The organism is Pseudomonas sp. TSRC2-2 (assembly GCF_049897785.1).
Classification (GTDB): Bacteria; Pseudomonadota; Gammaproteobacteria; order Pseudomonadales; family Pseudomonadaceae; genus Aquipseudomonas.
On the sequence record NZ_JAFCWZ010000016.1, the window covers coordinates 1 to 49,677 of the forward strand.

75 protein-coding genes (1 of these 75 only partly in view) are annotated in these 49,677 nt (G+C 58.1%); 23 read left to right on the top strand and 52 right to left on the bottom strand.

All coding sequences use genetic code 11. The features are described from left to right. The 8 genes from ACP7D9_RS27165 to ACP7D9_RS27200 all read right to left on the bottom strand — a co-directional run. Window positions 1-935 (bottom strand): hypothetical protein (locus ACP7D9_RS27165; protein WP_426160136.1); only part of this gene is annotated, 935 nt, incomplete at its 3' end. A gap of 21 nt (window positions 936-956) precedes the next feature. Beyond that, complete coding sequence (locus tag ACP7D9_RS27170; RefSeq protein ID WP_426160137.1) at window positions 957-1,637, bottom strand: hypothetical protein; 681 nt, start codon at window positions 1,635-1,637, stop codon at window positions 957-959. After that, window positions 1,637-1,948, bottom strand: a complete 312-nt coding sequence (locus ACP7D9_RS27175) for a hypothetical protein (protein WP_426160219.1) — start codon at window positions 1,946-1,948, stop codon at window positions 1,637-1,639. Before ACP7D9_RS27175 ends, ACP7D9_RS27170 begins: the two co-directional genes overlap by 1 nt. An 8-nt stretch (window positions 1,949-1,956) precedes the next feature. Beyond that, the gene (locus ACP7D9_RS27180; RefSeq protein WP_426160138.1) at window positions 1,957-5,523 is read right to left on the bottom strand and encodes a host specificity protein J; all 3,567 of its coding nucleotides are present in this window, start codon (window positions 5,521-5,523) and stop codon (window positions 1,957-1,959) included. A 59-nt stretch (window positions 5,524-5,582) separates the two neighbouring features. Next, window positions 5,583-5,786 carry a hypothetical protein gene (locus ACP7D9_RS27185; RefSeq protein ID WP_426160139.1) on the bottom strand — a complete coding sequence of 68 codons (204 nt, stop codon included), beginning with the start codon at window positions 5,784-5,786 and terminating at the stop codon, window positions 5,583-5,585. Between the two features lie 52 nt (window positions 5,787-5,838). Next, window positions 5,839-6,447: a tail assembly protein gene (locus ACP7D9_RS27190; protein ID WP_426160140.1), complete on the bottom strand. Its 609-nt coding sequence runs from the start codon at window positions 6,445-6,447 to the stop codon at window positions 5,839-5,841. Between the two features lie 50 nt (window positions 6,448-6,497). Then, window positions 6,498-6,899, bottom strand: a complete 402-nt coding sequence (locus ACP7D9_RS27195) for a hypothetical protein (RefSeq protein ID WP_426160141.1) — start codon at window positions 6,897-6,899, stop codon at window positions 6,498-6,500. A gap of 26 nt (window positions 6,900-6,925) precedes the next feature. Beyond that, window positions 6,926-7,300, bottom strand: coding sequence for a DUF2513 domain-containing protein (locus ACP7D9_RS27200; protein ID WP_426160142.1), 375 nt, complete (start codon window positions 7,298-7,300; stop codon window positions 6,926-6,928). A gap of 221 nt (window positions 7,301-7,521) precedes the next feature. Between ACP7D9_RS27200 and ACP7D9_RS27205 the strand changes: the two genes are divergently transcribed. Next, window positions 7,522-7,707, top strand: a complete 186-nt coding sequence (locus ACP7D9_RS27205) for a hypothetical protein (protein ID WP_085731192.1) — start codon at window positions 7,522-7,524, stop codon at window positions 7,705-7,707. A 5-nt stretch (window positions 7,708-7,712) separates the two neighbouring features. Here ACP7D9_RS27205 and ACP7D9_RS27210 read toward each other — a convergent pair whose 3' ends face one another. The 15 genes from ACP7D9_RS27210 to ACP7D9_RS27280 form a co-directional block, all read right to left on the bottom strand. Then, the gene (locus tag ACP7D9_RS27210) at window positions 7,713-7,943 is read right to left on the bottom strand and encodes a hypothetical protein (RefSeq protein ID WP_397479016.1); all 231 of its coding nucleotides are present in this window, start codon (window positions 7,941-7,943) and stop codon (window positions 7,713-7,715) included. A gap of 24 nt (window positions 7,944-7,967) precedes the next feature. After that, on the bottom strand, window positions 7,968-8,732 hold the full coding sequence (locus ACP7D9_RS27215) for a C40 family peptidase (protein WP_426160143.1): 765 nt from the start codon (window positions 8,730-8,732) through the stop codon (window positions 7,968-7,970). A gap of 1 nt (window position 8,733) precedes the next feature. Next, the gene (locus tag ACP7D9_RS27220) at window positions 8,734-9,483 is read right to left on the bottom strand and encodes a phage minor tail protein L (RefSeq protein WP_426160144.1); all 750 of its coding nucleotides are present in this window, start codon (window positions 9,481-9,483) and stop codon (window positions 8,734-8,736) included. A gap of 9 nt (window positions 9,484-9,492) precedes the next feature. Next, window positions 9,493-9,831 (bottom strand): phage tail protein, encoded by a 339-nt coding sequence (locus tag ACP7D9_RS27225; RefSeq protein ID WP_426160145.1) that lies wholly within the window; start codon window positions 9,829-9,831, stop codon window positions 9,493-9,495. Beyond that, window positions 9,831-13,310 carry a phage tail tape measure protein gene (locus tag ACP7D9_RS27230; protein ID WP_426160146.1) on the bottom strand — a complete coding sequence of 1,160 codons (3,480 nt, stop codon included), beginning with the start codon at window positions 13,308-13,310 and terminating at the stop codon, window positions 9,831-9,833. Before ACP7D9_RS27230 ends, ACP7D9_RS27225 begins: the two co-directional genes overlap by 1 nt. Before the next feature lie 10 nt (window positions 13,311-13,320). After that, a complete protein-coding gene (locus ACP7D9_RS27235; protein WP_142579744.1) occupies window positions 13,321-13,614 on the bottom strand; it encodes a DUF1799 domain-containing protein in 294 nt (97 codons plus the stop codon). A 17-nt stretch (window positions 13,615-13,631) separates the two neighbouring features. Continuing rightward, a complete protein-coding gene (locus ACP7D9_RS27240) occupies window positions 13,632-14,021 on the bottom strand; it encodes a phage tail assembly chaperone (protein WP_426160147.1) in 390 nt (129 codons plus the stop codon). 3 nt (window positions 14,022-14,024) lie between these two features. Beyond that, window positions 14,025-14,678, bottom strand: a complete 654-nt coding sequence (locus tag ACP7D9_RS27245; RefSeq protein ID WP_426160148.1) for a phage tail protein — start codon at window positions 14,676-14,678, stop codon at window positions 14,025-14,027. A gap of 72 nt (window positions 14,679-14,750) precedes the next feature. Beyond that, on the bottom strand, window positions 14,751-15,170 hold the full coding sequence (locus tag ACP7D9_RS27250) for a phage tail terminator-like protein (protein ID WP_426160149.1): 420 nt from the start codon (window positions 15,168-15,170) through the stop codon (window positions 14,751-14,753). Further along, on the bottom strand, window positions 15,167-15,802 hold the full coding sequence (locus ACP7D9_RS27255; protein WP_426160220.1) for a hypothetical protein: 636 nt from the start codon (window positions 15,800-15,802) through the stop codon (window positions 15,167-15,169). The genes ACP7D9_RS27250 and ACP7D9_RS27255 overlap by 4 nt, the downstream gene beginning before the upstream one ends. A gap of 22 nt (window positions 15,803-15,824) precedes the next feature. Then, window positions 15,825-16,217 carry a hypothetical protein gene (locus tag ACP7D9_RS27260; protein WP_426160150.1) on the bottom strand — a complete coding sequence of 131 codons (393 nt, stop codon included), beginning with the start codon at window positions 16,215-16,217 and terminating at the stop codon, window positions 15,825-15,827. A gap of 2 nt (window positions 16,218-16,219) precedes the next feature. After that, window positions 16,220-16,597 carry a hypothetical protein gene (locus ACP7D9_RS27265; protein ID WP_426160151.1) on the bottom strand — a complete coding sequence of 126 codons (378 nt, stop codon included), beginning with the start codon at window positions 16,595-16,597 and terminating at the stop codon, window positions 16,220-16,222. Window positions 16,598-16,607: 10 nt separating this feature from the next. Then, on the bottom strand, window positions 16,608-16,913 hold the full coding sequence (locus ACP7D9_RS27270; protein ID WP_426160152.1) for a HeH/LEM domain-containing protein: 306 nt from the start codon (window positions 16,911-16,913) through the stop codon (window positions 16,608-16,610). A 57-nt stretch (window positions 16,914-16,970) separates the two neighbouring features. After that, complete coding sequence (locus tag ACP7D9_RS27275) at window positions 16,971-17,948, bottom strand: major capsid protein (RefSeq protein WP_056785404.1); 978 nt, start codon at window positions 17,946-17,948, stop codon at window positions 16,971-16,973. Between the two features lie 3 nt (window positions 17,949-17,951). Then, complete coding sequence (locus ACP7D9_RS27280; protein ID WP_426160153.1) at window positions 17,952-18,689, bottom strand: hypothetical protein; 738 nt, start codon at window positions 18,687-18,689, stop codon at window positions 17,952-17,954. A gap of 151 nt (window positions 18,690-18,840) precedes the next feature. On the opposite strand from ACP7D9_RS27280, the gene ACP7D9_RS27285 reads away from it, so the two are divergent. Beyond that, window positions 18,841-19,170 (top strand): helix-turn-helix domain-containing protein, encoded by a 330-nt coding sequence (locus ACP7D9_RS27285; protein ID WP_426160154.1) that lies wholly within the window; start codon window positions 18,841-18,843, stop codon window positions 19,168-19,170. Here ACP7D9_RS27285 and ACP7D9_RS27290 read toward each other — a convergent pair. From ACP7D9_RS27290 to ACP7D9_RS27315, 6 genes are read right to left on the bottom strand one after another with little or no spacing between them, the layout of a single operon-like run. Next, window positions 19,167-19,658, bottom strand: a complete 492-nt coding sequence (locus ACP7D9_RS27290; protein WP_426160155.1) for a DnaT-like ssDNA-binding protein — start codon at window positions 19,656-19,658, stop codon at window positions 19,167-19,169. The genes ACP7D9_RS27285 and ACP7D9_RS27290 overlap by 4 nt on opposite strands. 8 nt (window positions 19,659-19,666) lie before the next feature. Continuing rightward, the gene (locus tag ACP7D9_RS27295) at window positions 19,667-20,779 is read right to left on the bottom strand and encodes a minor capsid protein (protein ID WP_426160156.1); all 1,113 of its coding nucleotides are present in this window, start codon (window positions 20,777-20,779) and stop codon (window positions 19,667-19,669) included. Further along, on the bottom strand, window positions 20,697-22,157 hold the full coding sequence (locus ACP7D9_RS27300) for a DUF4055 domain-containing protein (RefSeq protein ID WP_426160157.1): 1,461 nt from the start codon (window positions 22,155-22,157) through the stop codon (window positions 20,697-20,699). Before ACP7D9_RS27300 ends, ACP7D9_RS27295 begins: the two co-directional genes overlap by 83 nt. Continuing rightward, the gene (locus ACP7D9_RS27305; RefSeq protein ID WP_038861476.1) at window positions 22,157-23,476 is read right to left on the bottom strand and encodes a terminase; all 1,320 of its coding nucleotides are present in this window, start codon (window positions 23,474-23,476) and stop codon (window positions 22,157-22,159) included. Before ACP7D9_RS27305 ends, ACP7D9_RS27300 begins: the two co-directional genes overlap by 1 nt. Further along, complete coding sequence (locus tag ACP7D9_RS27310; protein ID WP_056785392.1) at window positions 23,451-23,927, bottom strand: DUF2280 domain-containing protein; 477 nt, start codon at window positions 23,925-23,927, stop codon at window positions 23,451-23,453. The genes ACP7D9_RS27305 and ACP7D9_RS27310 overlap by 26 nt, the downstream gene beginning before the upstream one ends. 30 nt (window positions 23,928-23,957) lie before the next feature. Continuing rightward, the gene (locus tag ACP7D9_RS27315; protein WP_426160158.1) at window positions 23,958-24,581 is read right to left on the bottom strand and encodes a putative metallopeptidase; all 624 of its coding nucleotides are present in this window, start codon (window positions 24,579-24,581) and stop codon (window positions 23,958-23,960) included. Window positions 24,582-25,275: 694 nt separating this feature from the next. On the opposite strand from ACP7D9_RS27315, the gene ACP7D9_RS27320 reads away from it, so the two are divergent. Next, window positions 25,276-25,515: a hypothetical protein gene (locus tag ACP7D9_RS27320; protein ID WP_426160159.1), complete on the top strand. Its 240-nt coding sequence runs from the start codon at window positions 25,276-25,278 to the stop codon at window positions 25,513-25,515. Between the two features lie 57 nt (window positions 25,516-25,572). On the opposite strand, the gene ACP7D9_RS27325 is transcribed toward ACP7D9_RS27320, so the two are convergent. From ACP7D9_RS27325 to ACP7D9_RS27400, 16 genes are all read right to left on the bottom strand, one after another. Continuing rightward, window positions 25,573-25,755 (bottom strand): hypothetical protein, encoded by a 183-nt coding sequence (locus ACP7D9_RS27325; protein WP_047297581.1) that lies wholly within the window; start codon window positions 25,753-25,755, stop codon window positions 25,573-25,575. Beyond that, the gene (locus ACP7D9_RS27330; RefSeq protein ID WP_426160160.1) at window positions 25,715-26,101 is read right to left on the bottom strand and encodes a hypothetical protein; all 387 of its coding nucleotides are present in this window, start codon (window positions 26,099-26,101) and stop codon (window positions 25,715-25,717) included. The genes ACP7D9_RS27325 and ACP7D9_RS27330 overlap by 41 nt, the downstream gene beginning before the upstream one ends. Further along, window positions 26,098-26,421 (bottom strand): phage holin, lambda family, encoded by a 324-nt coding sequence (locus tag ACP7D9_RS27335; RefSeq protein ID WP_200582988.1) that lies wholly within the window; start codon window positions 26,419-26,421, stop codon window positions 26,098-26,100. The genes ACP7D9_RS27330 and ACP7D9_RS27335 overlap by 4 nt, the downstream gene beginning before the upstream one ends. Before the next feature lie 132 nt (window positions 26,422-26,553). After that, entirely contained in the window at window positions 26,554-27,264 is a 711-nt protein-coding gene (locus ACP7D9_RS27340) for a DUF1983 domain-containing protein (protein WP_273507632.1), read from the bottom strand. A gap of 304 nt (window positions 27,265-27,568) precedes the next feature. Next, entirely contained in the window at window positions 27,569-28,081 is a 513-nt protein-coding gene (locus ACP7D9_RS27345) for an acyloxyacyl hydrolase (protein WP_426160161.1), read from the bottom strand. A 224-nt stretch (window positions 28,082-28,305) separates the two neighbouring features. Continuing rightward, window positions 28,306-28,845 (bottom strand): GIY-YIG nuclease family protein, encoded by a 540-nt coding sequence (locus tag ACP7D9_RS27350; protein ID WP_097191970.1) that lies wholly within the window; start codon window positions 28,843-28,845, stop codon window positions 28,306-28,308. 95 nt (window positions 28,846-28,940) lie between these two features. Next, window positions 28,941-29,486, bottom strand: coding sequence for a hypothetical protein (locus ACP7D9_RS27355; RefSeq protein ID WP_426160162.1), 546 nt, complete (start codon window positions 29,484-29,486; stop codon window positions 28,941-28,943). Further along, window positions 29,483-30,124 (bottom strand): recombination protein NinG, encoded by a 642-nt coding sequence (locus ACP7D9_RS27360; RefSeq protein ID WP_426160163.1) that lies wholly within the window; start codon window positions 30,122-30,124, stop codon window positions 29,483-29,485. Before ACP7D9_RS27360 ends, ACP7D9_RS27355 begins: the two co-directional genes overlap by 4 nt. Continuing rightward, window positions 30,121-30,591, bottom strand: coding sequence for a hypothetical protein (locus ACP7D9_RS27365; protein WP_042559989.1), 471 nt, complete (start codon window positions 30,589-30,591; stop codon window positions 30,121-30,123). The genes ACP7D9_RS27360 and ACP7D9_RS27365 overlap by 4 nt, the downstream gene beginning before the upstream one ends. Beyond that, window positions 30,588-30,773: a hypothetical protein gene (locus tag ACP7D9_RS27370; protein WP_426160164.1), complete on the bottom strand. Its 186-nt coding sequence runs from the start codon at window positions 30,771-30,773 to the stop codon at window positions 30,588-30,590. Before ACP7D9_RS27370 ends, ACP7D9_RS27365 begins: the two co-directional genes overlap by 4 nt. Window positions 30,774-30,811: 38 nt before the next feature. Continuing rightward, window positions 30,812-31,255, bottom strand: a complete 444-nt coding sequence (locus tag ACP7D9_RS27375) for a hypothetical protein (protein ID WP_426160165.1) — start codon at window positions 31,253-31,255, stop codon at window positions 30,812-30,814. A gap of 1 nt (window position 31,256) precedes the next feature. Continuing rightward, window positions 31,257-32,639: a replicative DNA helicase gene (gene dnaB / locus ACP7D9_RS27380; RefSeq protein ID WP_426160166.1), complete on the bottom strand. Its 1,383-nt coding sequence runs from the start codon at window positions 32,637-32,639 to the stop codon at window positions 31,257-31,259. Continuing rightward, on the bottom strand, window positions 32,632-33,429 hold the full coding sequence (locus ACP7D9_RS27385) for a replication protein (RefSeq protein WP_426160167.1): 798 nt from the start codon (window positions 33,427-33,429) through the stop codon (window positions 32,632-32,634). The genes dnaB and ACP7D9_RS27385 overlap by 8 nt, the downstream gene beginning before the upstream one ends. A 2-nt stretch (window positions 33,430-33,431) precedes the next feature. After that, window positions 33,432-33,740 carry a hypothetical protein gene (locus tag ACP7D9_RS27390; RefSeq protein WP_426160168.1) on the bottom strand — a complete coding sequence of 103 codons (309 nt, stop codon included), beginning with the start codon at window positions 33,738-33,740 and terminating at the stop codon, window positions 33,432-33,434. A gap of 69 nt (window positions 33,741-33,809) precedes the next feature. Further along, entirely contained in the window at window positions 33,810-34,235 is a 426-nt protein-coding gene (locus tag ACP7D9_RS27395; protein WP_426160169.1) for a phage regulatory CII family protein, read from the bottom strand. Window positions 34,236-34,519: 284 nt separating this feature from the next. Continuing rightward, window positions 34,520-34,759 (bottom strand): hypothetical protein, encoded by a 240-nt coding sequence (locus tag ACP7D9_RS27400; protein ID WP_426160170.1) that lies wholly within the window; start codon window positions 34,757-34,759, stop codon window positions 34,520-34,522. Window positions 34,760-34,842: 83 nt separating this feature from the next. Here ACP7D9_RS27400 and ACP7D9_RS27405 point away from each other — a divergent pair, with 83 nt between their 5' ends. The 6 genes from ACP7D9_RS27405 to ACP7D9_RS27430 all read left to right on the top strand — a co-directional run bounded on the left by ACP7D9_RS27405 (window position 34,843) and on the right by ACP7D9_RS27430 (window position 38,510). After that, on the top strand, window positions 34,843-35,694 hold the full coding sequence (locus ACP7D9_RS27405) for a LexA family transcriptional regulator (RefSeq protein WP_426160221.1): 852 nt from the start codon (window positions 34,843-34,845) through the stop codon (window positions 35,692-35,694). A 3-nt stretch (window positions 35,695-35,697) separates the two neighbouring features. Beyond that, a complete protein-coding gene (locus ACP7D9_RS27410; RefSeq protein WP_426160171.1) occupies window positions 35,698-35,937 on the top strand; it encodes a hypothetical protein in 240 nt (79 codons plus the stop codon). 43 nt (window positions 35,938-35,980) lie between these two features. Further along, a complete protein-coding gene (locus ACP7D9_RS27415) occupies window positions 35,981-36,502 on the top strand; it encodes a DUF6978 family protein (RefSeq protein WP_426160172.1) in 522 nt (173 codons plus the stop codon). Next, on the top strand, window positions 36,495-37,262 hold the full coding sequence (locus tag ACP7D9_RS27420; protein ID WP_426160173.1) for a DUF1828 domain-containing protein: 768 nt from the start codon (window positions 36,495-36,497) through the stop codon (window positions 37,260-37,262). The genes ACP7D9_RS27415 and ACP7D9_RS27420 overlap by 8 nt, the downstream gene beginning before the upstream one ends. Before the next feature lie 75 nt (window positions 37,263-37,337). Continuing rightward, on the top strand, window positions 37,338-37,589 hold the full coding sequence (locus ACP7D9_RS27425; RefSeq protein ID WP_426160174.1) for a hypothetical protein: 252 nt from the start codon (window positions 37,338-37,340) through the stop codon (window positions 37,587-37,589). Between the two features lie 264 nt (window positions 37,590-37,853). Then, window positions 37,854-38,510: a hypothetical protein gene (locus ACP7D9_RS27430; RefSeq protein WP_426160175.1), complete on the top strand. Its 657-nt coding sequence runs from the start codon at window positions 37,854-37,856 to the stop codon at window positions 38,508-38,510. 48 nt (window positions 38,511-38,558) lie between these two features. Here the strand turns inward: ACP7D9_RS27430 and ACP7D9_RS27435 are convergent, their stop codons facing one another. Continuing rightward, on the bottom strand, window positions 38,559-38,873 hold the full coding sequence (locus ACP7D9_RS27435; RefSeq protein ID WP_426160176.1) for a DUF1654 domain-containing protein: 315 nt from the start codon (window positions 38,871-38,873) through the stop codon (window positions 38,559-38,561). 632 nt (window positions 38,874-39,505) lie between these two features. Between ACP7D9_RS27435 and ACP7D9_RS27440 the strand changes: the two genes are divergently transcribed. Next, a complete protein-coding gene (locus tag ACP7D9_RS27440; protein WP_426160177.1) occupies window positions 39,506-39,790 on the top strand; it encodes a hypothetical protein in 285 nt (94 codons plus the stop codon). Window positions 39,791-40,033: 243 nt separating this feature from the next. On the opposite strand, the gene ACP7D9_RS27445 is transcribed toward ACP7D9_RS27440, so the two are convergent. Then, a complete protein-coding gene (locus ACP7D9_RS27445; protein ID WP_057712065.1) occupies window positions 40,034-40,315 on the bottom strand; it encodes a hypothetical protein in 282 nt (93 codons plus the stop codon). Window positions 40,316-40,525: 210 nt separating this feature from the next. Here ACP7D9_RS27445 and ACP7D9_RS27450 point away from each other — a divergent pair, with 210 nt between their 5' ends. Then, window positions 40,526-40,774: a hypothetical protein gene (locus ACP7D9_RS27450; protein WP_426160178.1), complete on the top strand. Its 249-nt coding sequence runs from the start codon at window positions 40,526-40,528 to the stop codon at window positions 40,772-40,774. 83 nt (window positions 40,775-40,857) lie between these two features. After that, complete coding sequence (locus ACP7D9_RS27455; RefSeq protein ID WP_426160179.1) at window positions 40,858-41,211, top strand: hypothetical protein; 354 nt, start codon at window positions 40,858-40,860, stop codon at window positions 41,209-41,211. A 170-nt stretch (window positions 41,212-41,381) separates the two neighbouring features. Here ACP7D9_RS27455 and ACP7D9_RS27460 read toward each other — a convergent pair whose 3' ends face one another. Further along, window positions 41,382-41,621, bottom strand: a complete 240-nt coding sequence (locus tag ACP7D9_RS27460) for a YceK/YidQ family lipoprotein (protein WP_038861465.1) — start codon at window positions 41,619-41,621, stop codon at window positions 41,382-41,384. A gap of 174 nt (window positions 41,622-41,795) precedes the next feature. Between ACP7D9_RS27460 and ACP7D9_RS27465 the strand changes: the two genes are divergently transcribed. The 9 genes from ACP7D9_RS27465 (at window position 41,796) to ACP7D9_RS27505 (ending at window position 46,522) form a co-directional block, all read left to right on the top strand. Continuing rightward, window positions 41,796-42,200 carry a hypothetical protein gene (locus ACP7D9_RS27465; RefSeq protein WP_426160180.1) on the top strand — a complete coding sequence of 135 codons (405 nt, stop codon included), beginning with the start codon at window positions 41,796-41,798 and terminating at the stop codon, window positions 42,198-42,200. Then, on the top strand, window positions 42,197-42,403 hold the full coding sequence (locus ACP7D9_RS27470; RefSeq protein ID WP_426160181.1) for a hypothetical protein: 207 nt from the start codon (window positions 42,197-42,199) through the stop codon (window positions 42,401-42,403). Before ACP7D9_RS27465 ends, ACP7D9_RS27470 begins: the two co-directional genes overlap by 4 nt. Further along, the gene (locus ACP7D9_RS27475; RefSeq protein ID WP_280074936.1) at window positions 42,385-42,579 is read left to right on the top strand and encodes a hypothetical protein; all 195 of its coding nucleotides are present in this window, start codon (window positions 42,385-42,387) and stop codon (window positions 42,577-42,579) included. Before ACP7D9_RS27470 ends, ACP7D9_RS27475 begins: the two co-directional genes overlap by 19 nt. A 279-nt stretch (window positions 42,580-42,858) precedes the next feature. After that, complete coding sequence (locus ACP7D9_RS27480) at window positions 42,859-44,022, top strand: hypothetical protein (protein WP_426160222.1); 1,164 nt, start codon at window positions 42,859-42,861, stop codon at window positions 44,020-44,022. 7 nt (window positions 44,023-44,029) lie between these two features. Beyond that, window positions 44,030-44,812: an ERF family protein gene (locus tag ACP7D9_RS27485; protein WP_235378411.1), complete on the top strand. Its 783-nt coding sequence runs from the start codon at window positions 44,030-44,032 to the stop codon at window positions 44,810-44,812. Between the two features lie 3 nt (window positions 44,813-44,815). Then, the gene (locus ACP7D9_RS27490) at window positions 44,816-45,433 is read left to right on the top strand and encodes a lambda exonuclease family protein (protein ID WP_426160182.1); all 618 of its coding nucleotides are present in this window, start codon (window positions 44,816-44,818) and stop codon (window positions 45,431-45,433) included. Next, a complete protein-coding gene (locus ACP7D9_RS27495; protein ID WP_426160183.1) occupies window positions 45,430-45,771 on the top strand; it encodes a hypothetical protein in 342 nt (113 codons plus the stop codon). The genes ACP7D9_RS27490 and ACP7D9_RS27495 overlap by 4 nt, the downstream gene beginning before the upstream one ends. A gap of 1 nt (window position 45,772) precedes the next feature. Continuing rightward, window positions 45,773-46,129 carry a hypothetical protein gene (locus tag ACP7D9_RS27500; RefSeq protein ID WP_426160184.1) on the top strand — a complete coding sequence of 119 codons (357 nt, stop codon included), beginning with the start codon at window positions 45,773-45,775 and terminating at the stop codon, window positions 46,127-46,129. A gap of 84 nt (window positions 46,130-46,213) precedes the next feature. Further along, entirely contained in the window at window positions 46,214-46,522 is a 309-nt protein-coding gene (locus tag ACP7D9_RS27505; RefSeq protein WP_426160185.1) for a hypothetical protein, read from the top strand. Window positions 46,523-46,529: 7 nt separating this feature from the next. Here ACP7D9_RS27505 and ACP7D9_RS27510 read toward each other — a convergent pair whose 3' ends face one another. The 3 genes from ACP7D9_RS27510 to ACP7D9_RS27520 form a co-directional block, all read right to left on the bottom strand. Then, window positions 46,530-46,907, bottom strand: coding sequence for a hypothetical protein (locus tag ACP7D9_RS27510; protein ID WP_426160186.1), 378 nt, complete (start codon window positions 46,905-46,907; stop codon window positions 46,530-46,532). Window positions 46,908-47,023: 116 nt separating this feature from the next. Next, the gene (locus tag ACP7D9_RS27515; RefSeq protein WP_426160187.1) at window positions 47,024-47,329 is read right to left on the bottom strand and encodes a hypothetical protein; all 306 of its coding nucleotides are present in this window, start codon (window positions 47,327-47,329) and stop codon (window positions 47,024-47,026) included. A 98-nt stretch (window positions 47,330-47,427) separates the two neighbouring features. Continuing rightward, window positions 47,428-47,616, bottom strand: coding sequence for a hypothetical protein (locus ACP7D9_RS27520; protein WP_016773961.1), 189 nt, complete (start codon window positions 47,614-47,616; stop codon window positions 47,428-47,430). Between the two features lie 76 nt (window positions 47,617-47,692). On the opposite strand from ACP7D9_RS27520, the gene ACP7D9_RS27525 reads away from it, so the two are divergent. Both ACP7D9_RS27525 and ACP7D9_RS27530 read left to right on the top strand, forming a co-directional pair. Further along, a complete protein-coding gene (locus tag ACP7D9_RS27525; RefSeq protein ID WP_426160188.1) occupies window positions 47,693-48,469 on the top strand; it encodes a DUF2786 domain-containing protein in 777 nt (258 codons plus the stop codon). 48 nt (window positions 48,470-48,517) lie between these two features. Beyond that, window positions 48,518-49,162, top strand: a complete 645-nt coding sequence (locus ACP7D9_RS27530) for a hypothetical protein (protein WP_426160189.1) — start codon at window positions 48,518-48,520, stop codon at window positions 49,160-49,162. A 29-nt stretch (window positions 49,163-49,191) separates the two neighbouring features. Here the strand turns inward: ACP7D9_RS27530 and ACP7D9_RS27535 are convergent, their stop codons facing one another. Continuing rightward, window positions 49,192-49,677: the 3' portion of an MltR family transcriptional regulator gene (locus tag ACP7D9_RS27535; RefSeq protein WP_426160190.1), read on the bottom strand. The gene runs 117 nt beyond the window's last position; only the last 486 of its 603 coding nucleotides appear in the window; the start codon falls outside the window, past its right edge — the gene reads right to left on this strand; its stop codon occupies window positions 49,192-49,194.

Here is a 49,677-nt window from a genome sequence, read left to right on the forward strand (position 1 = left end):
GAAAAAATATTGAATGCCACGCTCGAAGTAACAGTCGACGATGCCGGGGAGGCGAGAAACAGACTGAACGTGTTGCCGTTGGTGGCTTCTGCCAAGGGGCACCATGCTGCACGTCCCGCCGCAGAAGGGTCTCGCACTTGAACAAAAAGCAGCGGTGCGGCGGAAAACAATGCGGGCATATTGCCGACTATTGGCCCGGAAAAGCGGTTCGCTGCCACTGCCGACCAGCCGGGGGTGAGACCAAGATATTGCGCAGTGATCATCAGACCTGACGCAAACTTCACCCATGATCCGGCGCTGCTCGAGCCGGATTCAAAAATTGCACCAGTAGGAACGCCGGCGTTTTGTGAGACCGTGCCAAGCACTGCCGCTACAGCAGCAGTTCCCAGGCCGAGCCCGGTGCGAGCGTCAGGAGCATTCTTACCGCCGGTTCCGCCTTGGGCCACAGAAAGCGCTGTGGTCAGAGCCGACAGGGAATTGATGTCGCTGTTGGCGCCCGATTTGGCCGCGCCAAGGGTTGATCGCGCAGCGCTCGCATCGGCAGCACTCAACAATCCCTCAATGAAAATTGAAAGATCGTTGATTCCGGTACCGCCCTTGCTGGCCGGCAAAATGTCGTAGTTGCCAGTGGTGCCGAGCGCCGCCAGCTTCTCCCCGTAGTTATTGAGGATGGTGCGCACCTGGTCAGACAGATCTTTCTGATAACCCTGCACCGGCATGATCGAGTAAAAACCGCCAGCCACTGTCGGGCCTTCGTAGTTCGGAGAGATCGACAATGCAGTGTTGCTGGCGATGTTGGTCACCTCATACCAGCGACCGTCCGGCCCGCGAAAACCATCGCCGACCCGGCTGTTGGCAATGAAAGCAGTGCCTGTGCCGATCACCGCATTGGAATTTTGGGTGACAGAGACCGTTCCCGTCTTATACCAGGGCATGGAGTGCGTCCTATAAATGGGTTATGCGGCTTGTTTTGCAAACACTGCCGGCAGGAAGAAAGCGAAGGGGTTCGATGCCGCGATGGTGATGGCGTAGAGCGTGCTGTTGGGGAAATCCCACCAGCAATAAAGTTCGCGAGGGATGCCGCTCCCCGAAGTCATTGGCATGCCGAATGTGTTGAGCAACATGTACTCGTTCTCAGGGAAGTTGAACGGGACGCTGTAGAAGATTCGCGTCAGGCCCTGAGGGGTGGTGTCGTAGCGAACATACGTCCAGTTCTGGAATGCTCGGGTAAACGTTGCGTTCGGAGTGCCCGAGTCAAACAGCAGCTTGCTGGCGCCATCCCACAAACGCATCCCGTATTGAGCGACAGGCTGAGCCCCAAAGGCGGCAACGAAATAACGCCCATTCAACCCGGTAACGCTGACGTCGTATGCCCTGACATAGAAGCCAGTCCAGTTGCCCGCAGAGCCGATAAGACTCATGCGGCAAAGTCCCGCCACTCCGTTGATAGTGTCCGGTCGTACGAATACAAGCGGTGGCTCTTGGGATGTGACCGGCCGCGCGAACGTGGTAACCGATCCAAGCCCAGACTCTTGGTTCGGTGCGTATCGCCCTGAAGCGATGACCATCAGTCGTGCAAACTCTGAATCCAAAGTCACGACGTTATTGTTGTTTGTGAACTGAACGCCGTAGCTCATCAGCTCCACCTCATTACTATCAAGCGCATGGTTCCAGACGACGTGGTGCTCGCCGCGTACGTCCGGGTGTAGCTGTAGACGCGGACGACTCCGTCGAGCATCTCGGTTTCGAACTGCATCTGATTCTGCGAATAGGTACCGATCGGAATGACGATTGCCGTCCCGTTGCCAGGGCCTACACCGGGAACGGCGAAGTCCTGCGTTCCTTTGCTCGCCCCAAGCGCGAAGGTCACCTGGACTGAAAGCGCGACTCGTATCGTGAACGAGTTCTCGTCCAACTGGAGCGACCCGTCGGCGCCCCATATCCTCATGCCATAACTCATGCGTTCAGATTCCCCCACTGATAGCGCTTCACGCCGTTCTCATCGAACACCTTGCCGCCGTTGTTGTTGATGACCTGACGAGCGCCACCGCCCAACGGGCTGTTCAGCTCGAAGTTGCCAGCCTTGTCGATACGCCAGCCCTGAACACCGGCGATGTAGTTGTCAGACTGAATGAAGAAGCCGATCTTGGCGTTTCCGATCGATGCGTCCTGAATGAACGCAGCATTCATGAACACCTGCCCGCCCTGCACAGCGAACGGCACCGCAATGGCGCCGCCGGCAATGGTGTTGACGATGGCGAAGCGGTCAGCGCTGACCAGAAACTGGCTCTGGAGCCCGGCGCCGGTGTTCTCGATCCCGAGGCCAATGCCCGCCGCGACGTACTGCCCATTCGCCGTAACCTGCATTTTCACCGACCACATCGTGCTCAGCTTGCCGGCGGTGTCCGCGTAGGCTGTTGACGTCTGCTGAATGGCCGCAGAGTTTTGCCCGACGGAAGCATTGAGCTGCTCGATCTTCGTCGCGGTCGCCGATTCGTTAGTGGCCACCACCTGTTCAAGCTCGGTGATGTTCGCCGCGTTCTCACCAATCTTCGCGTCGAAGGTCGTCACACGCCTTGCCATTGCCTCGTTCTCGGAGGCTCTAACCTTCGATTCGGAAGCGATCGCCGCAGTGCTGGTGTAGCTTTTGATCGCGTCCGCGAGATCGCCAGCGCCGTCATCGTCTCGGTAGGAGGCGCGAAGGGCTTCGAAGGCCGTGGCTTGAGCAGTGACCTCTCCGTCGAGCTCGATAATCTCGGCGGTGTTGGTTGCCACCTGCTGGGCAAGACCGTTCGCAGTCTCAACGGTCTGCCCGACATCGAGCCAGTAGAGCGGATTCGGCGGAGGAGTTCCGATCGGTACCGGGCCGGTGGCTTGGTAGATCCGCTTGCCCTGCACCACCAGGTCGTACTCTTCGTAGGTGGCGTCCGGGTCGTAGCCTTTCAGGCCGTCGAGCGCATCGATCTGCGCCTGCAGGCCCGGGATTTTGTCGATCTCGTCAAGGATGTCCTGGCCCAATTCCGTGCGGCCGATTTCTCCCTTGATGATCTCCAATATCGGACTGGCTTCAGAACTGGATTGCCCCTGAACGCCAAGCCCGATCGGATACCACGGACCGATGTTGCCGATCTTGTCGACGATGCGCCCCCAGAAATAGAAGGTCACACCGGCGCGCAGTCCGAGCATGGAGAAATCACTTTGCGGATAGGCCAGATCTGTCAGCTTGGTCGCGGCTTCCAGATCAATCGTCGGCCCGTACCAGATCTCCGTGCGCTGGCTGTCCTCGGCGCCAGCAGGGAAACCCCACTTCAGATAGATGCCGAACAGGAGCGGCGTAGCGGTCAGGAAAGCCAGCGCCGGCGGCAGCCCCTGCTTTCCGCTGAGGTTGGTCAGGATCGAGTTGCGCCACGGCGACGTAATGTCGAAGGCGCTCACCGCACGGACGCGGGCCACGTAGGCGCCGGCGTAGATGCCGACCACGTCCAGGTTGGTCATGCCGGTGCGCTGCAGCTTGATCCAGTTGCCGCTGTCTTTGCGCCACTCGACGTCGTAACCGACCGCACCGTCCACGACCGGCCAGGTGATCGTCATGGTGGCCACGGCCAACCCCTGCACGACCGAAGAAGTCGACGACAACGAAACGCTCGCCGGCGCCGGCACAACGGTGATCGGGATCACGCTGATCGGGCGTTCCTCCAGGCGTGCGCCGGTGTCGATGAAAGCAAACTTGCTCGGCTCGAACTGAAGCGCGCTGATCTCGTAGTCGCCCTCGGTGGTGCGCTTGGTGCGCAGCACTCGGTACAGCGGAATGGCCAGATCGTCGGCATCAAGCGCCCACTGCAACTGCGCCACCGGAGACTCGCTGTAGGCGACCGTGACTGTCACCGCGCGGCCGTTGACGCTCTGCACTGTGCGACCTTCGGCGCGGCCGCCGGGGAGGTTGATGATCAGCCGGTCGCCGGCCTTGGCCTGGGTGTCGCGATCGAGCGTGAGCACCCGCCCCGCCACCGCCGAGATCCGGCCGCCTACTTCGCGACCAGCCAGCAGCGAATCCGCCACCGGGATGATGTGGCCGGGCAGCGGAATAACGCCTTCCATGCCCGTTTTGAAAGACACGGTGCGGTCTTGGTTGTTGCTGAGGATCGCCCACTTGCCACGGCGCTGGGCCTCGGATGCACGGGTGCAGCCAATAGCGCTCAGTTCGGTCGGCCGGTCACCATAGCGGCGCTGCAGATCCAGGTCAGCGAACGGAATCACATCGGTGTCGTAGTTGTTCGCCGGGTTGTCATAGCTGACCAACGCCCGGGTGTACCGGGTCTTCGCCGAGGCACTGCCATATGAGAACTTGCCGTCGATCACGTTCGACCGGGTGAAGACATAGTCGAAGTCCTGCGCGCGCGGCATGTCCGCCTGCATCACCAGCTGACCTTGCGCCCAGTACGTCATGCCCCGGTAAATAGCCGAGATGTCGCGCAGCAGCGACCACGCATCGGCCTTGCCCTGCAGGTTCATGTCGCAGAGGAAGCGCGGTTCCTGCCCGCCCAGTCCGTCCGGCACCAGCTGGTCGCAATACTGGGCAATGCGGTACAGCTCCCACTTATCGACCATGAACGGCTTGATGCGCTTGCCCAGGCCGAAGCGGTCTTCAGTGCAGATGCCGTAGGTGATCCACGCCGGGTTATTGGTCCAAGCCGATTTCATCGAGCCGTCCCACGTCCCGGTGTAGGTGCGCAGGATCGGGTCGTAGTTGCTCGGCACCATCCAGCGGCGCGCCTTGCACTTCACGGTGACGGCCGGGATGTTGGTGAACTGCTCGGCGTCGAATTCGATGTAGAGCAGTGCGGTATTCGGGTAGCGCAGCTTGGCGTCGATCACCTCTGTGTAACCGGCAACCAGCATGGTGTCGGCGATCTTGTTGGTATTCTGGTTCGGCGTCAGGCGGCGCACGCGGATCTGCCAGCCGGTGGTTGCATCAGGCAGGTCGATGCGGCGCGAGCGCTCGTAGCGCGTGGTGGTCTTGCCGTCGACGGCGTCCACCAGCACCTGCTGATAAGCGCCGCCATCGGTGGCCACATCGATTGCGTATTCGATCCGGTAGCCGCCGACGTTGCCCTGATCGTCCGAGCGTTGCAGCGCCGGCCAGGCCAAACGCATGCGCACGGCGGAAAGCTGGGTGTTGGTAATCGAGCGCACCCACGGCGAATCGCTGCGCAGCTCAATGTTCAGCGACGTCTCGTTCTCGACGGACGGAATGCCTGGGATGTAAGTCTGATCCACCGAGCCCGGCCGCCAATCCCACTTCACGTTCGGGAAGTTGTAGTTGCCGCTGGCATCGCGGATCGGCGTGTTGTCCAGGTAGATGTCGTAATCGGTCGGGACACTGTCGAACTCTCCCTCGCCCACGGCGATCAGCAGCTTGGCCAGGTTGGTCGAGCGCAGGCTGTCGCTGGCTTCGGTCGGCGACTTCGGCTTGCTGCTGCCGCCCTTCTCGCCGCGGATATCGATCTGTGCTGCTGCGCCCATGCTTTCCTCCAGGCATAAAAAAACCCGCTCAGTGGCGGGTTTTCGTGTATCCGATAAATTTATGGTGATTCGGCAAGCTCAAATTGCCTGCGGATCTCAGCAAGCTCCTCGTTGGTGACCTTTACTTCAAGGCCCTTCCACGGCAGATCTATTTTGCTACCGCCCTTAAACACGCATGGAGGATTAGTTTCCAAGTTCAACGACCAGCCTGGCATCTTATATTCTTCGCCATCTGCAGTAACAAGCCGCACGCCATAAGCCATGTGATCACCTCCCAATTTTCCTGAGCATATCCTAATGCATAGGCCCTGAATGTTACGCTTTGTCTTCAGCCAGAATCGAGGCCGAGATGATCATCCCGCCCCACCGGCGTTCGCCGATGCAGATCGGAACCGGGTTGCCGCTGGCTGTGGTGTTCTTGGCGCTGCCGAAGGCGTAGGACGGGGCGTTTTCGGGGGATGCGCTTTGCGAGAGCCCCTTTGCTTGTGGACTGAGCATTTGGATCACGCCGCCTGCGGTCGAGGCGATACCGCCTGCGATCAATGCCGCACCTTGAGCCGTGGTAGACCCGTAGGCGAAAAAGCCAATGGCGATTAGCACGATTCCCAAAACGGTCTGCATCAACCCGGCGCGCTTGCTGCCCGAGACGACTGGGACGATTCGGACCTCACGAGTACCACCCAGATCAAAACCCTCTACCGCTTCGTTCTTCCGATTGCGAAAGATGGCGAATCGCATCCCTAGCCGATCAAGACGCCGGATCTCATCTTCAAAACCCTCCAGCGTCACCTTCAACGCCTTCAAGGCCTCCCAAACACGCTTACTGTCCACTTGACGACGATGGACTCGCCCAAACTTCTTGGCCAATGAGCCAGACAGAAGGATCGTGGTCATTGGATTGTAAACAGCTGCAACGTCAGCCATGTTCTTCTCCGGGCACAAAAAAGCCCGCTGATGCGGGCTTGGGAATGCATTTAAATTGCCGTGGGTGAAATGTCGAAATTGTCGCCCGACAGCGTGATTCGACGCCTGACCGTCTCACCGGTTTTTACATCGACCTCGCGCTCAACTAAGCCCCATCCACCACATGCGGCGCTCGGCTTGATTCCAAGGATATGTTTTCCGGCTTTTACTCCAAACCGAGCCACCTCGCCTGAGGCGAATTCAGCTGCCAGGGCTCCATCAATGTACAGCCGGTAATTGCAGCCGGATCCATATAGGCCGCTGTCGCGCGTAACAACAAGCTGGGATTCAGACTTCCCACTGAAGGCGAAAAGCCGATTGCTCGGCACTGGATCAGCCTTGTCGGCCGGAACCGGCGAAGTCGCACACCCCGCCAACAGCGCTACCGCCAGCGCTCCTATCAAAAGACGCATGTCATTTCCTCAATTGATTTTGATCTTCACGGCAGCTCAATGCCCAGCCGCTCTTTGAAAACCTGCTTTCCATACGCCTTGCCAAGTTCGACAAGCATCCCGAGGCCGGCCCCGCCAACCTTTTCCGCCCCCTCCTTAGTTCGCCTCCACACCTCTCCGTCTCGTACGGTATCCAGGAACTCATGCCCCTGATAGGTGAGACGTTTTGGTTGCCATTCGAAATGATTGAGGCCGCCCAAGCTAATTCCAGAAAGCAAGCCTGCCTCATCAAGAAGCATGACGTGATAAGAGACATCCTTATCGGATCTCCCATCGATCTTTAGTTGCATCCACCCCTGAGCTTCATCATGAGCCTCGACAGCAAGGAGTATTTCGCGCACTAACTCTTTATCAAGTTTCATCATGAATCCCTTGTAGACAGGCCGGAATGGTAGCACCAGCGAAGTCTAGACATAATCCCGGAGCTGTCCAAGCATCCAGCGTGGATACATCACCAGTAACGCCCCACCGATCCCTGATAGTAGCCTCTTGCCCTCACGCAACGGATTCCCCAGTCCTTTGCCTGCAAGCCCAAGGACTGGGATTGCGCCAAATTCGGCGCGTTTATGACCTGGAGGTCAATATGAGTGCAACGCAGCTGCAGCAAATTTTGCGATCCGCCGAACAAAACGCAAACCGTATGCTGAGGTTCGCTCCTCAGGATCATCAAGGGCAGGAGTTTGCGAAGGCGGCGAATGCTGCAATCGAAGACCTGGCGAAAGCGGTAGTCGCGCTCCATAAGCGAGTTGCGGAACTCGAGGACAAATAGTGTCCTCAGGCTGGAGCGGCCCCTGCCGCTTCACCCAGCCTCGTCTCAAAGGAGATTTCAGTATCTCGCCCCTCCGGTCCCGCCGGAAACATCGTCGAGCAGAAAACCGAGATTAATCGCCCCTCTTCGAACGCGGAATCATCTCCGTACTTTTCCTTCAAAGCAGCAATAAGTTCGCTCTGCGTCAAAGTGAACTTCTCCACTTTGTAGTGCACTATTTCAACTGTCCTTCCCATGTCGTCTCCAGCGGCCGCGCCGCGTCAATTGGGTTTTATTGCGTCTCTGTGCCTAAGAATCAAGCGTGTCCGGTCGAGCCAAGGCCCGCCAAAGACAATGACCTCTGACGGCCTGCCGTACAGGTGGTGCAGCAGGAACGGGCCGGGGCCAAACGTGGCGGCATCTTCACCAGGCAGAGCTGGATCAGCGCCGAGGAATATGCCAGCGTGGTTCGGATAAACCGTCCGCCCCACTTCCATCACGATCATGTCGCCGCGCTGGGGTTGGTCGACCCGATAGAAGCCGGCGGCCTCGTAGTTCGCCTCGTACAGGCTGGTGTTGTCCTTGCTCTCCCACCAGCCATCGGCGCGCTTGAAGGCTTCGAACTCCAGCCCCCACTCGCGCTTGTACCAATCGGCGCAGACCTGCCAGCAGTCCCAAGCGCCGTGCACGAACGGCCGTTTCAGCAGCGGTACTTCGCCGTTGGGAACAATGGTGCGCAGGTCGCCTTCCGGCCAACTGAGTATGTGCCATGGCAGCGCGGTCGCCTCGCACATGGCAAGATCGCGCGGTGAAGGGCGGCTGGTAGCGTCAGGATGCGAGTGCACGACGCCGATCACCTCGCCGACGTCTTCGGCTGCGGCGTATTGCTCTGGATCGATTCGAAACTCTTCGTTCGGCTCGGTCGAGATGTTGCTGCAGGGGAAGTATTGCTGCTTTCGACCGATCGCCAGCAAAAGCCCGCAGCACTCTTTCGGGTACTCGGCCGCCGCGTGCGCCTGGATCGCATTCAAGATGTGCTTTCGCATGTCAGCTCCGTGCGATCAGGGAAACAGCCGGGAAGCCGCCAAACGGCAGCGGGTTACCCTCGCCGAAGCGCGGAATGCAGCCCTTGCCAAGCGTGGCGTCACACTCGTCAAGTTCCGGGTTGTCGGTAACGACGCCGTCCTTCGTGACGTACGGGCCGGTGTAGCCGCAGTTCGGCCCGCGATAGCCGCCGGTGAGACACCAGTGGCAAAGCGTCGTAGCCTGCCGGCCGATTGACTCATTGCCGACGTCTCCCGGGCTGGCCAGCTCCCAACTGACCGTCTCCCCGTCCTCGTTCGTCTTCTGGTCGATGTACCAGACCTCGATCGTTTCTTGGGTTGGGTCAGCTGTTGGGTTGCCTGCCGGAAAGTTCGCCGCGTCGAGGTAGCTGCCGAGCGTGTGCCGCATCGTCAGCTTGAACTCGAGGAGATCCTCGAACGCCAGACAGAGCGCGGTGATACGCCCGTTGACGTTGCCGACGGACAGTGTCGGCCGAACCGCCGTGCCGTCGCCGTTCGCCTCGATGCCGTCGATCTGCATTGGCCAGGCGCTGTACTCGTTTCCCTGCCAGTAGATCGCCTTCGCCGGCAACTGGTCGGCATCGGCGCCGGCGGCAATCAACTCGGCCGGTGTGTGCGGTATCGCGTGCCCGTGGAAGCGCAACACGTCCGCGCCGTACTCCGTGCCGTCCAATTCAAAGAGCAGCACTTCGCTGCCAGGCTCAAGCACCTGGATGTCACTGATCAGCGGCATGGTTGCCCCTTATGGATGAAATGCCCGCTCGAACGTGGCGGTGAGTTTGAAAACGCCGCCGCCCACCGGAGTGGGTACGGGGTTCTTGCAGGTAAACCGGCCAAGCTGGCCCAGTGGCGTGGTCCACAGGAAGGCTTTAGCGCCCGCGTGCCGATCAAGGAACGACATGATTTCCAGCACCTTGGCCTGAGGTCCGCTGTAGGTGATCGGGTACGCGTCTTCCTTGTTGTTCGGGCCGTCGCCAACTTCCTGTTTGTAGCCGTCGCCGAACTGCGCGGTGCGCACCCGATACAAGATCTCGGGCGCGTCACCGTGCTGGGTCGGCCAGGTGAATGTCTCGATGGCCATCAGCCCCTCCCGTTCGTGAGTTTCCAGATTGAGCCGCCGGGTTGCAGCGCTCGGGCGATCGCGGTTTCAGCTTCGACTTTCGCTGCCTGCTGAATGCCCTTGCCAAGCTGTGTTGTGTCTTCCGTGCTGGCCGCGCCGCCACCGCCTTGGGTTTGCACCGATACCGCGACAGGGAAGTTGTAAACGTTGCCACCACCACTTCCGCCGCCACTGATTGCGCGAACGCCAAGCTGCCCGCCAGCGGTTCGGGTCAGCGGCATGATTGCCTCCTCCCCTGCCTCGCCCATCACCCCAAGCCCGCCACCAGCCATACCAAAGGCTGTCGGCTTGCTTACGATGGAGTTAGTGAAGGCGCCGCCGTTGGCGAACATCTGCACACCATTCGCCCAAGCTCCGCCATCAGCCTGCAAATAGGCCGACGAATAGCCCGCCTGTGAGGCGCCGAGGTTCGACGACGTCGCGCCGGCAGATCCTGCCGCCAGCCCGTTACCGCCGCCTCCGCCAGTGAAGTAACTGGTGGCAGCACCGACGAGGCTGCTCAGCAACGCAGAGCTGGCCTGACGGGTCGCGATCCGCGCCATGTCCGCCAAGATCGACTTGGTGAAATCCGAAAACGATCCCTTGCCGGTGATTGCGAAGTTTACGACCGCGTCTTCCATTGAGCTGAAGGCGTTGGTGAACAGACTTTTGGTCTGCCCGGCAACGTCGCGGGCGGACTCCAGGTAGTTCTGCCACGCCGACGATGCGCCCGCGCTCCAGTCGCCCTGGGCTGCCGTCATCTCGTCGTAGTTGGCTTGAACCGTGTCGTGCAGATCCTTCTGCGTGGCTTTGAGCGCCGCCAGTTTTTGGGTGTACTCGTCGAGGCTCATGCCGCGCGAGCCGTCGCCATACTGGTTGGCCAGATCGAGCTTCTGCGAGTTGAAGCGGTCGTCGATGGCGTTCTGCTGATCCGTCAGGCCTCGCTGCCGGTCTCCCTGGCCAAGTCCCGCAGCGGCACGCTGGCCTTGTTCGCGCAAGGTATCAACTTGCTGCTGCAATGCGTTGGTGTAGGTTTGAACCGCCTGCTCCTGCTTCCTGAGCCGGCCTTGTTCGTTCTTCGCCAGCACATCCAGTTCGCTGTCCGCCGCCTTTTGTGCCCGGACCATATCCGCGCGCGCATCTTCGATTTTCTGGTCGATCTGAATACGCTGCTCGGCCGTGGTGCTGGCCTTGGCCTTCGCCGCTTCAAGCGCCGCAATCTCAGCCTCATAAGCCGTCGTGACCTCGTCCCTCTCGTTGCCGATCAACGCTTCGCGCTTCAGCAGATATTCCTGCTGCGAGATCAGCCCGGCCTTCTGTGCGGCATCCAGTTGTTTCTGGGTGTTCGCGTATTCGGCCTGTATTTCCTTGAGCGCGTTTTGGGCGTTGTTATAGCCGGTGAGGTCGACAGCGCCGGTCGATGATGCTTTAGGGTCCTTGTATTTGGAGTTGATGTTCGCGCGCTGCAAATCAACCCGGTCTTGAGCAAGACGAGGGTCATTCGGATTGGCTTTGCGGATTGCAGCCTGCTCTTGTTCAAGCTCCTTTAACTCATCGTCACGCTTTTGCTTGTTCGTCCGAAAAGACTTTTCGCGCGCATCGAATTTTCGCTGAGAGTCCTGGCCCTTGTCCTGGGTTTGCTGGTAGAGAGCCTGAGCCTTGTTTATTGCATCCTGCGTGTCACGCTGCTTGACGAGGAAATCAAGCTCTAGCTTTGATTCATCAAGCTTCTTTTTGGCGTCAGTGTCATCAGGGTCCGCCTTGAGCGCGCTTTGTGCAAAAGCCACACTCTGCGTTAGTTCGGCAATCCGTTTGGCTGGGCCTTCGTCGCGACCGATATTTTTGATCGCATCTAGTGATTTCTTGGCTTCATCCGTGATGCCTTTCCATGCTTTTTCGATAGTTCCAAGGTTCTGAGTGATTTCCCCAGATCGCCCTTTCACTGTTTCGGCGTAAGTGTCCGTCAGCAGTTTCGCCGCACCAATCGTGTCGCCCTGCTCCTTGAGCGCGACAATTTGCGAGTAAACCGAGGCAGTCAAGAAATGGTATTGATCGTTCAGCTCTTTCGCAGCAGCTACCGGATCCTTGGCGATCTTGACGAACTCTGCGATGGTTGCGTCGACCGATTTACCGGTCGCGTCCTCCATGGCTGCCGCCGCATCAGCGATGTCCTTGAAGCTGCCACCCGCAATCACACCACTCGCAGCCAGCTTTGCAAGAGACGCAGCAGCCTCGCTGGTGGTGCCGTTTGTCGCGCTCACCTGTTGCGCCAAATCAGCCAATTGGTCGGCAGATGTGCCGGCGGCATTGCCGGTCAGGATCAGCGCCTTATTGTATTCATCAGCCTCTTTGCTGCCCTGACTGTAGCCGTAGATCAGTGTACCCAGTGCAGCAGCTGCTGCGACCACAGCTAGTGCCATCCCCGCGACACTAAACGTCACACCACTGACCGCTGGACCAATAGCGCCAACAGCCTTTTGCGCGTTCTCTGCGGCCTCCGCGGCAGTGTTCGAGCTTTCGGCTAAATCAGAAAGGCTTTCGCCCGCCTCGCTCGCATTCTCTGCGACACCCTTGGCGTTGGTCGCGATGCCTGCGAGAGACTCCCCCAGCACCGCAGCTCCGGCGCCGCCAGTGAACAGCGAGCGAAATTTGTCCTTCAATACATCGAAGGTTTCACCGATACCGCCGAACGAGTCCTTGATCTGGCCGCCCTGCTGGATCAATACCATCAGCGGATTCTGACCGCCGGCCAGGCTGGTGAAAATGTCCGTAAACTGCGAAGGAAGCTGCCGCAGCGCCGTTTCGGTCTGTTTCGAGCTGGCACCGGTTTTTTTCAGACCTTCATCAAAGTCGCCCAACTTCTGCCGGGAGGCATCGATACGGGCGGAGTACTCCCGAAACGTGTCAGCATCAATTAGCCCAGCAGCCTTGTACTTCTGCAACTGCGCCTGCTGCTGATCGAGCTTGTCGAGCGCGGCAATGGCCGGATTGATCTTGGCCAGCAGAGCCTGAAGCCCTTCAGCCTGAACACCTGTCGCTGCTGCCGCCTTCTTCGCTGCTTCGGCCTGCCGGTCAGTGGTGCCGACCAGCGCATCCGACTCAGCCTGCAGTCGCCGCTGTAGCGCGGCCAAGCTGCTCACCGAGGAACTGGAATTCTCTAGCGCCGCCGCGTTGGTATTTACGCTGGTCGTGAGGGTCTGGTAGTACTCGCTCGAATCAAGCGACGCCTTGGCCATGGCCGTGAGGCGTTTCATAGCGTCTTCGGTGGATTCGGATAGCTTGCCTTCGGCCGTAGCCAGTCCAGTGGACGCAGTCGCCGCTTTGTCGAAGCCAGCGGCCACTCCCTCGGCCGCTTTCTCGGCTTTGGTGCCAGCCTGAGTCAGGCGGTCCAGATCCGTCGCGGCCTGGACGGCATCGCCCGAATTTACCTCGATGCCTAATTGCGCGATTGTGCCCGACATGAGTGCTCCATTACTTCGATTCGCTCATGACGAGCAGGGCCTCGACCTCCATTGCTTGAAGGTCTGGGAAAATCTCTCTGAGTTGTTTTCTGGAGGTGCCGACAAAGTCGGAGACGTCTCGAAGAGCTGTGTAATCAAGGCCGGTAGCCCCGCCCATGCCGGTGCGCCACTGAGTGGACATGGCGTTGAAGAGCACGAAGGCCGGCCAGTTTTCGGCCAACACTTCGCACTCTTCCTCGGGAATGTCAGAGATGGACAAGCCGAACGCCGCCAGATCCGCCTCAGAAGGACCAGGCTCGTACATCAGGCGGGCGACCTTCGTCAGTTTCCCAGTCGGGCCGCCGAGAATGCCTTTTGGTAAGCATCCACAATCGCGTCACCGGCGCCGGCCGAGGTTTCCACCAAGGCGCGAATCGATTCGGGGCTCAATTTGTCTTCAAAGCCCCAGCCCATGACCAATTGGGTGACCTGCTCGATCTGCCGCTCGACGTGAGAGTCGGTGATCTCGATCAAAGTGAGTTCGTCCCCCTTGGCCTTGAAGCGCTCCTGGTCTTCCTTCGCGCTTTCCTGCCAGCCCGCGAAAAGCTTTGCGAGCTCCTTGCGATCGCGATACTTGAACTCAAACGGCACTTTGATCGTGGTACCGCCGACACGGGGAATATCCACGTCGGCTTTGAAGGTTGGATTCTGGGCAATCTTGAATTTGGCCATGGCTTACACCACCGCAGAATAGCGGGTTGGACGACCAGCCAGCGACAGGCTGATAACGCGGGTCATCAGATTGTTGCGGGACAGTGCGGGGGTCGAGGTTATGGTCACGTAGGCGTTGTACAGAATGACGTCGCCATTCGGCAGGTTCAGGCGCAATACGCGGGTGACCTTGTCCTCGTCAGCAGCCTCAACCACAGGCACGTACGGCAGAGCCGGGTCATCTGCAACCGTCACCGACATGCTGATCGGGTTCTTCGTGGTCGGGATCTGGCGGTCGTCATCGTCAGCCAGAAAGCCGAACGTCAGGAACTGCTGATCGCCGCCGCTGGTGGTCACGTCGGTGATTTGGGAGATCTCGACGAAGCCGGTCACCTCGCGCACCGATCCGACGCCGGAGCCAGCCGGGTATGGCTGCAAGTTGGTGGTGTTGATGTTTTCCAGTGCGAAAGAACCGGTCAGGCTGTCCGAGACACGCGCTGCACGGTCATTGAGGCGAGTCCAGCCCGACGTCACGGCGAGGATGTCGCCATCGCTGAGGCCGTGCGCCGCTGCCGTCGCTACGGCAGGATTGGCGTTGCTCAGTGCGGTTACCGGAATGGCAGCGCCATACGCCGCAGCAATTTGAAGGGTGGCGCCGTTGGGGAGTCGAAAGCCCATGTTTGTTTCCTCTGTGCAGAAATGATAAAACCCGCACAGAGGCGGGTTTCGGGGTATGCCCAACGGGCGTATTCAAGTGGCGATGTCAGCTCGATACTCGAACGACACCGGCACAGTGTATGTGGGTGGATCAGAAATGCCTGGGCCAGGGTCAACTGGCGACATCGTCACAACGGTGAGGCCTGCTTTTTTGTCTCGCGCATAAAGCGGGAACAGCATGGTCAGCTCCGCCACAAGCGGGTTGGTCTTCGCCTTGCCGGTGCCCGCCGGCGCCACAATGTTGACCTGGTAGACGCCGATGAATGCGCGGTGGTCGCCGGCGAGCGTGCCGCTCGCGGTATCGCCCGGCAGCAAGAACGCCCGCAGATAGGTTTCGCCGTCGGCCGGGTCGTATTGGACGTTTTCGAACACAACCTTGATCGGCTCCGACCGGGCCTTGCTCCAGGCAATGAGCTTGGCCTCGTAGATCGAGGCAATAATGGCGTGGCTCATACCCGGTTGTTCCTTGTGGCTTCGTCTACGATCTGCTGAAAACGGGCCAGGGTGACGCGCACCATGCCGCCCGGTGCCTGCTTGGAGTGGCCGTACTCTAGTGGCACCGCATATGGCAGGTTATTCACGATGTAGGCAGTCTCGCCCGCGGTGAGTGCCTGGACCTGAAGGCGCAATTTGGCCAAAGTCACGCTGCCTGCGGGATCCACTTGATCAAGCGTGCCCTCCGCCGGCGTGCCAATGGAAAGCTGCCAGTTCCCACGAAACCGCCCGCCGACGTAATCCTTGCCTGCCACCAGGCCATTCACATTGAAATTCTGGTCGCGCTCGGTCTTCGTCAGAGGCTTGGCATACTTAACACCCCGCCGGAGCTTGCCGGCCTTCGTGAAGTTCGATTCGTTGAGGTTGATGATCGTGTTGCGCACCGCGACCTTGAAGTCGTAGTCGTCGGCTGCGCGGGTGTTGGTCTGGCGGTGAGCAACGTTCGCTGCCCAGATTTCAGGATTTCCCACCGGTGACATGCGGATAACGCTGCTGCCGATCTCGATCACGATCTCGCGGATGGTTGCGTCGATTCCGCCCTTCGCTCGCTCGGCGAAGTCGCGGATGCTCTCGGCGAAGCTGCCGTTCATGCTCGCATATTTGCTCGCCACATCATTTCCTCAGCTGTGCCGTCCACGTTGCATCGGCAGGGTCCGCAGACACGTTCATCACCCGCAACCCGTTGACGATATCGCCGATGGCGGGCTCGGCCGGCGCAGTTGTTGGCAAGCCCGCCTCCGAAACGAACAGCTCGTTTTGCAGCACCAGTAGCTTCTTGTCGGTGGTTTGGATCAGTGAGCCGTCGATTTCCTTGGACAGGTAGCTGCCCAAGACGCCGCGCCCCATGTAAGTGATGGTGGTCTCCGGCGTCTCGCCGCCCAGGTCGGGGTCATACTCGCCCGCGACCTTACGCACACCGGTCACCGGCTTGACCGCGTCAGCGAGGCCGTCAGGATCGTCGAACGCCTCAGCCATTTCGGCCTGAATCTCCCCGCGAATACTCATGATCAGATCCTTTTCAGCATCATCACGCCGGAGCGCTTGATCCAAGGCTCCAGCAGCGCCAGGGCGAAGTTCACACCCGCCGACTGATCGGTAGATCCGGCCACGTAGGTCTTGCTCACGGATGTGCCGGACTGAGCCGAAACCATCTTGCTCTGCACTTCCTTCTGCGTTGCCGTGTACAACTTGCCCGCCGCTGCCTCCTTGGCGACCTGGGCGCCGGCTGTTTTGATCTCGGTCGGAACCGGATCAGGAACAACCCGCTTGATCTTGGCCGTGAGCCAGGCGTTGGCCATGGTCACAGCAAGGACCGGATCACCAGTGCCGGCCCAGCCAGGACCCAGCGAAGCGTCAACGTCGGCAACGGTGATGAAGTCAGTCATGTGCTTGTCCTTATTCCGCTGGCACCAGGGCCTGCAGGTCTTCTTTCTTGGCGGACGGGTCAAAGGCAATGCCCTTCTCGGTCAGCCATTCTTTCAGCTCCGGCACCTTCATTTTCAGAGGGTCGGTTTCGGTGCTTTCTGGCTCCTTGCCCTCCGAAACTTTGACGCCCGCCGCTTCGTATGCATCGTAAATTCCAGGCGCATCACCCTCGATGACCACCTCAGTGGCGGTGCCAATAACACCGAAGAATTCACTAAGCAGGCGGTAGCACACGCCGCGCTCTTTGCCCGGTTTGTCCGTGTAGATAACTTTCATGAGTCACCTCAATGCAGCCCGGCGCCCTCGCGGACGCCAGGGTAAGTGAAGGCCGGATTACGGCGTGGTAGTACCGCTGATGACGGCGGCGAATGGGACCTGCTTGCGGCTGAACACGCGTTCCCAGTTCGCGGCAGCGGCATACTGGGTCGCGGTTGGGCTGAGGTTCTGAGCCTCGGAGCCTTTCCAGCTGAAACCAGCAGGCTGGAGGATGTAGGTCTTCCGCTCCCACAGCACCTCAGCACCGCCGCCATTACCTCCGCCCGGCTTGCGCTCGATCTCCACCGGCACCTTCGGCGTGCCTTCGCCATAGCCGAACGCGCCTTGACCGAAGAACACCGAAAGGTACTTGCCAGCGCCGTACACCAGGCCATCGTCCATGAACACCGGCTTACCCAGGTAGGTAGCCAGGATGATCTTGCCGTCGGAGTCGCGCAGATACTCGATGAGGTCCTGCTTGACCATCTGGTTCATCACCACCGAGTGCACGCCGATCGCGCCGAACTGGTCGGCCGCATCGCCGGCGGTAAACGCGGCATCCTGAAACGCGTTCGCGCTGATGGCCGCGCCCGCGTCGATGACCATGTCACCGCCGTTGTTGGCAATGTTCGAGGCGATGATGCCGCGCGCTGCACCGAGAGCGTAACGCTGCCACTGGCGAGTCCAGTAGGTGCCGAAGCGGTTGCGGATCTGCTGCTGGGGCTCGCTGTTCGCCAGTTCGGCGGTCAGGTCGGCTACGCCATAGCCTTTGTTGAGGTACAGGACGCGAGCACGCATGCTGTCCTGAGTAACCTTGCCGACTTCGCCCTGGTCGTTCGGGTCATCGTTGCTGATGTTCGGGGCTTCATCAGCATTGAGATCCTGCCAGTAGCTGATCTCGGCGGTGCCTTGGCTGCCGGAAGCGATAGCGTCCAGGACAGGTGAGCGGGTAACGATGCCCGACTCGTAGACAGCGGTCTTTTCCGGGCTATTTACCGGCTCCAGCGAGGCGTAGTAGTCACCGACGAAGATGTCGGTCAGTTGGGTAGTTGCCATGAATTAGGTTCCTTTGGTGGCCTGGATTTTCTTGAACAGCTCGGGGTTGTCGCGGGCGATCGCAGCGCGCTCGGTTTCCGTGTACTCGCCCCATTTTTTCGTGGCCTTGCCACCTTGATCGCCGGTCGGACCGGCACCCTGAGCCCTTGGCCACAGGTGTGTTGCTGATTCACGCAGCGACTCCGCCCATTCGAGCGGCGACAGCGGGGTTTTCCCGTCCTTCCCGTAAACGACCTCGCCGTCACGGTCGGTGGCAATTGCCTCACCGTCTTCACTGAGTTTGAAAGTGCCCCGGGCGCGCAGGATGATGTCCTCGGCAGCCTCGGGTAGCGCGCCGGCCTTGAGGGCGGCGGCACGGATGGAATCAGCCAGAACCTTGTCGCTGTACTTGGCAGCAAATTGCTCGGCCTTGTCCGCGCGGGCCTTTTCGGCCGCGAGCTTGGTGTCATAGTCGGTGCGCAGGCGCTCGGTACGGCGGGTGATGACCTCGTCCAGCTTGCCTTCGGCAATCAGCTTGGTTTCTTCGTCCTGACCAACCTTGGTCAGCAGTCCTTTCACGGCCGCGATATCCAAACCTTCGAACTGTGACTTGAAACCGTCCAGCTCAGTTTTGGTACTCCGGAGCGAGCCAAGCAGCTCGGTGTTTTTGTTCTTGAGGCCCAAGGTCGCAGCCTCAACAGCTGCAGCAATGGCGGTCTGAACTGCCGGGTCTTCAAGATCAATCTGGTTTTCGTCTGCCACTTGGTGCACCCCTTGGGTTTGGTCGGCCCGCTTTGCAGGCATAAAAAAGCCCCGGCATGGCCGAGGCGCAATATTATCAACGATTCAGTATTGCAATACTGTATTAGTATTGTATTATCACTGTGCGAACACACTTACCGGAGAACATAAGATGCTTCCAAATCCTACTAACAAGCGATTTCCAGAGGCTTTAAAGGCTGCTCGTGAAGCAAAAGGTCTTTCCTATACTGAGGTTGCAAAAGCTATTGGTATTAACCCAGCAATGCCATCCCGGTACGAAAACAAAGATCACTCCTGCTTTTGCGCACCGCGCGACTCGACATGGCAGAAACTCAACGAGCTTCTGTCAGGAACTGGCGCTCCACTGGAACGCAGTACGACACTACCAATCGAAAATTTTTGGCTTGGTGAGGCGACGGTAGAGCAGATCATCCAAGAGCTCAAAGCGCGCGGAGCCACCTCAGTAACCATCAACTACTAATTGCACTGCACTAGAAACAGCCCGCGCATAATCAGGTAATCGGAGAACTGCGTCCTGCTTGCAGCATATGGCGGCGGGCGCATACGAAGACCCGGTGTATCGCGATTGAGCCGAGTTCGTCGCCCGTTTGGCTCTGTGCAATGCGTCGGCTCTTCGATCCGAAAGCCCTGCTCGTCGGCATACAACTCAACAGCCAGCCGTACTTGACCCCATTCAATTTCAAAGGGCACGAAAGTCTCGGACAGCGTCTGGTACTCGATCTTGCAGTCACGCCGAGGCCAGGCCATTGCCTGATCAGCATTGGCCTTGCGCCCCTTCCACTGCCGACCATTGATGTCGGCCGCTGCGCGCAGCAGCAGTTCGACCTGCTCGGCCACTGCTTCCGGTATCCGGAACCCGTAGTAGTCGCGGTAGAAGGTCAGCTTCTCCAGCGGCACGAAGCTATTCGCGTCTGGCCTGCCCTTTCCGTCTTCAACGATGATCTGCATCGGCTATCTCAACCCGGTGGAGCGCCGAGTGTAACGCCTGCGCGGATGAACATGTCAGGCTCGGCCGCCTTAAGCTGCGCCAGCGTCAGCGGCTTGAACGACTTGTCGAGCTGCAGCTTGGCGAACTTCTCCGGTGTCAGCCCCCCATCGCGGAACAACCTGGCTCGCACAGGCCCGAGCGCATGATCCTGAAAGCTCGCCGGCTGCGTTGCCAGCCACTCGTAATAGTTCAGGCTGGCATCGACCTGCGCACCGCCATTGTCTCCCACCGAAGCGCGCGTGGCGTCCTTGGCAAACGTCTCCGAAAGCCTGGTGGTCGGCACCGTGGTCGACCGGCAGTTGATGTGCGCCGGGGGCAGCGGACCTTTTCCAAGGTCGAAGCGCATGCCATCCAAGCCCTTGCACTGCTGCGAAGTCTTGCGATCGAGCGTCGATACCCAACGATAACCCAGCACCACGTCGCTGTTGGCTTTCAGCGTCTCCATTCGTGCTGTCGTGGCCACATGCTGGATTGCCGTCTGCACCACTGATGCGGCATTGCGATTGCTCACCGCCAACACTCCATCCGTGAAGTTCTGAGCTGCGGTGCCGCGAATCGACTGAATGATCTGGGCGTTGGTTTGGCCCTGACCGAAACCGAGGCGGATGGTGTTTGTGACACGCATCGTCTCGGCGCGCGTCCAGCCGCTGACGAAACTTTTCAGCAGCTTGCCGCCGTCGATGCCTTTCACCTGCAGCGGATAGGAAAACACTGCCGCGCGGACCACTGTATTGCTCGGCACCACTGCGTCGATGGACAGCGCATTGCTCAGGCTGTTGGCTTCAAAGGTCGATTCGTACAGCGCGATATCGACCAGATCGGCCTGCACCAGATCACCGTAGGCCTTGTAGATCTCGAGCAGCTTGCCATCCACTCGGGCCAGGAACTGCTCAAGGCGGTCCCGGCTGTAGGTAGTCAGCTCCTTGCGCGTCAACTGCACCCGCACAAGTGTGTCGATCTGGCGCAGGTACTTCTCGAACTTCTTGACCTCGCCGGCTTTAAGCCGCTCCAGCATTACCGAGTGGCGCGTCGTCTGCTCCAGCAGTTGGCTGTCCGCCTGCGCCAGGTTTGTCGTTGGCATCGTCTTTGTCCAAGTTGATGCCGGCCGACTCGCGCTCATCGCTGATCAGGTCGGCTTCGTCTTCGTATGGGCGATCCGGCAACTTGCCGGTGGTGAGGTACTGCCAGTAAGTGTCGGCGCTGATCGTGCCAGCCATCACGCCCTTGAGCAGCTCGGCAAGCACCTGGGCATCGACCACTGGGGTCACGAACTCAGGGTTCACCTTGAACTTGACCTGCTTGGGGTCGTAGCCCTTCCACTCAGCCGCGTACCGCAGACCCTGCTCCACTGCCTCTGCCACCGTGACGACAATGCTGTGCAACGTGGCGTGTTGGTCGTTCTGGCGTGTTTTGCGCGCCTCGCCCGATTCTGTGCCGCCGATGTCCATGACCTTGGCGCCGGCTTCAAGGGCGGCGTTCTTCTGGTCATCCATCGCCTTGCGGACGGCTTCAATTCCGGCGCCTTGAAACTCCAGATAGCCACATTGGCCAGATGGACCCAGATCCCACGCCGCAGATGGCCCCGTCACGCTCAGCTCTACAGAATCATCAAGGCCAGACACCCATGGTTGCGGATGGCTGGTCTGGTGTAGCGCAGTGAAGTAGTCAGCGCTCAACTGGTAAGACTTCAAAGCAGCCCGCGCCATTGTGAGCAACGGCACCTCGTCCACTTCCGGCGAGTTGTCGGTCGAGCCGCAATAGATCACCGGCAAGTAGGAAAGGCCTTTGACCAGTCGGTTGTCGGTGCCAGTGGAGCCCAGTGGCTTCTCCTCCTCGACGATCTGACCACCTTCGTTCCGTACAGCGGTGTAACAGGTCTCGCCTTGCATGAAGAACTCACGGAACACCGTGTCGCAGTCATGGCTGTAGCGATCACCGCCCTTCTTGCGGAACTCCCGGAACACCGAAAGGACCAAGTCTTGGCGACCGCCTTGATCAGCCGTGTCCCAGTTGATCGCGTTGCGCGTGGCGTACGTCGAAAAATACGGCTCGCCGCTATCGTCGATGTTCACCACCAGCGGGACGCGGCCGTGTGAAATAGCCTGGCGCACCATGCGGAAGAACAGTTGCTTCAGGCCGAAGCCGTCAGACGTGGCATTGTCCTCTATCCCCTTCAGGCCGGTGGGCAGCTCGATCTCCGGAATCAGCCGGGAGACTAGGCCCATCATCGACCGGAGAGAGTCACGCACCCAATGCTCGTACTGAGCCCGGTTCGTGTAGTTCTCGTAGAGGTACTTGTTGCCGGCGCCGTCGAGCTTCTCAGCTTCAACCATGCCGCTCGGCTTTGGCAGGTTGCGCTCGTTGCGCTTGACGGCGCACTCACCCTCGAGCGCGTCGTCCATCATTTCCCACTCGGCGATGTGCGCGTCGTAGTCAGGGTTTGTCGATTGCACTGGCATCAGGCCAAGCCTCCAATTCGGCGTGTTCCGCCTGTGCGTGTTTTGATCGGGTACCGCTTGGCAATGAAGTAGCCAGGGGCATCCACCAGGTGGTCGTAGCCGGCCTTCTTATCGGGCTCGCCCTTGTCGGTGTAAATCTGGCGCTCCAGGCACTGCGTGTATTTCGGACACTGGTCGACGTTGACCAGATATCGATGCTCGCCGTAGGTATTAGCGAACATCGCGCACATGGCGTTGACCCGATCCTTCACAGCGGGGTTGGTCGAATCCACCACTACGGTAAATCCAGCCTTTTTCAGCAGTGACAGGTCAGATTCGCTTGCGCTCTTGCTGCTTGTGTTCTGGCCGCTGGCGTCCGGGTAGATCGCAATGCTGTGGTCAGGAAAGCGGAGCTTGATCTTCTCGATCATCTCAGGCGTGTCCCGTACATCTGAAAACTCGCTGAGTGCCAGTGGCAGGTCATCGCGAATGACGTGCACGACTGCCGCCATCTTCATGACGTTGAAGTCCATGCCGATGTGCAAGGCCTCGCCGCGCTTGATCGTTTCGCTGGTTCGATTTGCTTCACGATTGAACGTGTAATAAACGACACCCGCGTAGTTCTCAAAGCTGGCCTCGTATTCCTGCCGAAAGGTTCGAGGGTCCATCTTGCGACGGGCCGCATCCAGCTCCTCAGCCGGCACGTTACCGCCATCGAGCGAGGTGTAGAGCCAGCTTTTGTGGTCAGGCTCATGCCCCGGTCGGCCGTCTTGGAACGTGTCGTAGCAGTGATTGAATCCCTTGGGCGTGCCGATGCGTAGCGCGTGACCGCCCTTACGCATGCCAATGCCAGGTATCGAGTATTGGCAGGTCGAAAGCATCGGGCGGAGGACTTCTTCCCATGCTTCCCATGGGCAGTCCGCCCATTCGTCCACCAGAACGAAGAACAGACCGGAGCCGCGCAGATTGTCGTAGTTGTCGAGCCCTACCACGCGCATGACGTGGCCAGACTTGAGCGTGATCGAACATTCCGTTTCGTTCGGGCGGTGTGCACGCCACGCTTCAGGGATCGCCTGCTTCAGCCGTCGCCAGAATACGCGCTTGGCCTGCTTGAAGGTCGGCGCGCCGTACCAGATCTCATCTTCGACGCTCACGCCCCACTCAGCAGCCAGCCGAGCAGCTCGGCGCATCTCAGCTTTGCCCAAGAACGTCTTGCCGAACCGGCGTCCACACACGGCATCGCGGAAGCGCGCCTGAGGCTGGAAGCCCCAGCAGTAAATGTTCGCCTGCTTCGGCGTCAGCTTTACCGGCGGGTCATAGGTACGGGGTAGCGGGGACATTCTCATCAGGCTCCAGGGTGTACTCAGCAACGGCGTGCTGCTGGTCCGCTTGGGAGCCCAGAGGTTTTTCAGGTTCGAGGCGACGATTCACGTAAACGTCGCCCACTTCTTTGGCTGCCTGCTCCAGCAACTGGGCAGTCAGCGCCATGTTCTTCATGTTCTCGGCCTTCTCAGCCATGCGTCCCAGCGTGCGAAGTCGATACGCTCGGTTGGCGATCGGGATCTCTGCCGTCTCTTCGCGAAACCTCTTGCGGGTGTCGTTAAACAGCGTCTGCCACTTCACGTGCAGGTTGCGCCCAACGTACTTGGTTGGGTCGTATGCCTCGCACTGTTGGCGGGTAACTTCGAGCCCGAATCTTTCTTTGACGGACGCCACCACTTGAGATGGCGTGTCAAAGCAGGCGAGAGCCTGTACGACAAAGGCTTTCACCTCGTCTCTGAGTGCGGCCATAAGTGGGCATCCGTCAAAGTACTGTCAAAGTCAGGCCGACTTGAGCAGACAGGTTCCGCAGGCCCTCGAAATGTTCAATTTCCCCACCTCGGCAGGATTGTTTGCAGCGTCCACAAGCTCTTGCACTTGAGGGCTCGCCCCATACCGACGCACCACACCGACGAACTCTTCAACGTCGTGTCCGCGCATCTCAAGCTTGGGCAGTCCTTCCTGGGTGAACTTGGGTGCGCCGTACTGATCTGTCGCCTGAGCGATGTGGTACAGCTCATGTTCGACCAGTGCGCAGAAGTCAGCGTCACTGCACTGAGCGCAGTAATCGGCGGCCAGGGTGATGATGTAGGCCGGCACGTCGCCGAACCAATCCAGCATCTGCTGTTCCATCCGGGCCTTCTGCCATCCACCGGCGCGGAACGCTACCTGCTCTGCCTGGCCAACGACTGTGCGACCCTTCTTCGTGAAGACGGCAGACGCCCACATGACTCTCACGTCCGCATCGATCAGATGGGCGTGGTCTTCGTTGTGGATGCTGCCGGTGTCGGCGAGGATCTCGGTCTGAAGCCACTCCCACACCTCAGGCGCTGGGATCAGCCGGATACCGAAGTTGGAAAGCTCAGACAGTTCGAGCAGCGACTCCGGAGGCATTGGCCTATTCATTTCTCCGCGTCTCCGCCGCTCGGCTATGGTTAAAACTATTCGATAAAAGGAATTACGTTGATGAGCAGGCACATCGGTGAAAAAGCTGTTTTGAAGGCCGCATCAAATTGGGCGGAGCGCACCGGGAAAGACTCAAGGATCGCAATGGCCAGCGCTCAAGAAATAATGGTTCGGCTCAGAGCCAAGCTGCCTCCCACTCAGTATGAGGAAGCGCTGAGACTGCTCCATCTCCAATACACCAGGTATTAGCTTTAACAATCGGCCTGTTCTCCAAGCGGTGGGATGAGGCTGTAGCGCTGAGCGGTAAGCCCAATGGCTCGAGGCTTGCTAAGAATGGATCGCGCGGGCGCCGAAGATAAAATTCTGACGTGCCAGCTACTCATTTTAAAAGTTCAAGCGTGGCTATACGCCAGATCAGGAGATGTACTTGTCAACTCTCAGCGAAATCGCAGCAAACCACGCGATCCAGACTAAAGCGCTGGAAGCGGACTCCGCCCGTATAACAAGTCATTTGTATTCATCGATACTCGGGACTAGCTTGCCCCTTTCTGCTGAGCGCATCCAACGTCCGCCATCGCTGCCATCGCTGCCGTCGCCGCTCAGTCGGATTGCCTGGTTATCATCAAGACTCTGGGGTTGATACCGCGGGCACTCGGAGCTCATGAATCACACTCAACTGACGCAAGGAGCTGGCATGGAACAAACAATCACTATCGAAATAGGTGTTGACGTTGTTGACATCCCAACCATGGAGTCAATGGACGCTCAGGAATACATTGATTACATCTCGAATTCGCTGTTATGGGTCGATCATCACGAAGTACTTCGAGCAAACCACGGCGATTACTCGATCGCGACGACATCGGAACAGGTAGAGCTACTCATCAGTCATCTGAGAGATATCGCCCACGACATGCGTCGGGCCGGAGTCTGATATCGCCAACTGCTAGTGTCGCGACACAATTTGCACGCTCGCGAAACGTGTCGCGACCTACTTGCTCTGACTGCGCTTGATCTGCGCGTCCACCTGGTCTGCACAGGTGTCGAGCAGGTTGATGGCTTGGTTCTTCAGCTCCCACAGCTGGCCGTTGTCGGCGAGGTCTTCATCAGCTACCCGCTCACATGGCACCAGCTCAGGGGGCTCGACTCTTACCGCCGCTGTCTTTGTTACCACCGCCGGCTTTGCCGCGCAGGCCGTCAGGCAGAGGCTGAGCAGCCCAATCACGAACAGGCTTGCTGTTGCGTTTGAGTTCTTCAAAGTTCTTCTCCGCCTTTCGGGCTTTGACCTGGCTGGCCTGCAACCGCTTGCTCAGGTCTTTCTGGTAATCGGCGTTGCGCTGGGCTTCGGCGCGTAGCGTGGTGATCGTGGCCTGGCTTTCGAGGTTGGCGTCGACCGCCTTCTTCTTCTCGCTGGCTTCGAATGCCACCTCCCCGCGAAGGGCGACGACGCGCGACTGCTGAATCCCTATGAGGAGCAGGCCGACCAGGGCGATGATGATTGCAGCGGCGAAGGCCTTCATGCGGCATCTGCCTTGCGACCGAGGAAGCGGGTCACCAGCTCGCGAATGGCTGTCACGCCGAGGAACCCAATAGTCCCTCCGGCGGCGATCGATAGGCTTGAAGGCCAGGCCATCCACTCAATAACGCTGGACGCGACCAGACTCAGCGATCCGCAAATCAGCGCCTCGAAAATGATCCGGCGCACGCTGGTTTCTTTTCCGTCGTAGATGACGCGAAGCAAACAAACGGTGATGGCCATGATGACGCCCGCCATTAGCGGATTGCTCAACGCCAGCCAGATCTTGGCCCATGTGTCTGGCTTGTCAGGCATGTTTGGCATCCGGGTTGCCTCCCCCTTGGGGAGATTGATAAATCCGGCGTCCGCTGCACTCCCAGCTCGGAGCAATGGGTGTGGTGGAGCCGAAGAAGAAAAAGGCCTCGATCAATGTCAAGGCCTGAATAGGGATTGGCTTTAGGCCTGCTTTGGTGCCTGGGTGATCTTCACCAGGCCGTCAGGCAGGATTTCCATGTGGGATGCCTTCACGATGATGTCGGGCTTTAACTCGCCCGCCATGCCGATGCCGATTCCGAACCCAGCAGCATACGGCTGGCCGGTCGGTGACAGCTCAACCCGGACCGACCACTCACTCGCGACCTTGGCTTTGGCTATCGACGCCTCCTTCACCAGGTCATCGCGCAAATACACCTTGCCATCGGCGACAACGAAAGGGCTTGGCCCTTCAAGACTTCCAAGTCGAACGCGAATCTGGCCGTTATGGAAGATGCTGAAACCACCACCAACCAAGCCATTCATCTGAGCGGACACCGAAGCCTTTTCGATACGATCCGCGACCTCTTCGCAAGTCTCGAAGCGCTCATAGGTCAGCGTTGTACGAACATCCGAGCCGTCACGATCAAACGAGATATCCTCGGTTGTGATATCAGCACTAGCACGGCACTCGGCCGGGATCTTATCCAGCTCCGCACCGATAAAGGTGTGGTACTCAACGGCATTGGACGGGAGGTCGTAATCCGACCAAGAGCCCGCAGTCACACTGATAAGCCGAGGCTCGGCGCTGGCAGATGCGTCAGAACTATGAATCTCGAACTCGCCGGTGACCTCGTTGAATTTCCAGCCGGAAACGCCCGGCACGTAGTTGCTGGATTGGATAGAGCCGGACATTTGCTGTGCCTCATAACGAGAAAAGCCCCAGCGAATGCTGAGGCCCTGAACAGGTGCGCATGTCTTTCCACGCTGTCAGCCAAAGACCCTCTCTACGTCGACGCCCTAATGCATCGATCTCGCAGATTCGGTCTCGCGCTACCTCGTAAGCATGGTGAGGACGAGGTACGCGGGCTGCCGGTGTTTTGTCGTAGCACTGCACTTGCCGGCTTATCAGTGTCCAGGTCTTCCGTGAGGCTGCCCTGGCTGCAGTGAAACTCAGGCAATAAAAAAACCCGGCGCGATGGCCGGGTTCCTGGTCAGATCAAATCGAATGACTGTAGAAAAGTGCGTAAGACTCAATGCCATCGTTCGGTTCTTTGATGCCCGCGTTTGAATAGTGAGTAGCCCGAACACCTACCTTCTGCGTATCGCCGAACTTCAAGCCAGCGCCAATTCGGTCTTCGAAGTTGAAAGACGATCCGAATTTCTGGTCGCCAGCGTTAGTGCCCGAAAACATTGCGACACCCACACCAGCTTCGATGAACGGCTTTATGTCACCTTGACCAAACTCGTAAACGAAGACCGGGGCAAAGGAAAGAGAGTGGCGAGCACCAGCCTCTTTCCCCGACTCCCAATAGGTGTACCCCAAGTCCCAATATCCTGTCAGCTTACCTGTAGGGCTTTCCAACCACGCCTTATCCCAATTGAATCCCAGCGCAGCACGAGCAGTCAATCCGCCTTGGCTCGTGGCACCGAGGGCGCCTGAAAGTTCTACAGCTTGAGCGCCGTTACAAACAGCGCAAAAAACCAAAACCGATAGGATTTTTTTCTTCATTTTGTGACCAATAAGTTCTAAGAAGGGATCAATTTATTTACAACGGCACTATGAGTCAATGTGCCATCAATTCGTTCTCAGAAATTTTCAGTTGGCGCTTATGTCACTTTTTTTGGCAATAAAGGCGCAATGGAAACACGTTCGTTTAGGCAGATAGAACCCGGCGCTTGGCCGGGTTTATGGTTGCGTGTGCGTTTCGCGTTACTTGTGCACTATGGGAAGCGCTAAATCTTTTCGAATCCGTTGTTGATGCGCATTTTCTTGAGCTTGCTCATTGGAAGGCCTTTGGCGTCCCAGTGATAACCCTGCTCATTCCAGGCGCAAATCAACCCAGTCAAGCCTAGCCTGATTCGCTCATCTCGATCCTGGGCAAGCCGTTCACACATCACCTTTGCTGGATCCATGTGAAACCACTCCCCGCGCACATGATGATCTTGTAATTCGCGGTGCATCGCTGATTCGGCCTGCAGGCTGCCACGAAACACACAGTGCACAATCATTGGCTTTGGCGAGCCTACCTGCATACCAATCATGCGAGAGCTCAGCTCTGTCGCATAACCAATCTTGACGTATGGCTCGCCCTCCATGCCGACCACGTAAACGACCGGCCTGCCCTGCCATGGTGGTGGCGGTGCTTTTGGCTTTGGCTGGTGGCCGATGCAGTAATTAGTTTTCCCGAGAGCATCCTTGAGGCAGCGAGAGCGCTGGCAGATGCTGGGGAGGCAGGATGTATCAATATACGGGACTCTGTGAATCTGGGTCATTGCGTATCTCCAGATCCATCCTGCAATTACATGCTTCCTAAACACACGCACGAATCACAGGATGGACTAATAATGGCTCATTGGCTCAGCGATCGTCAAGCGGCTTGTGTACCAATGAGCCCCTCTGCATCCAAAAGGACTTGGGCAGACACCAAAGCCTCATCCACTTCGCGCTCCAGCGTCTTGCGAATATCCCGCCTCCACCGCTCTTGGGTCTTGATCGGGTGCGGCTCGTTCGACCAGTTGTCCATCTCGTACCAGCCAGCCGGCAGCACGTTGGTAGAGCGCTTTCCGTCCACGCCTGGCAGCCGAGGTAACGCCCAGGTCACGACGGCGCAGTGCAGAAAGCGTTCCGGCGCCGGTGAGCGAATCGCCCGGGTCAGCTCAGCAATCGCCGCGTGCTTGCGCTCAGTGTGTGTGGAGAACTTCGCCACCAGGGCGCGCCAGTGCTCGGCCGACAGCGCCTTATGCAGCCGCCCGAACACCCAGCAGTCAGTCAGGAATGCAGCCTGCTTGCCGACAATCTCCCCCTTCTGCTTGGCGCACTGTACCTTTGGCTCAAAGTCGCAGCCGCCGGCGGAACTGATGGTCTCGGCCGCAAGGGCGCGAACTACTGCTGAAACAACGTTGCGATAGGTCATGCTGCAGCCCTCTTGAGTTCTCTGGTCTTTGCCCGGTATTCGGCGGTGATGGCTTTCAGTTGCTCTATGGTTTCCTTGCGCGGCGTGTGGTCGGCCTCCAGCGCCTCAACAGCCTCCAGACCGATGCGGGCGATCAGCCCTTCCCGGAACGCCTGCGAAACCGTTTGGCCCTTTCGGGCGTACTTGGACGACCCGGCATTACAGCTCTTGCACTGCAACCAGATGTTGTTCGGCACCAGCCGCAGCTCGGGACGGGCACCCTTACCGAGGAAATGACCTGCGTCGAATGCCCCGCCAGTCTTCCAGCCCTGGGCTGCGCGGATCTCTTCCTGGCTCAGGCCGCAGCTCATACAGCCGCTGCCGATGCTCAGCTCGTAGGTGCGTCGATAGTCCCGCAAAGCCTTCTCGGAATCCTTCATGTGGTCGGCGCGACTTTTCAGGGCCTCCTTGCGGACCTTGATGTTCTTGCGCTCAATGTCGGCCAGCGCCTTGCGGGCCTTCGGCGCGTGCCTTGGCGCGTCGATCATTGCGCAGGCCGGACTGCAAACCGCCTGCCCCATCCGCGACGGGACGAATGAGGCCCTGCAAGTGGCGACTCTGCATTTCTTCGGCTTGGGCTGCTTCCGTTCAATCGTCATGCGGCCTCCTGGCTCAGCAAATCATCGAAGTACACGCCCTGCGGTGCGAAGCGCGCGACAATGCGATCGGTGTAGGCAATGCCCTGGGAGCGATTGAACAGACTGGTAACCGGGAAACCGTCCGGACCGAACAAATGGCACTCGCCCATCATGTCGAGCTTGGTTTCGTACGGGAGGTGCCGCATCACCCGGTACCACTCAGCCTGAAACCCAGCATCTTCGTTCAGCAGGATCTGCACGCCTATGTGCAGCTTGCAGTAGCGACGGGCTTCAGCCTCATCGCCGATCTGGGTCATTTCCGCGATGCGCTTGTACATCGCGAACCACAGCCGGTTCTGGTCTAGCGTGCGGTCCTTGCCCGGGCGCAGGGATACCACGACGAACTTCTTGTCGCGGAACATGGTGCTGAGCTTGGTGATCGCCTCGGAGAGCTTGGCCTGGCAGTTGACGCTGATCTTGTCAGTCATGACTGCACCCCCGTCTTTTTGCTGATCTTCCCTTCAGCCTCAAGCTGCCGCATGGTCGCTCGCAGAGTTTTCAGGTCGTAGATCCTGATCAGCGCTCGCAGGCTCTTGTTCGCGAGCGCGGCAAGTGCGCAGCCGACCACAAAGAGCATTGCCGCGATAAGCACCAAGCCGCCGACGATCATTGAGCCGTAACCGAGCCACAAAGCGATTGTGTCCAGTGTCATGGCTGCACCGCCTTGGCCATGGCCAGATAGTCCGATTCCTTCTCCGGCGAGTAGAAACCAGCTCCCACCACCTCTTCGTGCAGCTTGCGCATATCCCCGAGAGCACACTCCAGCATGCGGGCGTGGCTGACGCCGTTGTTCGGCCGACCAAGCCCTTTCTGGTCGTAATAGCCTGGGCAGCCGAGAGCGTGATCACTGCGAATAGCCATGCTCATGAGCAGGCCGGCCGACGGCTCTACGGGCACAAGCACTTTGCCTTCACGCTCTTTGCGCAGAGCTTCGTTCTCGGCCAGCAGCTCCAGCGCCACCTCCTCCACGGTCTTCTCCCCGAGGAATTCCTGCAGCGCCTCGGTGTTGCGCTTCCAGTCTGCGCAGTCGGCACGGAATGACGCGGCTTCGGCCCACAGCAGCTTCTGGAGTTTTTGTTTGTCGATGGTCATGTCAGATGCGCTCCTTCTTGGCGTAGCGACTGGAGAGAGATGCGACTTTCGACGGCTGAGCTTCGACGGGCTCAGGCCTCCAACCGGCAGCCAGGTTCTCGAATCGGTTGTATTGGCCGAGAAACGCGGCGCGGACGGTGCCGGTCTCAACATCACGACCCTTGCCCACGATGATTTCGGCGATGCCCTTGGCCTCGCTGTTTTCGTGGTAAACCTCGTCGCGGTAAACGAACAGGATCACGTCGGCGTCCTGCTCGATCGCGCCGGATTCGCGCAGATCGGAAGGCACGGGGCGTTTGTTGGGGCGCTCCTCGCACTTGCGGGATAGCTGACTCAGCAACACGACCGGTATGCCGAGCTCGCGGGCGAGCAGCTTGCAGCCGCGGCTGATGCTGCTGACCTCTTCCGTACGGTTGCCGCCCTCTCCTTCCATGAGCTGCAGGTAGTCGATCATCAAAATGTCGAGCCCGTAGCGCATCTTGTGGCGGCGAGCCAGCGAGCGAATTCGGCCCACCGTGGCGCCAGCGCGATCAGCGATGAACAGCTTTGCTTTTTTGAGTTTGGAAACGGCCACGCCAAGGGCGTCGCCATGGCTCTGGCAGGCTGTACCGTTCTTGATCAAGTTGAGCGGAATCTTGCCCTCGGACGCAGTCGCGCGGTCGATCAGTTGGCCCTTGCTCATTTCGAGGCTTACCACTAGCCCCGACTTGCCTTGGCGCACGGTGGCGTCGGTCAGGAAGCCCATCGCCAACGTGGTTTTGCCCATGGCTGGACGACCAGCGACGATGATCAGCTGCTCGGGCTGCAGGCCCCCAAGTTGTTCGTCCAGGTCCTTCAACCCGGTGGACAGGCCGATCAGCGTCTGCCCGCTCTCATGGCGGTCGTGGCGCTCCTGCCAAACTTCAAGCTGGTCGACCAGAACGTCCGACGCCCTCACGACTTCGTCCGCATCCGATCCACTGTCGATCGCCATGGCAGCGGCCTGAATCGCGGCGATTTTCGACTGTGTGTCTTGGTTGCCGTGCGCGATCTCCATTGCTTGGCTACCCAGCTCATACAGGGCCCGGCTGATTGCGCGCTCACGAACGATGCACGCGTAGGTGGATGCATTGGCCACGCTCGGAGTGTTCTTCACGATCTCCGCGCAGTAGGCGAAGGCTGGCGAACCGTCTGCCATGGAACCGATGTGATTGCCGACCGAAAGGAAATCCACCGCCTGCCCGGCTGAACGAACCGCCATGATCCCGCGATACACGTCAGCATTTTCCGGGAAGTAGAACGACTCGGCCGACAGGTCATCGCTCAAGGTGTCGATCAGCTCCGCGCGCTGCATCATGGCGCCCAGCAGGCCGTGTTCGGCCTCGATGCTGTAGGGATCACGCATGGTAATTCCCCTCTACGACCTTGACGAAGTTGCGGGGGGCGATCAGCCAGTCGAACGAAGCGCGGAACGGTTTGGTGCCGAAACGCCCTTCCACCTTGCCCATCAGGAAGTTCGAGGCTTTCACGGATTCGAAGTACTCACGCCAGAACGCCAGGTCGCGATGAGCTTCGTGCTCACGCCACCGGCCTTGCAGGTGCTGCTGGCGGGTTTTGTTGATCAGGGTTACGGCTGGCAGCTCAGGGAGGATTTCGTGATACAGGTCGACAATGGCCCGGTGTGGGCATGCGTCGGTTTTCACCTTCGAGATTTTTTCCGGCGCCGCTTCCGGTTGACGCTCGGCGTCGACGACTACCTCGTCAGAGGTAGTAGTTGTATTTGTGTCTTTATTGTGTGGTGGAAACGCCACTAAGGACGTGGTGGAAACGCCACACTGTGGCTCTTTTTGGGTGGTGGTTTTCCGGTTGTTTTTTGCGTCGATTCGCCACTCGCGAACAGGGGAAATACCGATCGGCGCCTTGCTGCCACCGTCGCGGTAAATGACCCGCTGGCGCAGCAGTTCGCCGATGATGCGGGATACGTCCTCACGGTGAATGTTCGCCATCTCAGCGATGTAGGAGGCGGCAATGCGGGCACTGTCGAGATTGTACCCGGCGGTTTGCCGGTGAATGGCCAGGGCAACACGAAGCTCACGCCCAGATAGGTCGGCCCGTATCAGGGCCTCATAAAGATCGTTGTCCATCCGGGTAAACCCCCCGGGGCTTTTTGCGTTGAGTTGGAATACGTTGCTCATGCCTATTTCGCCTTCGTGGCAGCGTCAGGACGCGCAAGGGACGCGATCAGATGCCCGGGGCATTCGCGCTTCGCCTGCTTCTTGGCTTGAGCTGTAAATTGATGAGGGATCTTCTCTGCGGCCTTCATGGCCTCGGCCTGGTGGTATTCGCGCGAGCCGTCGGCGGCTTGTGCCGGGGTGTCGATGGCGGACAAAACCCGGGTTACACCCTGGGCGATGCTGAAATAATTGGTACGCGACACGGAATGAGAATTCTGAAAACGTGTCGCGACACTGGCCGGGGTATTGATCGTTTGAATGGATTGGTGCATGATTTGCTCCAGTTGTTTACCGCTGTAGAAGAAGCCGACCTCGTACGTCGGCTTTTTTGTGTCTGAAATTCAGGCTGCCTTCACGGACTGCTTGAACACTTCCAAGCTGACGATTACTTCCTCAGCCTCCTTGAGCAGGCTCGTTTTCTCGACCGAGCAGACGCGACCATCAGCCTGCGCGTCGAACGCAAGCCGGGTAACATCGGCAAGGTCGGCATGCAGTCGAAGCAGAGCGGCGTTGAGGTTGATCCCTTCCGGCCGCTGCTTCGGGACCAGGTCGAAACCGAACGCCTCTGCCCAAGCCTTGAGCGGGCGGAAGTCTTGGGTGAACTTCATGATCCGGTGCAACTCTTCCACGTTCATGCGGTGGGTGTCGTAGTCCGGGTTTGCCTTCTGCGAAAGCAACGTTCGGGATTTGAAGTCCGCGCCCTCTGCGATCTTTTTGGTGCCATGGTCGTCAACCACGTCGTAGATCGCTCTCATCAACTCCTGCATGTCACACCTCAAAAATTGTTACGTGGCGTTGCGCCATCAACGACGCGATGATCTGTTCATCAACTGATCAGGGACGCATCCATGACCGACTATTCCGAACTGCAAGGCGAGATAACCGCCCTTTGCTGCTTTATGGCTGCCTTGGCATCCACCCTGCCCTTGTCTTCTCAGCTGAGGCTTTGGCCTACGTTTGAATCGAAGGCACATCTGTTGCGCACTCAGCTTGGTCGGGATGCCCTTCGGGGCTTCGAGCAAGCGACGATCTCGCTCAGCTCAAAGAGACGTTAGGCGGCGGTCTTATTCGGCTTCGCTTCCAGGAGCAGCCAAGACGCGTCGAAAGGCTTGCCATTGGCCTCTGCCAGTGCAGCGATCCTTTCCGCGTAACGCGTCTCGCCGGTGTATTCGGTACGCGGCAGGCAATCGGCAGTCAGCCACTTATAAATGGCGCGTGGAGACTTCCCGCACGCCAGGGCAACCACTGGAACGCCGCCGGCGTCATCAATCGATTTTTTAAGCGGGCTCATGTGGCCTCCGGGCTAATTATGAACTTGCAGTACATATTATGTCGGAACTGAAAGTACATGCAAGGCCATGCGATATTGAACCTATGGTTCAAATAGAAGAGATTCGCGCCGCGTTTGCCTCCCGCCTCAAAAAATCACTTGCCGAGAAGGGCATTGATCAATGGGGGGCGGGCGCTCGCTTGGCGGAAATGACAAAAGTCACCCCAAAGGCTGCCAGCAAATGGCTCAACGGGGAGTCGATACCTGGCGCAGCAAAAATGCAGACGATTGCCGAAAACCTCGGCGTCAAGATCGAATGGCTGCAACATGGTTCTGGCGAAGGACCGGGGCCACTAGTCGACAGGATTGATGGTGAATCCTCGACTGCCGCTGACAAGCTCCGCCAAATGCTCGCCGGCAAATCATTGGGCGAAGACCGCCTCCAGAAGCTGCTGGCTGTCGCTGAGGGCAACGAGGCGGAGGGAACTGTTGAAGTGCTGGTAAGCGATGCCTATCGGCCTGGCAAGGTCGGCGATGAGGTGTGGATCGCGCACTACGACGTGCGCGGAGCGCTTGGCGGCGGCGAGGTTGCTCATGATTTCCCGGAGATGCTGCAGGATGTGCGCGTCAGCCCTTCCCAACTCCGCTCTATGGGGGTTGAGTTCAAGGAGCACTATCACCTGAAGGTGATCACTGGTTGGGGCCAGTCGATGACGCCAACGATCAAGCATGGCGACCCGTGCCTGGTGGACATCAGCATTAAGGATTTCATCGGCGACGGTATTTATTATTTCTCGTACCAGGGCTTTCAGTACATCAAGCGCCTGCAGATGAAGGGAAAAGACAAATTCAAGATGATCTCGGATAACCGGAAGCATAAGGCCGAGGACATCTTCATCGACGAGACCTACATCCAGGCGCGCGTGCTGTTCGTGTGGAATGGGAATCTGGTGTAGCCCATGCCCGTCACCAAACCCAGCCAGCAATTGCGCCGCGATCTGAAAGAGGCTGCTGCCCTACTCAAGTGGTCAGGCGTCGATCTGATGCAGGCTGCCGTGCGGCTGTCAGAGGCTGGACAGGAAGACGAGGCCAAGGAGCTGCTAAAGATTGCAGCGAGCTACCAGGCTGTTGAAGATCGGCTGGCGGGTTATGCGGATGAGGTTAGGGATCAGCGCATCACCAGGGCGAAACCGGAGTAGGAAGTAACCCGAAAAATCCCATTCATATCTCAAGGACGAAGACGTGGTAGACACGCTCCTTACTGATGCGCAGATCAATGATCTGCTCACTTGCAATAAAACCATATCAAACCCCGGCGCCCGCTGGAAAGATATGCAGTCGTGCAAGCAGAAGAACTACGATGTAGTCTCGGATGATGGCGCAGAATTCGAAATTTACTTGCGACAGAACTCCAGGATTGCGCATAGCTTCTCGTGCGGGATATTTCTAAAGCACCCTTCCGGCGATACGATCACGCTAGCGCGATACAACGGCAGCTGCCATCCTCATCAGAATGTGCTTGAGGATGGGGAGCGGATTGATTTCACTCCGCACATCCATCGCGCAACGGAGCGCTACATGCTTGCTGGCAGAAAGCCAGAGCATTACGCCGTCGCCACGAACGCCTACACTGATCTTGAGGGCGCGCTTTGGGCAATGATTGAAGACTGCAATATTTCAGGCCTACAAAAGCCCGTCCCGCCAACAATCGAGAACGGGGCAAGCAAGGGTATGACGACACAGCTGAGTTTTTTTGATGAATGAACTGACTGAAATCCGCGAATCACTCTGCACAGCCTTCTGCGAAGATGTGGCTGTGCGTGAGTGCGGGGATTTGCTGGCGGTATCTCTCCCTCTAGTCGCGCGCGATGGGGATCAGTTCACTGCTTATCTAGCCAGGACGTCTGGCGGCTGGCGGTTGTCCGATGCTGGCACAACAATGATGCGCCTGAGCTACGAGAACGACATTTCAAAATACTCAACTGGCTCGCGAGGAAAGTTCTACCAAGGGATCCTGGCAGAATCCGGGCTGCGCGATGACGATGGTGAAATTTTCATTGAGGTTCCAGCGGATAAGCTGGTGCGGGGTCTGTTCGACCTGACTCAGGGTTTGTCGCGCGTTGAAGACATGGCGCTATGGTCGCGCTCCCGTCTTGGTTCGACGTTCTACGATGATTTGCGGGCAGCCTTGAAATCTATCCTCCCTGCTGACAGCTTTGAGGAAAACTATGTGCCTAAGATTGCGGATGGCCCGGCCTACACGGTCGATTACCGAATACAGTCGCAAGGTCGGCCCATTTATCTCTTCGGAGTAAACGGCAAAGACAAAGCGAGAATCACCACAATTACCCTACTGCACCTGAAGCAGGTTGGGGAGTCATTCACCTCGATCATCGTTTGCAGCGATTTCTCTTCTCTTCCAAAACAAGATCACACACGCTTGCTCAAGGCAGCGAATGATTTTGTGCCGGACATTGCTGATATTGATAACTTCAGAGACAAGGTTCTTCACCACATTCGTTAAGCCCGGCCCAGCGCCGGGCTTCTCGTATTTGTCGTTACGCGCTAGGATCAGTGCTCATATTCGACCAGGTCACGCATGAAGCTCAATGCGAATAAACTTGCCAAGTACACCACGTTAGTAAGCGCGTGCGCCTGCGTAGCCTTTGCGGCCTACATCGTTGGCAGAGAGCTAGGTTATCTCCGCACCAAGATCGGTAGCCACGAAGTCGGGAGTTCGACGTCTGTTACCCTGCACTGGCCCGACGGCAATGCCAATTTAATGAAGCTACAGCTACCCCATCAGAACGCCAAAGAGCTGCATCGCAGTGATGAAAGAGGCGGACATTAAATTTCACAAATTTTTCACATATCGATGCGTAGTGTAAAAAGCGCTCCTTGCAACACGTTAAGCCCGCTAACCCCCATCGCGTGCTTTTCTTTGCCTGCGATTTGATAACATGAAGCCTACCCAGCGCAGGGCTTCTTGTTTCTGCCCTCCCCTGACCTGAGCCATAGCCTGCCATTGAACGGGACTTCATACCCATCCCGCCCGATAATGGTGGCGCTAGGCCACGAATGGTAAAGTGCGGGCTTTCATGTGGAGAGCTTAAGGATGAAGGCTTCAATAACTGCGGTCGCTAGCGCGGCCCTGGTCGCGGTCGGTTGTTGGTTTGGATGGGGCGCTTACCAAAGCCACCAAGAAAGCAGCCAGGCATTAAGCGCGATCCAGGCATCAACGGTTTTATTCGAGAGGCAGCTTTCCGCTCGGAATGAGGATGGAATAACGCTCGTTGAGTATTCGAACCGCGCTTCGAGCGTCTTGGAATCACTGGACAAAGAGGCTGGCAAACTGGCTTCAATGGACTGGTCATATCGCCCTGCTGATAGAGATACGGCGCTCGCATTCATTGACGAGTGCAAGGCAATGACAAGGCTTGCTTCCTCTAGGGTTCGCCTTATGGTGGAGGAGAGTAACGCCCAACAAACATATGATCGGGCGACCAAGGAGCTCCACGAAGCATCATCTTCAGAAAGGGAGTGGAAGCACAAAAGGTTCGCTGCCGCTTCAGATGATCTGATAGCCGCCCTCCAAAAGAGGATCGATATATCCAAAGAAGCAAAAGGGAAAATTGAGAAGTTTCTTGTCGCTGATGATGCTGTGAAAACTTCCTTTGGCGAGAACAAAGGGCTCTCGCAGCCCGTGGCCGACGACCTTAGAAAAAGCATCTCGCCTACCCCTTCAGAAAAAAATAGCGACGCAAAAAGCTAATCTCTCGTGAACCTCGAAGCCCGCCATTTAGCGGGCTTTTTTTGCTGATCAGAAAGGCGCCACCTCCATCTCGGGCTCTCGCTCGACCTCTGCAGGACCCTCAACATCGTCTGAAGGCTCCCAACGCAGCGTTATCGATTCATCCTCATCATGAAACATCATGTTGATGCCGTCGGCTTCCGACAACGCGCCCAATATCTCCGACCATTCCTTCTCCCCGTCCGTATCGAGCCGATGTACCCGCACCTCACGCCGCTCCTGGGCGATTGGGTGATTGATCATCGACGACACGCGCAGCACAAGCCGCTCCATCGGGTTCATTGGTGTGATTCCTGAGTCGTTCTTCTTGCTCTGCCGCGCCATAAACACCTCCTTAGCAAATGCTGTACATGCATCCAGTAGTCGAGCGCGAGCATAGCGAACCTTGGGTTCAGCGTAAATCCCATTCCGACCGCCAATTTCTGAACCTAAAAATGAACCGGACAGAAATTATGTACTTTTGGTACTTGACGCAATGTGAACCAGTAGTTCATATTTACTCCATCGCAGCGACACACAGCCACTGCGAAGGGCCTCAACAGGACCGCCGCTCTTTAACAACCCAAACCATTCGCGGATCGATCCCCGGAAACGGGCAGCCCTTGAGGCATCGCTGGAAACGGCGAACATCGCGAACCATAAATTTCGATCCCCATGTCAGCTCTGGAACTGAACCACGCCCGGATCTGGTTACCGGGCCAGATCGACCTGCTGATGCATCTGGATTCAGCAGTCACCGACCTGCGCTGTGAGTACTCCCTGCCGGAGCCAAGATGAGGCGCTTTACCGGCACAGTGCGAAGCAGTGACTTAAATGCGCCTCCCGGGATGGCGAGTAATCCCGTACCGACAGCCAGATGATTCAAGCCAGTGACGGCCGCCAGCAGCGGGTCACGAAGAACAGATTTACTGATGCCGCTTCGATGAGGCGGCATTGGAAATCCAGAGGATAAAGAAATGAACGACATCAAATCAAAATGGCCGCTTTTGTTGATCGTGGTTCCCGCGGCATTCGCGGTCGTGAGCTTCATCAACATGCAGGAAGCCATGTTTGAGGCGGGCTGCAAAATGGGCGTGACTGACGATCAGTCGAGGCTCTTATGCAAGAAGCTGGCACACGCTTTCAGCTGGGGCTTCAAGTCGGACGTTGCATGGGGAGATGAGACTTGGCGGTTCGATAGCGATCTTTATCGCTACATCCCGGACGGCGTGAAGGTAGACAAGACGAAGTACCTGCAATGAATAGCCGGTTCGCTTCATCGCGGACCGGATGCTCTCCAGGTGGCCCTACTCAGGACCACGCGGAAAGCAGGAGATTGAGATGAACGAAGAACAGATCGAACGGTTTCGCCAGATCGTTCAGGAGATAGCGACGGATGAAAGCGTCACTTTTGATGAGGCTTTCGCCATCGCTTCAAACTACCTGGCCTACTGGGTAAGTGAAATGCCCAAAGGAAGACCTTCCGCTGGCGGCGGTAGTTCGTCTCAGGCTGGTCGAAGCCAGCCAGACCAGTCGCTTGACTCAGAGACAAACACTGAAGGATCGGCCGGGTAGGAGAAGGGGGCGGCAATAGTCTTAACTTTCTCCCTCAGCTCATAGGTTCCCAGCGAGCTTGCTCCGTAGTAGGTGCCAGGCGGCATCCTGAGAACCCCATTATCTCCTTGAACTGTCCTCTTGAGGCCAAGCGCTTCCAGCGCCTTATGTAGGTCTGCGTATTCCTCGCTGTCAGCCTTGAAAATCTCAACCCGCACCATGTAATTCGCCATAACGACATTCCTTGTTTCGACTGTGGAGGCCGGAGCATATGGGTTTCCCTCGACTGTGGAAAGCGAGGAAACAGGGAGCCTGCCCCTGTAAAAACAGGTCACTAAATCAGATTCAAGCCGGTGACCGACGCCAGTAGCGGGTCACGGCGCCACAGATTTACTGATGCCGCTTCGACGAGGCGGCATTGGAAATCAACTGGGAGCAAGACGATGAGCATGATCGAAGTGAGCAGAGACCATTTCTTCCAGGCTGTAGGCGGGCCGGAAAACATCCACCCAACTCCTTGGCCTGAGTTCTCGGAATGGAAAAACCTAAACACCCACGCAACTGTCGGCAGGTCGCAGCCTGGTTATCTGAACAGCTTTGGCACTCCCAAGCGGTACTGGTTGGAAGAGTCGTTCGCCAGCCGCAAGCCATTGAAGTCTGCGGCCGGCCAGCAAGACCTGTTCGCAGCATGACGGGCCTTTTCATTGATGCACCTGGTGACGGGTGCATTGGGAAAACAACCGACAAGTCAGACTTGACTGTTCGAGGTGAGTAGATGGAAAGCGACAGTGAATTGAGCGCAGCCGACAGGATTCTCGCGAGGGTCGGCAAAGGGCCAAGCCTCGAAGATGCTCTGAAGGAAAGCGCAGCGGCTGCCAAAGCGCCGTCTCGGATCAGTCAGATCCTCGGCAAGGATGCGCCAGTACAGCAGCGCTACACGAAGGCGCGGCGCCGCAAGGAGCGCCGGGATATCTCGGAGAAGTCGCTTCGCGAAGGTATCAAACGCATCAAGGAGGCGCGCCGTACCGCGCCGAAGGAATGGGAGCGGGCCTACAACAGCGCTATCAGCCAGATCGAAATTCTTCTGGATGAAATCCTCGCCAAACAGTGGGCGCCGGCTGAGTTGTAAACCCAAAGTTTACAACTGCCCGATCCTCTCTATGAGAGCGCATCGGGGTGTGATCTGAGGCTAAGTCTCGGGCAGCGGATGTGCCAACCGGTCGCCTACAGGGCTACCCCTTCCGCCCAATGCCGGTTGAGCCCCGGCCAGATCACACCCCGATGCGGACACCCGATAGCTCAAAGGTTGCAGCTGTATTGATATTCGAAGGGGAAAAAGACGGTGTCGACCACCAAAGAAAACGGCGCGTCGATCAGCAAAAAGGGAATCAGTTTTCCTTTGGACGTACCCACCAACCACCAGTCGAATCGCACGCCAATGTAGGGGCACCGGTGCTTGTCATAGTCCATGCGCATGGCGGTTGCCATACACCCACTCAGGCTGGCAATCAGCACCAGTAAAATCGCTTTTCGAACCACGTAACGTCCTTATTACTTCTTTGTGCGGAGCTGGATAGACGCTGGCGCGCAGAGTTAGTCACCCTCCCTCGACACCACCCGAATGCACTCCCCTCCGCGCCCAACGGCAACCAGCGGAGCGGATGAGTGCATCCGAGTTTTGTTGGATCAACACCCGCCACTCTGGAGGCGACCATGTCAGCTCTACGCAAACTCATCCCGGAAGACGACTTCCTCGATACGAAGGCAGGTCAGGAATGGCTGACCGAGTCGGTCGAAGATCTGCTTTCTCGGCAACACGTGGAAGCGCCGAATCCGGTAGGCCGAAACAAGGTACTGGTCAACGCAGACCACTTGCCGGAGGCGCTGGCGGATTACATGGCTGCGAACCCAGACCCAGATCGGTACATCGAGAGAATCCTGATCGAACTGATCAGGCGCCAAGACGGCGGGGTTCTGCACACTTGGGCCGTTGAAGCCGTCGGCGGTGATCTGCAAATCGTTCGGTCGCTCGCCGCCGACTTGGTTGCCGTGCACGCCAACGAGTACCGCGACGCCAAACGCGAAAGCGATCTCGTCGAGCAGGAGTGTGGGTTTTGAGTCCGCACGTCCTCATTGGCGAAGAGTTGGAGACCTTGCAGCACCCAGAAACGCCGATCAGTTGGTCGCTGATGATTCAGAAGACCATCAGCGAAATGATGGCCGACGAGCGCATCACCATCGAAGAATTCAACCACTACTGCGGGCGCCTCAACAAGATTGTTGCCAGGCGCAAGGAGTCGTCATGTCTACCCCAATCGTGAAATCGCTGGTCGATGAGCAGCTCGACGAAATCGAACGCCGCATCGCGATCCTTGGCTTCGGCCTGCCCTTCAATGAGGTGATCGGCCGCAAGCGCGAGGATCTGGTCGACAGCCTCCCGCAGCGCCTGTCGGTGACCATGAAAGGCGGACGCATCGCTGTGAGGGCTCGGCCATGAATCTCGTCTACTGGATTCTCGTTGTGATCTTGATCGGTGGCGCAGGCGCCTATGGCGTCGCTCGCGATGGTCAGGGCACTTGCCAGGTGCCGCGCTCCACCACCTACCACGTGTTCCGGTGACCAGCCTTCAGCGGGCGCGCCACCTCCTGATTCGGCGCGGGTCGTTTCGAGTTCTCGCGATTTACACCTTCCTGATGCTGCTCAGCGCCCTTGCCGACCGCATCACCTCCTGACTTTCAACTTCAAGCGCTGCGCACGTCGCGGCAAAGGATTCCCCGTGTCCGCAAATACCGAACTGGCAGCAATGCCACCGGCAGAAACCGCCCTCGCCGTCTACAGCAAGCCGAACGGGCTCGACCCATGGCTTGACCAGGTGCGCGCAAAGGTCGATGAGTTCAAGAAGGTCCTGCCCGATCTCAAGACTCGCAAAGGCCGCGAAGCTTACGCATCAATGGCGCACTCGATCGCGAAATCGAAAACGGCGCTTGAAGCAGTGGGCAAAGAGATTTCCGCCAAGCAAAAGGAAATCCCCAAGCTGATCGATGCTGAGCGGAAACGCGTGTGGGACACGCTTGAAGCATGGCAGAAGGAAGTGCGGAAGCCTCTGGATGACTGGCAGGCAGCCGAAGATGCTCGGGTCGACAAGCACAACGACGCGATCCAGCAGATCAAGGATCTCGCCATCTTTGAAATAGCGCCAAAGTCCGGCCACCTGGCCAACATCATCGCCGACCTCGAACTGCTCGAAATCGGCGATAGCTGGGAAGAGTTTCTTGCCGAAGCCGCCCAGGTGAAAGATCAGACGCTGATCAAGCTGCGCGCCCTGCACACCGAACGAGCGCGGTACGAAGCCGAACAGGCCGAATTGATCCGGTTGCGCGCCGAAGCTGAAGCACAGGCTCAGCGCGATCGGGACGCACAGATCGCCCGGGAAGCTGAAGAGCGTACCCGTCGTGAAGCTGAGCAGCGTGCACAGGCCGAACGAGAAGCCGCCGCCCGCCGCGAGCAAGAGTTGCTTGATCAGGCTGCCGCAGCGCAGCGTGCCGCCGAGCAAGCTGCCCGCGAAGCAGAGGCACAGGCCGAGCGACAGCGCCTCCAGCTTGAGCAGCAGGCCGAACAGGCTCGACTTGCGGCCGAGCAGGCGGAGGCGAATCGCATTGCCGCAGAGCAACGTGCCGAGCAGGAGCGCCAAGCTGCGGCGAAACGTGCCGAACAGGCAGCAGAGCAAGCGCGCCTCGATGAGCGCCGCCGTGCAGATGCAGCGGCCGAAGAGATCCTGCGCCAGCAGCGCGAGCGCGAAGCCGACAAGGCGCACAAAGGCGCGATCTACAAATCAGCGAAAGAAGCATTTATGAAAAACGGCATGACCGAAGAGTGCGCGCGCCTGGCTGTAAAGCTGATCGCCAGCAATCTGATCCCAGCTGTCTCCATTCAATACTGAGGTCGACATGAGCAACGTAGCCATCGCCGAGCCAGCAGAGGCCAGGCAGGTCACCAGTCCGGTGGTCACCAACGAATCAACCGCAATGCTGACGATGATTCAGCGTGCGGCGACTGATCCAGCATTCGATGCGGACAAAATGCAGAAGATGATGGAGATGTATGAACGGCACACCGACCGTACGGCCGCTGCCGCTTTTAACGCCGCGATGGTTCGGGCCCAAGCTGAAATCGGCCCTGTATTCCGCGACAAGTTCAACGCTCAAACGAGCAGTTCCTATGCAGCGCTTGAGTCGATTGACCGCAAGATATCCCCGGTGTACACCGCGCACGGCTTCTCGTTGTCATTCGGGACTGGCGACAGCGCGCTCGTGGGCCATATCCGGACCCTGTGCGATTGCATGCACGAGGCTGGTCACACAAAGCAGTACCACGTTGATCTGCCTATTGATTCGGCGGGCATCAAGGGAAGCGTGAACAAGACCGGCGTACATGCAGCAGGATCGACGTTCAGTTACGCCCGGCGCTACCTGACCATGATGATTTTTAACGTCGTTCTGACAAACGAAGATGACGATGGAAATGGCGCCAACAACTCTCAGGATCCGCCGTCTGAGCCAGTAATAACCGCAGGACAGGCCGCGCAGCTCGACGCTCTGCTTAAAAAATGCACTCCGGTTTTGCAAGAGAACTTTGCCGCCAAATACGGTTGCGCAGCCAATGTTTATAAATCCGAGTTTGACGCTGTGTCGGCCCGCATCACCAAGTCAGCCAGTCGCCCTCAGGAGTAGATCATGCAAATCATTACTGAAGTTGAGCAGGGATCGCAAGAATGGCTGGACCTGCGCCTGGGCATCGTCACCTGCTCTGAGCTGGAATGCCTACTGGTCAACGGGAAAGGCGAATCAGGCTTTGGCGCTGGCGCCTTCACCTACATGAACACGCTTATCGGTGAGCGCATCACCGGCGAGGCTGCCGATCCTTTCCAGGGGAATCGCCACACTGAGCGCGGCCATGAGCTGGAAGGTGTCGCCCGAAAGCTCTATGAGCAGCGTGAGGAAGTCGAAACCAAGCAGGTGGCGATCATCCTCAACCACGGCGCCGGGTACTCGCCCGATTCGCTTGTCGGGCCTACAGGCCTGACGGAAATCAAAACCAAACTTCCGAAGTTTCAGGTGGAAGTGATTCTGTCCGGCGAGATCCCGAAGGAACACGTCGCTCAATGCCAAGGCGGCTTGTGGGTGTCGGAACGGGAGTGGATCGACTTTGTCTGCTACTGGCCGGGCATGCCGCTGTTCATCAAACGCGCCTACCGCGACGAAGCAATGATCCGCAAGCTCTCGGAACGGGTGAAAACCTTCTACGAGATCCTTGACGATCGCATGAACCAGGTACTGGGGATCGCAGCATGAGATGGGACGCCCATAAGGCAGAGGAGCCTGTCATCGCCAAAGCCCTTCACCGGTTCACTGACGCGGGAATCTTCGCCGCGTCTAAGGCGCTGCACCGGTCCACTCGCTCACTCAATCGGATCGCCAGCGAGCATGGCATTGAGTTCACGACCTGCACCGCCAAGACGATGGAAGCCCGTCGCCAAAGAAGGGCCTCAATGGTCGCTCAGATAAAGGCTTTGGCCGGCACTCGCTCGCAAGCTGAGATCTGTGCGGCGCTTGGAATTACGCGGGCAGTTCTTCGTGAGCTCGCCGAGATCTACGAAATCAACATCGACAGTCGCTCGAAAGGTGCCTGATATGGAACAAGCATTCGTTGAAGCCGCAAAGCGGCAAAGTGGACTGGAGGCGGCGAAAGCTGCCTTCTTTGCATCTGGAGGTACGGCGCAGCTAATTCCTACCGGGATCGGAAAGGACAGCCCAGGCATCGCAACGGTGGTCAAAACGCCATACGGCTACAGGAACATCGAAGCGCAGAAGGCTAAGCGAGGCCGAATGATCACCCAAGAGGAGCGAGACAAGATCGCCGGCGAACTTATGAACTGCAAGGCGGCCGGAATGACCCGCAACAAAGCCTGCAAGCACATGGGTATCAGCACGACGCTCGCGCGAAAGATCGTCGAGGAATACTCGCTCGATTACCCGACGAAGGCGTGATGCGCAGAATCAAGTTTCGCACCCAACAACGCAAACGACAGACCTGGCTGGACTTGCCGGCCAGCGGAATTGAAGAGGTAGGCCATGGCCAAGAGCAATGCGCAATTACAGAAGGACAAGCGAGCCAAGGAGAAGGCGCTGCTCGACCGGATCGGCGCCGAGAAGCGATCGCTGATTGTTTCGAAAGCGCTTGATGATGCGCTTCAGGTGCTGGGCGAGCGCCACGGCTTCGAAGAATGGCAGGAGACGGTGACGACGTTCATGATCAATCTCGCCGCCGCGCCTGCGGAAGAGTCGGAACGGTTCGTGAAAATGTCGCGACCTAAAATCGTTGTGAAGGAAAAGTGGTCGCGCAAGCTTGAAGAATTTGCCGCGACCGGTGTTGAGGCGTAAGCGAGGCCTACGGCGGGGATACACCGACTGGAAGCAAGTCTCCGAATCCCCAGACAACCGTCCCAACGAGAACGATGGTGACTGCGACTCGACCATACCAAGTCAAGCGCGGCAGATACTTCTTCTTGGTCCCGCTGAAACTCATTCCGACCATTCCGCCGGGCTTTAAAACTCCCAGCATCGCATCAGACTTGAGGTGCGCGAGGAAGGCGATTGCCGCCATTACCGCGCCAGCTCTGGAAATCCATGAGCTGGGCTTGTCAAACCCCCAGACGACTCCAAGAACAACAATCGGAACCAGTATCGCCAGCACCACGTAGCAAAAAAACCATTTCCGGTGCTGCAATATTCTTTTTTCGTAATAGCACTCTTCTGTGTCGGTCATGCAGCTGGCTCCTTGATCCGGCTCCATGCCGGGCCGAACACAAATACCCCACTTATCAGTGGTTGCGCCACTTCGAACGGCAGGATGGTCGGAAATGGTCGGGCACTCGGCTTGCATCACTGATCAACCAGCCGCTTCGATCTCATCGCCGGAGCAGGCCACCCAACCAACTCATCCTTCACAAGAGGCTGCTGGGCGCGGCTCTGAAATACAGCGGTGTGGCTATCGACAATCGGCACCAGGTCGCGATCGTGCGTAGGTTGGAAGCGCTCACGCATCGCGGCTACATCGAATTTTTTGCCGACGTGCTCACCCAAGAAGCGCCGGCTGATTTTGTAACGTCCGCAGTTGAAGCACACAAGGTCGTCCCAATCGCCGTAGATGCCCTTGCGGTACGCTTCCCCCCAGCAGATCCAACACATACATCTCATAACTCGTCTCCTGATGCCCAGATAGATTCGGGCAAAACGGCGAGGGTTCACTGAGAAGTGTTGAACGAGCGTGTCACCTGTCGGCTGGATTACGCGCTGCTCGGCGCTTCAACGATTCGGTGCGCCGACTCCATGTAGCTGGCCAGGTCGATAACCTCCCGAAGAAACACGACCACCTCCAGCTTCACCGCGTCATCCGGCAGTCCTATCCGTTTCAGCATCGCTTTAGCGTCTTCTTCGATAGCCGCTAACGCATCCACATCGCTCTGCAACCTCATGTCGGCCTCCTGCCAGTGTGAGATTGCAGATAAATACCCCACTTCTACGAATCACGCCAGCCGGCGAGGACCCCCTATGTCCGCACAACAGATCGACGAAAAGAAACTCGAGCGCGCGATCCGCAAGATAAAGCACTGCCTGGCACTGGCCCAGAGCGCCAACGAGAACGAAGCCGCTACGGCGCTGCGGCAGGCACAGGCGCTGATGCGCGAGTACCGCCTGACCGAAATGGATGTGAAGTTGAGTGACGTTGGTGAGGTCGAGTCGCAATTTACCCGCGCCGAACGCCTCCCAGTATGGGAGCGGAGCCTGGCCGGAGCAGTTGCTAATGTGTTCGGGTGTACCTCTCTGTACGGTAGGCAGTACTGCAAGGAAAAGGACCGAATCATCGCCAGAACGTCTTTCGTAGGAGTGACACCTGCCCAGCACATCGCGCTGTATGCGTTCGAGGCGCTGCTGACGAAGTTGAAATTTGCCCGCAAGCAGTATGTCGCTGCGGTTCGTGCTGGCGTGCACCGTAGCTCCTACTCAGCGGAAACCGCAGGCGATCACTTCGCCCTGGCATGGGTCAATGAGGTTTACGGGAAGCTGATCGCCCTTGTGCCGAAAGGTGAAGACGACACGCCTCCAGCGAGCGAAGGTCGAGACATCATCGTCGTCGAAGCGCAAGACAAGGCGCTTATCACCGAGTACCTCGCAAACAAAGGCGTAGGCAAAGCCCGCAAGTCGCGCGACGTCGACATCGACCTGAACGCGCAAATCGCGGGAATGCTCGCTGGCCGCAGGGTTGATCTACACGCCGGCATTGCGCGCGCCGGCGAAGAGCCCCTCACCCTTTCCGCAAGAGCCTGACCTTTCCCACCCTCCACCGCCCGGGCATGCCCCGGCATAGGACGCCCCATGCCCACAGAAAAAAAACCGGCCGAGCCGCTGAAGGTTGAGCGCTCGACAGTCACGAAGCTGGTGATCACCGGCGCGCCGCGTCTCGACGCGATTACAGTGTTCCTCGAGGACTTCGGCCGCCGCGACTGCCCCACTGAATCCGACCCGAGCTATCAGACCGCCCAGGGCAAGATCACAGTCAATTGCTGGGACAACAGCTGGAGCGCCTACTGGGGCGGCATGGGTCCACGCACGGTGGCCGAGTTCGTGGCCGACTGTGATTGGCACTACGTCCTGAACTGCCTCGATCGCGGTATCAGCAGCACGCGGTTCAGCGGGAATGCCCTTCACGCCTTAGCGAAAAAATGCATCGTCCAGCGCCGCCGGCAACAGACCGGCCGACATGACTGGGAGCTGGATGAGCTGAGCAAGGATGAGGCGCGTGAGCTCTGGCACGACATCGACGTTCTGCGAAGCGTCGAGTTGCCCAGCGAGTGCTGGCATCACAGCAAGCTGATGACCGAGCTTTTCGGTGATGAGTGGCACTACCCCGTCGGCGACAAAGCCGTCGAAGAAAACCACGAATTCACGTATTTACAGCGCGTTGTCGAGGCAGTTCAGAAAGTGCTGCGCCAGGAACAACCGCAGCAGTATGTTGCATGAGATATAGCCGTTCTAGAAAAAGTTATTTTTCAAGACTCATAAATATCCTTGAAATCAGAAAACAGATCTGGAAGCGGCAGACCATTCTTTTTAAATCCTCGAATAATCGAACCGTATTTAATCCTCATAGACAAGTCCCTAACCGCCAATGAGAACGCAGCTTTATTGAGTCGAATGTAACCATCTGCTTTCATTTGCCATTCGTTAATTTCCCCCTCTGAGTCAGGTGAAAAACGGTTAGGTAGTTTTTCCGCGGCACATTTGAAGCAGTGCATGCTACCAATCTGAGATCTAACATCGGGATCATCAAATGATAGCTGATCAGATGAATGGGCAAACTTGTTCCTCAGCTTCCTTACTATTTGGAGATCATTGAATGTAGTTTTATCTATAAAACCAAATGCAAGAGCGATAGAAATTTTTGCAGAAAAATTTGATAGAGGACCGCTTAGATCGAAAATATCCTTAACTTGCTTCTGAGACATTCTATCTATAAACATCTCGCTCTTCAGCAT

Excerpts from the sequence above, each read along its gene's own strand:
- ACP7D9_RS27170 (WP_426160137.1), bottom strand. The coding sequence starts at position 1,637 with ATGAGCTACGGCGTTCAGTTCACAAACAACAATAACGTCGTGACTTTG.
- ACP7D9_RS27175 (WP_426160219.1), bottom strand. The coding sequence starts at position 1,948 with ATGAGGATATGGGGCGCCGACGGGTCGCTCCAGTTGGACGAGAACTCG.
- ACP7D9_RS27180 (WP_426160138.1), bottom strand. The coding sequence starts at position 5,523 with ATGGGCGCAGCAGCACAGATCGATATCCGCGGCGAGAAGGGCGGCAGC.
- ACP7D9_RS27185 (WP_426160139.1), bottom strand. The coding sequence starts at position 5,786 with ATGGCTTATGGCGTGCGGCTTGTTACTGCAGATGGCGAAGAATATAAG.
- ACP7D9_RS27190 (WP_426160140.1), bottom strand. The coding sequence starts at position 6,447 with ATGGCTGACGTTGCAGCTGTTTACAATCCAATGACCACGATCCTTCTG.
- ACP7D9_RS27195 (WP_426160141.1), bottom strand. The coding sequence starts at position 6,899 with ATGCGTCTTTTGATAGGAGCGCTGGCGGTAGCGCTGTTGGCGGGGTGT.
- ACP7D9_RS27200 (WP_426160142.1), bottom strand. The coding sequence starts at position 7,300 with ATGAAACTTGATAAAGAGTTAGTGCGCGAAATACTCCTTGCTGTCGAG.
- ACP7D9_RS27205 (WP_085731192.1), top strand. The coding sequence starts at position 7,522 with ATGAGTGCAACGCAGCTGCAGCAAATTTTGCGATCCGCCGAACAAAAC.
- ACP7D9_RS27210 (WP_397479016.1), bottom strand. The coding sequence starts at position 7,943 with ATGGGAAGGACAGTTGAAATAGTGCACTACAAAGTGGAGAAGTTCACT.
- ACP7D9_RS27215 (WP_426160143.1), bottom strand. The coding sequence starts at position 8,732 with ATGCGAAAGCACATCTTGAATGCGATCCAGGCGCACGCGGCGGCCGAG.
- ACP7D9_RS27220 (WP_426160144.1), bottom strand. The coding sequence starts at position 9,483 with ATGCCGCTGATCAGTGACATCCAGGTGCTTGAGCCTGGCAGCGAAGTG.
- ACP7D9_RS27225 (WP_426160145.1), bottom strand. The coding sequence starts at position 9,831 with ATGGCCATCGAGACATTCACCTGGCCGACCCAGCACGGTGACGCGCCC.
- ACP7D9_RS27230 (WP_426160146.1), bottom strand. The coding sequence starts at position 13,310 with ATGTCGGGCACAATCGCGCAATTAGGCATCGAGGTAAATTCGGGCGAT.
- ACP7D9_RS27235 (WP_142579744.1), bottom strand. The coding sequence starts at position 13,614 with ATGTACGAGCCTGGTCCTTCTGAGGCGGATCTGGCGGCGTTCGGCTTG.
- ACP7D9_RS27240 (WP_426160147.1), bottom strand. The coding sequence starts at position 14,021 with ATGGCCAAATTCAAGATTGCCCAGAATCCAACCTTCAAAGCCGACGTG.
- ACP7D9_RS27245 (WP_426160148.1), bottom strand. The coding sequence starts at position 14,678 with ATGGGCTTTCGACTCCCCAACGGCGCCACCCTTCAAATTGCTGCGGCG.
- ACP7D9_RS27250 (WP_426160149.1), bottom strand. The coding sequence starts at position 15,170 with ATGAGCCACGCCATTATTGCCTCGATCTACGAGGCCAAGCTCATTGCC.
- ACP7D9_RS27255 (WP_426160220.1), bottom strand. The coding sequence starts at position 15,802 with ATGAACGGCAGCTTCGCCGAGAGCATCCGCGACTTCGCCGAGCGAGCG.
- ACP7D9_RS27260 (WP_426160150.1), bottom strand. The coding sequence starts at position 16,217 with ATGAGTATTCGCGGGGAGATTCAGGCCGAAATGGCTGAGGCGTTCGAC.
- ACP7D9_RS27265 (WP_426160151.1), bottom strand. The coding sequence starts at position 16,597 with ATGACTGACTTCATCACCGTTGCCGACGTTGACGCTTCGCTGGGTCCT.
- ACP7D9_RS27270 (WP_426160152.1), bottom strand. The coding sequence starts at position 16,913 with ATGAAAGTTATCTACACGGACAAACCGGGCAAAGAGCGCGGCGTGTGC.
- ACP7D9_RS27275 (WP_056785404.1), bottom strand. The coding sequence starts at position 17,948 with ATGGCAACTACCCAACTGACCGACATCTTCGTCGGTGACTACTACGCC.
- ACP7D9_RS27285 (WP_426160154.1), top strand. The coding sequence starts at position 18,841 with ATGCTTCCAAATCCTACTAACAAGCGATTTCCAGAGGCTTTAAAGGCT.
- ACP7D9_RS27290 (WP_426160155.1), bottom strand. The coding sequence starts at position 19,658 with ATGCAGATCATCGTTGAAGACGGAAAGGGCAGGCCAGACGCGAATAGC.
- ACP7D9_RS27295 (WP_426160156.1), bottom strand. The coding sequence starts at position 20,779 with ATGCCAACGACAAACCTGGCGCAGGCGGACAGCCAACTGCTGGAGCAG.
- ACP7D9_RS27300 (WP_426160157.1), bottom strand. The coding sequence starts at position 22,157 with ATGCCAGTGCAATCGACAAACCCTGACTACGACGCGCACATCGCCGAG.
- ACP7D9_RS27305 (WP_038861476.1), bottom strand. The coding sequence starts at position 23,476 with ATGTCCCCGCTACCCCGTACCTATGACCCGCCGGTAAAGCTGACGCCG.
- ACP7D9_RS27310 (WP_056785392.1), bottom strand. The coding sequence starts at position 23,927 with ATGGCCGCACTCAGAGACGAGGTGAAAGCCTTTGTCGTACAGGCTCTC.
- ACP7D9_RS27315 (WP_426160158.1), bottom strand. The coding sequence starts at position 24,581 with ATGAATAGGCCAATGCCTCCGGAGTCGCTGCTCGAACTGTCTGAGCTT.
- ACP7D9_RS27320 (WP_426160159.1), top strand. The coding sequence starts at position 25,276 with ATGGAACAAACAATCACTATCGAAATAGGTGTTGACGTTGTTGACATC.
- ACP7D9_RS27330 (WP_426160160.1), bottom strand. The coding sequence starts at position 26,101 with ATGAAGGCCTTCGCCGCTGCAATCATCATCGCCCTGGTCGGCCTGCTC.
- ACP7D9_RS27335 (WP_200582988.1), bottom strand. The coding sequence starts at position 26,421 with ATGCCAAACATGCCTGACAAGCCAGACACATGGGCCAAGATCTGGCTG.
- ACP7D9_RS27340 (WP_273507632.1), bottom strand. The coding sequence starts at position 27,264 with ATGTCCGGCTCTATCCAATCCAGCAACTACGTGCCGGGCGTTTCCGGC.
- ACP7D9_RS27345 (WP_426160161.1), bottom strand. The coding sequence starts at position 28,081 with ATGAAGAAAAAAATCCTATCGGTTTTGGTTTTTTGCGCTGTTTGTAAC.
- ACP7D9_RS27350 (WP_097191970.1), bottom strand. The coding sequence starts at position 28,845 with ATGACCCAGATTCACAGAGTCCCGTATATTGATACATCCTGCCTCCCC.
- ACP7D9_RS27355 (WP_426160162.1), bottom strand. The coding sequence starts at position 29,486 with ATGACCTATCGCAACGTTGTTTCAGCAGTAGTTCGCGCCCTTGCGGCC.
- ACP7D9_RS27360 (WP_426160163.1), bottom strand. The coding sequence starts at position 30,124 with ATGACGATTGAACGGAAGCAGCCCAAGCCGAAGAAATGCAGAGTCGCC.
- ACP7D9_RS27365 (WP_042559989.1), bottom strand. The coding sequence starts at position 30,591 with ATGACTGACAAGATCAGCGTCAACTGCCAGGCCAAGCTCTCCGAGGCG.
- ACP7D9_RS27370 (WP_426160164.1), bottom strand. The coding sequence starts at position 30,773 with ATGATCGTCGGCGGCTTGGTGCTTATCGCGGCAATGCTCTTTGTGGTC.
- ACP7D9_RS27375 (WP_426160165.1), bottom strand. The coding sequence starts at position 31,255 with ATGACCATCGACAAACAAAAACTCCAGAAGCTGCTGTGGGCCGAAGCC.
- dnaB (WP_426160166.1), bottom strand. The coding sequence starts at position 32,639 with ATGCGTGATCCCTACAGCATCGAGGCCGAACACGGCCTGCTGGGCGCC.
- ACP7D9_RS27385 (WP_426160167.1), bottom strand. The coding sequence starts at position 33,429 with ATGAGCAACGTATTCCAACTCAACGCAAAAAGCCCCGGGGGGTTTACC.
- ACP7D9_RS27390 (WP_426160168.1), bottom strand. The coding sequence starts at position 33,740 with ATGCACCAATCCATTCAAACGATCAATACCCCGGCCAGTGTCGCGACA.
- ACP7D9_RS27395 (WP_426160169.1), bottom strand. The coding sequence starts at position 34,235 with ATGCAGGAGTTGATGAGAGCGATCTACGACGTGGTTGACGACCATGGC.
- ACP7D9_RS27400 (WP_426160170.1), bottom strand. The coding sequence starts at position 34,759 with ATGAGCCCGCTTAAAAAATCGATTGATGACGCCGGCGGCGTTCCAGTG.
- ACP7D9_RS27405 (WP_426160221.1), top strand. The coding sequence starts at position 34,843 with ATGGTTCAAATAGAAGAGATTCGCGCCGCGTTTGCCTCCCGCCTCAAA.
- ACP7D9_RS27410 (WP_426160171.1), top strand. The coding sequence starts at position 35,698 with ATGCCCGTCACCAAACCCAGCCAGCAATTGCGCCGCGATCTGAAAGAG.
- ACP7D9_RS27420 (WP_426160173.1), top strand. The coding sequence starts at position 36,495 with ATGAATGAACTGACTGAAATCCGCGAATCACTCTGCACAGCCTTCTGC.
- ACP7D9_RS27425 (WP_426160174.1), top strand. The coding sequence starts at position 37,338 with ATGAAGCTCAATGCGAATAAACTTGCCAAGTACACCACGTTAGTAAGC.
- ACP7D9_RS27430 (WP_426160175.1), top strand. The coding sequence starts at position 37,854 with ATGAAGGCTTCAATAACTGCGGTCGCTAGCGCGGCCCTGGTCGCGGTC.
- ACP7D9_RS27435 (WP_426160176.1), bottom strand. The coding sequence starts at position 38,873 with ATGGCGCGGCAGAGCAAGAAGAACGACTCAGGAATCACACCAATGAAC.
- ACP7D9_RS27440 (WP_426160177.1), top strand. The coding sequence starts at position 39,506 with ATGAACGACATCAAATCAAAATGGCCGCTTTTGTTGATCGTGGTTCCC.
- ACP7D9_RS27445 (WP_057712065.1), bottom strand. The coding sequence starts at position 40,315 with ATGGCGAATTACATGGTGCGGGTTGAGATTTTCAAGGCTGACAGCGAG.
- ACP7D9_RS27450 (WP_426160178.1), top strand. The coding sequence starts at position 40,526 with ATGAGCATGATCGAAGTGAGCAGAGACCATTTCTTCCAGGCTGTAGGC.
- ACP7D9_RS27455 (WP_426160179.1), top strand. The coding sequence starts at position 40,858 with ATGGAAAGCGACAGTGAATTGAGCGCAGCCGACAGGATTCTCGCGAGG.
- ACP7D9_RS27465 (WP_426160180.1), top strand. The coding sequence starts at position 41,796 with ATGTCAGCTCTACGCAAACTCATCCCGGAAGACGACTTCCTCGATACG.
- ACP7D9_RS27475 (WP_280074936.1), top strand. The coding sequence starts at position 42,385 with ATGTCTACCCCAATCGTGAAATCGCTGGTCGATGAGCAGCTCGACGAA.
- ACP7D9_RS27485 (WP_235378411.1), top strand. The coding sequence starts at position 44,030 with ATGAGCAACGTAGCCATCGCCGAGCCAGCAGAGGCCAGGCAGGTCACC.
- ACP7D9_RS27490 (WP_426160182.1), top strand. The coding sequence starts at position 44,816 with ATGCAAATCATTACTGAAGTTGAGCAGGGATCGCAAGAATGGCTGGAC.
- ACP7D9_RS27495 (WP_426160183.1), top strand. The coding sequence starts at position 45,430 with ATGAGATGGGACGCCCATAAGGCAGAGGAGCCTGTCATCGCCAAAGCC.
- ACP7D9_RS27500 (WP_426160184.1), top strand. The coding sequence starts at position 45,773 with ATGGAACAAGCATTCGTTGAAGCCGCAAAGCGGCAAAGTGGACTGGAG.
- ACP7D9_RS27505 (WP_426160185.1), top strand. The coding sequence starts at position 46,214 with ATGGCCAAGAGCAATGCGCAATTACAGAAGGACAAGCGAGCCAAGGAG.
- ACP7D9_RS27510 (WP_426160186.1), bottom strand. The coding sequence starts at position 46,907 with ATGACCGACACAGAAGAGTGCTATTACGAAAAAAGAATATTGCAGCAC.
- ACP7D9_RS27515 (WP_426160187.1), bottom strand. The coding sequence starts at position 47,329 with ATGTGTTGGATCTGCTGGGGGGAAGCGTACCGCAAGGGCATCTACGGC.
- ACP7D9_RS27520 (WP_016773961.1), bottom strand. The coding sequence starts at position 47,616 with ATGAGGTTGCAGAGCGATGTGGATGCGTTAGCGGCTATCGAAGAAGAC.
- ACP7D9_RS27525 (WP_426160188.1), top strand. The coding sequence starts at position 47,693 with ATGTCCGCACAACAGATCGACGAAAAGAAACTCGAGCGCGCGATCCGC.
- ACP7D9_RS27530 (WP_426160189.1), top strand. The coding sequence starts at position 48,518 with ATGCCCACAGAAAAAAAACCGGCCGAGCCGCTGAAGGTTGAGCGCTCG.